Raw genomic sequence first — 57671 nt, 5'->3', positions numbered from 1 at the left:
AACCATAAGTAGTCTGTTTGCTGTTCTAAAAAATCAAGCTCGTAACCATCAACCAAATTATCTCTTTTTGAAACAGCTAAATAACCAATGACTATATTGTTAACAGTAATTGGCGTATTGATATAGGTGAGTTCATCGAGATAACGCCCTCTTATCGGTTGCTTATTTTTATCAAGTAACGCGTAATGAGCAATATCGTTTGGTCTGGGAGGGCCTTTCATATCAAAACGACCGCGTTCAGGTGGTGGTGGCCTCATTGACCGGCCTCTAGGACTTGGGCGCTCTGCAAATTCAGAAAATTGGCTGTTTTGTAACTCGGCTTCAACAAGGCGTCTAAAACTTTTATTGTCACGGATGACTTCGTCCCACGAGGCACTGCTTTCATATTGCTTTGCGAGCTTTGCTACAAGCGGCTCAAGTGCTTTTATTTCTTTTGCATTCACATAATCAATAACACCTTGTCCTATGCTCCATTGTATAAGCACCACCAGCCCCGCAATAATGCTAAAGGTAAAGCTAAACAAAATTAAAAAAAGTTTATTGTGAATTTTCATGAGGAAGCGTTCACCTTAAAATTAAACCGCCACTTATAACTTGGTCATATTTAAATAAGTTTAACAACTAAACGTGCAAACAATGTGCACCTACTTAAAAAAATTGTACAAAAAAGGCGACCTAAGTCGCCTTTGTATTGTTTAGTTTTTTAAATGTTTATCAAAAAAATCTAAAAAAGCCTGCAGCGTTTTAACGCGATGTGCTTGATGCGATAAATAATGATCGCCATCTTCTAACTCAATATAAGTAACGTCTTTATTTTCATCGTCTAATTCATCTTCCATTTCCCGGCTATGGTAAACAGGCACTACACTGTCATCGCTGCCATGAACTAATAATATAGGTCGGTTAATCTGCTTTGCATACGTTACAGGAGAGTTAGCTTCTAGCATATCGTCGTCTGTACCAAACTGCTTTCTGACTATTTCTTTATTGGTAAAGTAACGCGCTTTAAAAACAAGGTGTTCTAAATCACTTACGCCTGCAAAACTGGCAGCACATTTAAATGTTTCAGGGTGCTTAACAACCGCCATTAACGCTGCATAACCACCATAACTTGCGCCACCAATACAAATTTTTTCAGGTTGTGCAATACCTTGTTCAATAAGCCAATTGGCGCCATCTTGTAAATCGTCTTGCATGGCTAAACCAAAACCCTGAATAGATTGCATTAAAAACTCATAACCATATCCGCTTGAGCCTCTAAAGTTTGGCTGTAATACAGCGTAACCATGATAAGCCAACAATGCAGTCCAATAATCAAAGTTAGCGTAATCTCGCGCCATTGGACCACCATGCGGAAATATTATAGTGGGTAATTTATCGCCCTTTTTATACCCTACAGGCAACGTTAAATAACCTTCAATGGTTAATCCATCTCGCGCTTTATAACTAATGCGTTCTTTACCGCCGTATACTGTTTCATCAATTTTCGGATAAGCATGAGCAAGTAAAGACAATTCATTTTTTGTTCTATCGCCAAGAAGGTACATGCCAGAGGTGCTGTCTGAGGTAAAGTAAACAATATACTTTTGTTGGTCTTCGGTGGTGCTTACAATGTCAAGATCGTACTCATCTTTAGCGAGCGATGCACGTAGCGAACGGTACAATTTATCTAAATCTGCATCCCAGTAGTTTACCCCGTCCTCTAAATGAGAATCAGTAAAGCCTGCAACCTCACCTGTTTTGCTAGAATAAAAAATAGAACCATCAAAATCGTATTTATCATTACTGTAAATTAACTCGCGCTCTTTAGTAGTTAGGTTAAGTCTAAACAATGCATCTCGCCCGTTGTGCAAAGCCGAGATATATAAAAGGTTAGGGTTTTTATCAAACCCTAATATAGAAATACTTTGCTCACTAAATACTTCGTAATCAAATAACGTGTCCCAGTCTCCGGTCTCAGCGTTAAGTAATTCATAAGTAAATTGAGTATCGTCCATTATTTTAGCGATTCGCACATTGCCTTGTCTGTCGGAAAACCACGCTGTAACATTATTACGAGGCCTTTGTATTTGCGTTCTGCGCAATGTGGTTAGGTCTAACTCGTATACCGCAGGAGTATTAGCTATTTTAAAGTCACCCTGCACTAAAATTTTATTTTTTTGCTTAGGTAAAAAACTAACAATTTTATCGGCAAACTGTGGCTGTCTCTCGCCACGAGCGGCATTTCCCCTCATAGCCAACTTAATGCCTTTATCGTTAGTTAAGTTATAAGCATACATAAGAGTTGAAGTATATTTAGCACCACCAAATTGGTACTTTATATGGCGTGCACCAAGCAACAGAACATCATCATTCGCCCAGCTATACCAGTCAAAAAATACAGTTTGGTTGTCAGACTGTAAAATAGGGGTAATAACACCTGTTTTAAAGTTTTTTACCATTAGAATTAAAGTGCCTTTGTTGTTTCTTACAAAGGCAAGGTTTTCACCATTAGGCGAAAGCTTTACTTGGCTAAAGTCTTTTAAGCCCGCAAAGGCTTCTATCGGCAATTTTTTATCTTGTTCGGCGAGAGTATTAAAGCTAATAAGTGTGATCAATGCAGCAGCAATAAGTTTACGCATCAAAAGTCCTTTTATTTTTATGTTTTTAAATCAGGTCCTTATTCTATAACTGAGGGCGCTTAAGAACAAATTTATCTTTTGTCGTACTAAAGTAATCGCCACCCATTTTCCCTACAGCCTCTAATCGAGCAGGATCAATATAACCGTTTACTAATATTTCATCATCAACACATATACCAACAATATCCAATAACATCATTTTTCCGCCACCGGCTTTTTCTGAAACCGTAATTACATCACGCAAGGTACATTCATAGCGAACTTTAGAAGCCTCTACACTTGGCGGACTCACTAATAAACTTGGCGTCTGTTGTATATTTACTTCATCAAACTCGCTCACGTTATTGGGGTAATTGGCACAGCTTTGGTTCATTTGTTCAACTAAGCTATGGCTAACAATATTGACCACACACTCTTTAGTCGCCAGTAAATTAGTTAACGTGTCTTTGTTAGCGTGATCACGCGGATTTACCTGAGTAACACTTAATACAGGGGGATTACAGCTTGCTACGGTAAAAAATGAGTAAGGGGCAATGTTCGCAATCCCTTTTTCGCTTAACGTGCTGATCCATGCAATGGGGCGCGGGCTTATACCGCCCACTAAATATGAATATACATTGTGATCAGCATTGCTAGTTAAATCTAAAAACATATTTTTCCTTATTCTTATTAAAACTAAATCGCAATTTAAAACCTTTACGTACTAACAACTTTAACTTTTTATTTTATTGCGTTTTTTGTAGCAAACAGTACCTGTTAATGAAAATACAAACGCAATAAAACACCAAATAACGTGAACATTAATATACTAATTTAAGCTAAGAGTCGTAAATTAAATGCGTGAAAAAATAAATATAGTGTGGTTTAAACGCGATTTACGCTTAAGCGATCATCAGCCATTAAAAAGTGCGTTTGATACTGGCCTACCTACCTTACTAATGTACAACTTTGAACCACTTCTGCTGGAGGATGCTCATTATAATGAACGACACTGGCGCTTTGTGTACCAGTCTATTGTTGATTTAAACTCTCAATTAGCGCGCTTTAATGCAAAGGTGTATATATTTAACGAGAACATGCAAACTCTGCTTCAAAGGCTTAATAAGCAGTTTGAAATATCATATATTTTTAGCCACCAAGAAATAGGGCTAAATAATACCTTTGAACGCGATTTAGCAATTAAAGCTTGGTGCCACCATAACCATATTAACTGGCAAGAGTCGCCAACAGGCGCTGTTATTCGTGGTAAAAAAAACCGTGACAATTGGAACGAACGCTGGCAAAAAACAATGCAGGCTCCGCTTGCTATACCCAATTGGAAGAATGTTAATTCCGTCAAACTTAAAAATTATAAAAATCCAGAATTACCTGAAACATACACTCAAGATGATGACAATTTTCAGCAGGGCGGCCCGCTTCATGCAAGAGAAGTTTTGCAAAGTTTTTTTACTCAACGCGGTAAAGGCTATCAAAAAGGAATATCTAGCCCTAGCTTAAGCCGCACCCATTGCTCTAGACTATCGCCATATTTAGCATGGGGAAATATAAGCCTTAGGCAAGTTTATCAAACTGCGATAGACGCTTATCATTCAAACCATCCCGATAAAAAAGGTTGGAAGCGCCCGCTTGCTGCTTTTGTATCTCGTTTGCATTGGCATTGCCACTTTATGCAAAAATTTGAAAGCGAATGCACTATGGAGTTTAAAGCATTAAATCCGGGCTATCATTCATTTCCGTATCGTACCGATAAACATGTAAAGCATGATATTGAGCGTTGGGCGCAGGGGCAAACAGGGGTGCCTATAATAGATGCATGCATGCGCTGTTTAAAGGCCACCGGTTATATTAACTTTAGAATGCGCGCTATGTTGGTGAGCTTTGTAACACACCATTTAAATATAAGCTGGCAGCAAGCAAGCTTTCCATTAGCTAATTATTTTTTAGACTTTGAACCAGGTATTCATTATCCGCAAATTCAAATGCAGGCATCGGTTACGGGTATTAATACCATTCGCCATTACAACCCGATAAAGCAATCTGAAGATCAGGACCCAACAGGCGCCTTTATAAAAAAGTGGTGCCCTGAACTTGAAAAGCTCCCTATTGAATATTTACACGAGCCGTGGGAGCAAACACCAATGGAAGCGCTTTTTAACGATTTTAAACTGGGTGAAGATTACCCCGAGCCTATGCTTGATTTAACACTCGCCTCAAAAGACGCCCGCGAGCGATTATGGCAATACCGAGATCGTCCTGAAGTTAAACGTGCCATAGGAAAAATACTTAGAAAGCATGTTGCAATCACACCAAACACAAGCAAAGTAAAAAATAAAAACACCGCTAAAAATAACACTCAGGTTAAGTAACTATGGCGCATAAAAAACTAAACCTACCGCAAAAAATTTGCCCTATCTGTAATAAACCGTTTGCGTGGCGTAAAAAATGGCAACGAGATTGGGACAATGTCATTTATTGCTCAGAGCGGTGTAAACGAAATAAAAAGTGATTGCAATTTACTGGCGTCTATTTTGCAACATCATCTGAAATTAATGTTTTTTCGGTTTTATTTAAGCTTTTTGTAAATAACGCTTACCTAATCTGAAAAACTTACATTTAAACAAGGAGAAGATGATGACGATTAAAAAAACGGCAAACTCAACCTGGTCTGGCGATATTAAAACAGGCAAAGGTAGTATTTCAACGCAAAGTGGCGCACTTGATAAACAGCCGTACGGCTTTAATACCCGCTTTGAAAATGAGCCAGGCTCAAACCCTGAGGAGCTAGTAGGTGCGGCGCACAGTGCCTGTTTTAGTATGGCGCTGTCGCTTGCATTAGGTGATGCTGGTTTTACAGCCGATAAAATTGATACCAAAGCAACGGTAAGCCTTGATGAAGTAGACGATGGCTTTGCAGTGACGCATATAGCACTTGAGGTAAAAGCACGTATTAGTGACATAGCTAATGAGCAGTTTCAGGCCTTATGTGAGCAAACTAAAAAAGGCTGCCCTATCTCAAAGCTGCTTAATACCGAAATTTCACTTAACGCCACACTCGATAGCGCCTCATAACCGACTCTTAGTTATTTTCAATAATATGCAACTTAAGCCAAGTAAGTTTTTTACTTGGCTTTGCATTCACTACCCAACCCTTTTTGAGTTGTTTAAATCTAATAAATCGTTAAGTAGTGCAATCCCCATACCCAACGCTGGCCATATTGCCCATAAATAATTTGGCGAGGTAATTAAATTAATGACTGTTAACAATGCTAATACAGCTAAATAGCGCTTTAGATTTTCAAAAAATGTTGATGTATTCATATTTACTCTCCTCTTTGTGTATAGGGTTATTTTTAAGCATAAACAAAACAAATACAGCTGTTAAAAGTCACTCAATATTATGACAAGTGTCATTAATCAGGGCTTACTTATTAGTTACTTCTTACTACTTAAAATATAAAAACTCATACTTTAACTTGTTTGTGTTAAAATCGAACTTAAACTAACCTTAAATGCTTATATTAAAAAGGCCGAACTAAATGAATGAGAAATCAACAAATTGCACAAAAGTTACCTGCAGTAACTGTGAAGATGCAAACACACTTGAGTTTGATTTTTCAATGGCGTTTCAACCGATCATAAATTGCCAAAGCAACAATATTTTTGGCTACGAGGCATTAGTGAGGGGACTAAACGGCGAATCTGCTTATTCTATTATTTCTAAGGTAAACGAAAGTAACCGCTATGCGTTTGACCAGCTTTGCCGTATTAAAGCAATTGAACTTGCAGCCAAACTAGGCATTACCTCAATGCTAAGCATTAACTTTTTACCCAACGCTATTTATAAGCCTGAGCGCTGCATACGTACTACATTAGAGGCGGCTAAAAAGTATAATTTTCCTATTAAAAACATCATGTTTGAATTTACCGAGGTAGAAAAAGTAGAAGATACTGCACATATAAAGCGTGTAGTTGATTATTACCAATCATTAGGCTTTAAAACCGCTACAGACGACTTTGGTGCAGGTTACTCTGGCTTAAATCTACTTGCTGACTTTCAAACAGATATCATTAAGCTAGATATGGCACTTATACGAGATATAAACAGCGATAAAAAACGCCAATTAATAGTAACCCACTGCCTAAATATGTTTAAAGATTTAAATATTACAGCACTGGCTGAAGGTATAGAAACAGTAGAAGAATACGTGTGGCTTAAACACGCGGGGGTTGAGCTCATGCAGGGGTATTTATTTGCAAAGCCTGGCTTTGAGTGCTTACCCAATGTGAACCTTGATTTGTAAAGTAGAGAATAATCGCACACCTTAAATTTATACAAAGCTTGATTAATGCCGCTCATTGTAAAGCGGCATTAATCTATTAAGTCTAACCTACTGCTTACCTGACCATGCCTGCACTAATTGGGTTAATTGCTGTTTTATATCATTACTAGCAATTGCCTGACTTAGGGTTTCAGTTAACACTTTAATTTCGTCCTGATTACTATTTTGTGCAATAACCTCACCTAACTGCTGCCCAAACATCGTAATTGTTTGATTAACATTGTTAGCATTGAGTGTTTTATTGAGTTCGCTTAAATGAGAATGTGCGCTACTTTTCTCAATGACACTAACTAGCTCTGCAACACTGCTTTTATCTGGCGCTTGGTGTAATAAGCTTTGAAGTGTTTCATTAAGTACATTAAAGCCCTGAGAGCTATCTAAATTGGCCAAACCTTCGCCAACCGTGCCAATTGATGCATTGTAATCATAACTTAAGTTACTTTTACTAAGCTTACTTGCAATGCCCTCTAACGCCTCATGCAAATATCCCATTTGCTCAACCGCCATCATTACCGGGCTACCTGCACCATCAAGTTTATTTAACCTAACAAAGTCACCTTTAATTTGCTCATAGCGCGCTTGTTCTTGCGCTGTAGCAGTACCTCGCAGTTCACCTAACTTAAGTAGATTCTCTTCAGAGCCTTTACTGAGTGTTTGAGCCTCACCTCGGTAATGATCGCAAATTAAGTTTTCGAGCTCTTCGTCATTCATAGCTGCAACAACTTTTTCAGCCATTTTATTCATATTACGGTAGCTACCTTGTAACTTGAACGGCGGCTCTGTACGGTAGTTGTTATCTTGCGCAGCTGAAGCAATATATTGCGCATTTACTTTTAATACGGTGTCTCTAATAGTGATCAGTTTATTAATTACCGCTTTAATTTCGTTGGCCTCAGCTTGTGAATAACCATACTCAAGCTCATTTAGTGGTATATCTTCACCTTGGCAAATACGCACAAATTTGTATAAATCGTCCATATTTCTGTTTGCCAGCTGTGCAAGCACGGAGTTAGATGTAAGGGCGTTTTCTATAAAGCTCATTGCAAACTCTTGCTCGCACCCTGCTAACGTATCACCTAAGTTATAAATATCGGCACGGTTAGCAAGCATATCCGGTATTTTAAAGCTCTCACCCGATTCGGTATAGGGGTTACCCGCCATAACCACAGCAAACTTTTTACCGCGTAAATCATACGTTTTACTTTTGCCATTCCACACGCCATCAATTCGGCGCGAGCCATCACATAGCGAAATAAACTTTTGTAAAAATTCAGGGTTTGTATGCTGAATATCATCTAAATAAAGCATTACGTTATTGCCCATTTCAAAGCTTTGATTGATTTTAGCAATCTCTTTTTCGGCAGTTGCGTTAATGGCTTGAGATGGATCAAGTGATACTTGGTCGTGCCCTATTGACGGGCAATTTACTTTTACAAATGTTAATCCTAGGCGGTTAGCTACATATTCTACAAGTGTTGTTTTACCATACCCTGGCGGTGATATAAGCAACAGCATACCCATTAAATCGGTGCGTTTGTTTTTACCCGCTGAGCCTATTTGTTTTGCTAAGTTATCGCCAATAATTGGAAAATACACTTTGTTAATAAGCTGGTTTCGCACAAATGAACTCAAAGGCCGCGCTTTAAATTCATCTAATTGTAAGCGCTCTTTTTGCTCAGCTAAAATTTCACTACGTAGAGAATGGTATTGCTCAAAGGCGGGGACTTGTTCAGTAATATACTCTCGCGTGCGTGCATAAAACGACGCATAATCAACTTGAAGTGTTTGCTCACTTATTTGCTTATGCTGCCCCATTAATCCACTAACAGTGTAATCGGCATTTACATCTAAAACGCTGTATTTGAAAGAAGTAGAGGCTGTTAAATGAAGGTAATTCGCAGCTTCAGCTTGAACTTCAGCGCTAATATTACTGTGTTGTAAACAATAGGCATTTAGCCAACTTAAATAAAGTAGACCGCGCTCATCTGTGCTATTAAGTGTGGTATTAGCTTGGGTTAGCTCTTTGCTAAACCCCTTACTATTTGCATCACTATTAAACTGCTCGGCGAGGTTTTTAGCTTGCTGAGATACTATAAACAGAGGCTCATCTGCACTTTTTTGCTGCGCCAATTGCTTAATTAAATACGCAGCACTCAGCTCACTTGATAAATTACTAAAGTGCACAAGCATACGAGGTATCGTATTTAAAAACTCGCTGATATATTCACTCAGTTGAGATGTTAAAGCGCTAATAAAGTTAATTGCACCAAAGTGCGTTTCCATCAACAATGCATTTTTTGCTTGGTAATAAAAAGTAGCCAACTGTTCTGCTGACAATTGCGCGCTGTAGAGCTGCGCAACTACCCTACAACTCACTGGGTAAATGAGTAAATCAAGGGTGCTTTTTTGATTAAGTAAAGACTCTATTATTGCGCTTGCGTCATGATCGTGAATGCCCTTTTCGTAACCTTCTTGGTAACGGGGCTCAGCAAATTTTTGCACTACATTTAAAAGCGTACCGTTGTCTTTAGCTTGCTGTAATTGTGTAAATGTAAGTGTATGCTCACTATTTTCACAGGCTAATAAAATTTGCGCAGCTAAATATTCACCACGATAAATAGTGCTGTTTTCAGACACGAGCGCTTGCTGCCACAAGTGACGGCTTTGCGCTAATGTTTCAACACTTTTTGCGTCGGTAATCGGCTCAAAGTAATCGGTACCCGTTAAATGCAGCATTAGCTGCTCATCGCGAGGCAGTAACGTTAAATCAAGTAATTGCTTATTAACACTAAATGCGTGTTTACCTATACTTACCGTATTACCGCCATCGGTAAATATATCTTGTTTATCACGTAATGAGCGAATGCCCTGATCTTTGCTTGCTTTTAGTTTTGACTGAATATCATCGGCACGTATTTCGTCGCCAATATCTTTTAACTCTTGCGTAAGTGCTCGTAACTTACTGATCATCGGATCAGCTGCAAAGTAGGTGTTTAAGGCATCTAACTCAGTGAAGCTTTGCGAACGTCGATTAACGCCCTGTAAAATACGCTCTGCGGCATTTGCTAAATTAAGCGCACGTCGCTGACGCGCATCAATTAAGCTTTGCTTATGTGCTTCAAAGCTTTCGTAAACGTCGTCTCGCTTGGCTATTATTTCGCTGAGGTATTCATCAAAATCGCTAAATTGCGACTCGAGCTCTTCTAGCTGTATTAGCAAACGCGATAATTGATCGTCACACGCCTCAGGGGTTTTTGCATTATTTAATGCATTAGTAATACTTTGTGAAAATAGTTTAAAACGAGCGGCAAACTCAGCTTTAGCCTCAACACTGCCTAAGCTTTTTTGACGTATTTCTATGCCTGCTTTTGCCCTATTAACTAACGCATATACACCGCTAATATCTTCTAAAATTTGGGTGCGAATACGGCTATCGTCTATGTCTAAATCAAGCATTGTGTGGTTAAGTAAATCAAGCTCTACACTTTGTTTATCAAGCTCGGCAACATAGGTTTTAAGTTCGGTTACGCTTTCACTCTTAGCGCTTAGCTCTTCGAGTTCTTTTAATTTTTTATGATACGGCTCAAGTGCTGTTGATTGCTGTAAAAAAGCAGCAGTAGCTTGGCTTACACCGCTCAAATGCTCATCTACATCAGCTTGTAACTGGTTAAGCGCATCGGTGTCTATGTACTTAATATCTTCAAGGCTGATTATTTGCCCTTTTAGTACTTTTAACGCGTCTATTGCCGTAACAAATTCAGACACTGCTTTAAAGCTATCGGGGCGAACCTCTCGTGTTACTTCTGTGTACTGTTTAGTTATATCTGCAAGTGCTTGCTTAGCTTTGTTCTGTATTTCAGTTACTTTTTCAAACTCATCAAGTACTTGTTCTGCTGTCTCAAAAATACTGTGCAAGCTTTGCGCTATGTCAGCAAACTCATTTTCATTAAGCCAATGATAGCGATCAAATATATTTCGACTCAGCGATATCATATCTTCGTAGTGAAACAAACTTGGGCTTTGCTCGTTAATCGCTTTGCATACACTATATAAATCTGAAATACCGCGTACTAAATCGGGGTTACCAATTTTTCCAAAAAAACTCGTTAAAGCAGGTGCATTGGCGGCAAACTCAGCTGATACAAATGGGCTTTGCCATATTTGGATTGGGTGTACGCGTTCAGCTTGTTCGTTATCGGCTTTGAAGGTTAACGCTATGCCATCGTTGTAAATACCATAACCGTGACAGTAAATTGGGTTTTGTAAGTTTTTATCAATAATATTGTAAGCAAATAAAGCATAGCGTCCTTCGCTTGGCTCATAAAATACATACAATACATCTTCGCCATTGGGCGATTTAACTTGGCGATGAAATTCTAAATCATCAATTTGTTCTTCAAATGAGCGAGCCTGTCCCGACTGCAAATAGTAACCACCGGGGAAAATAATACCATGGTCCTCAGGCAGCGTAACACATGCGCTACCAATGGCATCTTGACGCATAACCTGCAAAGTGCGGCTGTTAAAAATAAAATAGCGCCACTGCTTTTCTCGGTATGGCAAAATTTTAAGTAAAATCAGGTCACCCACTTGCGCGTATTCAACCTCGCTATCAGCAAGCGATTGGTTTTTATCTTCAACAGGTTCTTGGTGAATGCCTTCGCCGGTTTCGGTGCTGTTTTCTATTTTTATGGTGAGTGTGCCACCAATGGTTTCAACAAACACGGTATCGGCAATATTTATATGACCGTGACGCCCTTCAATATGGTCACTGCGGTCTGTTTGTTGCCATTCAAAATCATAATCGTGTGCGTGCTTTATATCGCGTTCACCGCGATTATCTATATAATGAATAGTGTTATCTGGGTGTATCTCCCATCTAAACACTCGCACGTCAGAGAGCTTTTCACCAATCTGAAACAACGCAAATAACTTACCGTTTTGCTGATATAAGTGCTGCAGCTTGGTTTGCTTGTAGTAAGTATAAAGCTCTTCAAAATCTCTAATAAAACGGGTATCGGTTAAAAATAAGGTTTTTTCTGGGTAGGGTTCAATCTCAAAGTGGTCCTCTTGCTGAACCAATTTGTGCACACTAAATACATCATCAATTGAGGTTTCTTTTTTCAGACCCAAAAACACGTTGTAAGCAAAAATAACCTTGTCGCCTACAATCACAATATCGCGAGGCGTACAGTTTTGCTCGGTTCGCGCACGCACGCGCCCTTTAACTTGAAGCTCTGTACTACCAAACTCGCTAATACGCTGCGAATTAACGTTATCTGTTTGCGTTTTGAGTGTTGCGCCAAAATTATTTAAGCGACGCTTAATTAAATCGTACGATCCCTGCTCTAAAGCATGTTGTGTTGAGTCCGTCATTAAACCTTTCCTGCAGTATTACTTTTGTATGTGTGATCAAAAAAGCCGTAAATAAATTACGGCTATAGATTGAGAGGGAGTTAGTCTTGCGGGTCGAGTTTTATTTTCTCGTCAAGGCCGCTGCCCATATTGCTCCCTAGCATACTTAGTAATTGGCTTTTTTCAGCCGCTGTGGTGTTACTCAATTGCTTTAATAATTTACTCATATTAAGGTTTTTCATGGTTTCAGCTGAGCCGTTAGCGCCCGCTAATACTCCTTTCAAATCCTCAATTAAATTGCGATCGCCATTTAAGTGGTCTTTAAATACAGTTTGTACTGTTTTGCTTTCATCTACTAAACCATCTATTGATTTACCTAAGCTAATAGCACTCATAAACTGGTTAAAGAACTGGCCATCGCCGCCCATAATATTAATATCGGCATCGCCTAGTGCTTTGCTCATCACTTGAGCTTGATGCTCTGCTATATCTTTGCCTGCCTCAATTTTAGCCAGCACTAGCTCTTTTTGCTGGTTTAGTTGCATTGTAAAGCTTTCGTAGTCACGGGCATCTTGGTCCATCGCATTTAGCGCCTGTAGTTTTTCTTCAAGACCTTTGGCCTCAGCAAGCATCTTACGCTCAAGGTTAATGGCTTCAACTTCACCTTGTTTCTCATTCGCATCAGCCATGGCTGTTTGTACTTGTGCTTGAGACAAGCCAATCTCACGGTTACCTTGCGCTTCGGCTTCTAATTTTTGACGAAGTACTTTGGCGTCTACTTCACCCTGCATTGCGTTTGCTTGTGCTTTAGCTGTTATAACGTCAGCTTCAGCTAAGCCCTGTGCTGCGGTTTCAACTTGATGAGCTTGAGCAAGTATCTTTTTAGACTCTGCTTGCTGGTTAGCAATGCGCAGTTCTGCATTGGCCATTGTTTCAAGTTCACGAGCTTTAAATTCAGCGGCTTGATCTTGCGCTTTTGCGGCTTCAATATCTTTAACTAATGCTTCTTCTGCCTCCGCTTTTGCACGGATAATAATGGCGTCTTTTTCACGCTCTGCACCGGCTATAACCTGCACATCTTTAATACGCTCTTGCTCTTCAGCTACCGATTTTTCTACTATTACGCGATCGCGCACTACATCAGCAATTTCTTTGCGTTCTACTTCAAGTGCTTTTTCTTTGTTAATACGTAAAATTTCAGTTTCTCTTTCTCGTTCAATCACTTCTATTTCACGAGAGCGTAAAACTTTTTCTTCCTCAATACCCAGTACTCGCAGTCGGTTTTGCTCTGCAATATCAAGTTCACGCTGCTTATTTTGCTCGCTAATTCCAATTGATTCTTCAGATTGAATTCGAGCCTGCTCTGATTTTAAACGCTCTTCGTGGCGTACTTTTTCAGCTTCGGCGTGTTCACGCGCTTTAACGGTTTCAATTTCACGAACTTGACGCGACATTGCATCTTGCTTTTGGCGTTCTATTTCAAGTGATTTCTCAGTGGCTTCTTGGTTTTGTATTTCTACTTTTGCGCGCTCATCACATTTTAACTGATTGGTTAATACATTTTGCGCTGCCGTCATTTCGGTAATACGACGAATACCTTCTGCATCAAGAATATTTTGTGAATCAAGCTTTTCAATCGACGTTTGTTCTAGGTAATCAATGGCAACATCTTCAAGTGTATAGCCAGATAAGTCCTGCCCTATCACTTCTTTAATGTTGTCCCTAAATTCGTTTCGGTGAGTAAATAACTCAACAAAATCCATTCGCTTACCAACCGTTTTAAGTGCCTCTGAAAACTTAGCTTCAAATAATTCTTGCAGCGTTTCATGCTCTGATGCACGTGCACAACCTACTTGCTTTGCTACACGTAAAATATCGTCTTTGTTTTCATTAACACGAATATAAAACGTAATGGCGATATCGGCACGTATATTGTCTCTACAAATCAAGCCGCCTTTGTCTTTACGTTCAAGTACCATGCGCTTTGTTGAAATATCCATCACTTCCATTTTATGGATAACAGGGTACACAATGCCACCGGTAGTGGTAACGTCTGGCTCACTTTTCATTTTATTTATAATGAGAGCTTGGCCTTGTTCCACTTTGCGATAAAACTTGCCAACAATTAACAAAATAGCAAAAATGACCGCTATCGCTATACCTACAAACGTTAATATAGGTAGTAAGTTATCTAAAAATTCCATGTTATGTCCTAACGTAATTATCGATTTATTATGTGTTATTTACAGTAAAAAACGGCGTTGTGTTACCAAGGTTTGGCAGTAACACTATAACAATGCTGCTTTTTTATATGCTCAAGTAATATTACCGTATCACCTGCGCTGAAGGGGTATTCGTCATGCGATCTAATTTCAATGAGTTGCTCAGTGCCTTGAAAATTAACTCTGCCTTGACCAAACGTTGGCGTCACCTTTCCAGTAACAACGGTGCATTCAAGACCCAATAAGTCGCTACTGCGAGAAGTTTCTACACTTGAGAAAAAGCGTTGTAATGGTTTTGAAATAATTACTGCAATTGGTAAAGCAATAATCGCGCTTACTACTAGCATCGCTAAGCCAAACACATAAAATAAAACACCATCACCAAGTAGGTAAGCAAAAAACTTATGTGCATAAATACTAATTAGCCAGCTAAGCATAACCACTAAACTAATTGATACCGTAATAGGAATACTGCCAAAACCAAAGTTTGACGCTGAATGGGCGCTATTTGAGTTAGATGAACTGGGCTCGATGTCTAAATCAGATTCAAACATATCAATGTCAGCAAACCCTAATAAAGTGATCATCCAAAAAAGGATTACAACCAAAAGCAGGGCCGTGAAAATAATGGTAGGAAACGTAAGTGCTAAATTCAAAAAGTCCATATTACTGCTATCCATCTGTATTAATACATTTACACAGTATGATTTTTACCATTTTGAAGAGAGTTTGTTAAGTTTTTTATAATAATTAGCCAGTGGTTTATAAAGAATTGTAAATAGCTCACCTCTATTTTAATTACCTCATTATAAACCCTTTATTTGTAGGCATTTTTCAACGGTCAATTTAGCTCACTTACTTCTAGATTGAAGTATTCTATCTGCACGTATGACTTTTTAACGATAGCTACTATATCACTGCAAGTTACACTGATAATAATAACTACGATCAATACAATATTCGCTTCGTGGTCCAATTTTAACAGATACAAAAAAGCCGCCTTACTAGTTAAGCAAGGCGGCTTTCATATTAAAAAATCTATAATTTACATGTTACCTAGCTCAATCATCATTGCGGTATACATGCGTAAATTAAGCTCTAATTGCTCAAGTGTAATAAATTCATGCTCAGAGTGGCCTGTATAACGTTTTCCTGGCATTGAAGGTCCAAACGATACGGCATTATCAAATAGTTTTGCGTTAGTGCCTCCACCAATTGATACAAAATCGGCTTTTTCGTCGCCGGTAAAGTGCTTAAATATATCTAGTAGCTTTTGCGCATGCGGCGCATTGTCTAACAGCATAGGATTACCTATCACTGTATCTATACTCTCGAGTGTAACGTTATTGTTAGCTTGCCATTGATTAATGGCTGTCTCTATTTGTTGCTTTAATACACCTTCACTTTTACCAACAGGGCGACGAGCATTAACAGCTAACGTTAGCTTATTCCCGCTGCGCTCAATGACGGTTGGAGCTACGGTCATTGGGCCCATAAAGTCATGCTTATAGGCAATATCGCCAAACTGCTTACCGTGAAGATCTAACCCTATCAGTTGATTTACAAATTTAATAAGCTGTCCATCGCTATTGTTTTCAAGTGCTATTCCATCAAATAGCTCGGCTAAATGTGCAATGGCGTTCACGCCAGATTCGGGCTCAGAAGAATGAGCAGACATGCCCTTTACATTAATGGCAATGGCGTTATTTTTTTTACTAAAGTTAAATTCAACTTGATTTAGTTGCTTTGCTTTTGTTTTTAGTTGGTTAACTAGCGCATTGTTTGCATTATGCAGTACTAAACTTGCATCTTCTGGTATTTGGCTTTTGAAAGCACCACCAGCAAGGTCGCTTACATACACTGCTTTTTGATCTGATATGGCATTAAATGTAGGAGAAATTAAGCTCCAACCTTTTTCAGCAACCACTACCGGGTATGATGCATCAATGGTTACTGAATACTTTGGTTGCTCGTATGTTTTCATGAATTCAGTAAGGGGGCCCCAATCAGACTCCTCAGCCAGATAAATCATCAGCTCAATGCGGTTATTGAGCTCAATACCTTTATCTTTAATCGCTTTCATGGCGTAAAGCGCAGTAGCGATAGCGCCTTTGTCATCTTCGGTACCACGGCCAACTAATTTACCCGGCTCTGAGGTATCAATAATAAAGGGGTTTTGCTTCCACTTACTCGCATTAGCTGGCTGCACATCACCGTGTGTTACCACTGTTACCTTGTCTGTTTGTTTACCCATGCCAATAAGCACGGTGTAACCAAGGTCTTGGTAGTCGAACCCAAGCTCTGCAGCTTTCATTTTTAATACCGATTTAAAGTTAATAAAATCTGGGTTTTGTGGTGCGGGTATTGAATCTTTATTTACTGTAGGAAAAGCAACTAAGTTAGTTAGCGTGTGTACTTGCGCATTTTGGTAGGTATTTACAGCGTAATCGACAACATTATCAATATTTTTATGTAACTGTGCGTGCGCGCTAAACGCGAACAAAAGAGCACTGGCTAAAGCTAACTTTTTCAAAACTTATTCCATTTAATTAATAACTAAGGGCTTTAATTATAGCGCCCACACAGCATTACAAATAGCGCTTTGCGGTAATTTAACAAACTATTAAGTGTAAATATTTATATGGCGGCTTTAATATGGATAGCGGTATAATAAGCGGCTTAAAATAATTGGGGTAAATCAGTGTGAATCGTCGTAAAAAAATAGTCACAAAGTTTCAAAAGAAAGACAAACGCGCTAACGCTAAATTACACAAAAGTAATAAGCCCGCGTATATATCAAAAGCAGAACGCGAGAAGCAAGAACAACAAGCAGAACAATCAACCCAAATTGAACAAAACCAAGAGCAGCCGTAACCTGCTCTTAGTTGTAAATTATATAATCACCTTAAAATGCGACACTCATCCCTATATTAAACGAACGCCCCTGCCCTGCGAGCTGCTCAAAACCCGTGCTTTCGCCTTTTTTAAGCTGCGCAATGCTCACCCCACCAAGCGGTAGTTGATAGTACTCGTCAAATAAATTACTCACTTGTGCACTTAACGTTAAGTCGCCCCATGACGCTTTTGAACCTAAATTTACAATGTTGTAGCTATCGGTTTGGTTTTCTAATCGGTTGTTATCGACGCGTGTTTTAGCATCATTCCATTGCCACGACAGCGTATTTTCAAAGCGGCCGAGTTGATGGTTAATTGCAAGCTTAGTATGCAGTGGTTTTATTTGATAAAGCGGCTGGTTGGTATCATCTCGCTTTGCACGTATATTAGTAATATTGGCATTTAATTGCCAATTACCGAGTGCTTTAGATTGATGAATATTAGCGGCTAAATCTAACTTAACCCCATACAATACGGCATCCGTATTAGTAAATTTAAGTATGTTACGTGCTGTGTTTTCTAAGCCAAATCGATTGAAAGACCTGACGAGGTCTGCGTCAATGTAGTCAGATGAATTGGTATACCAAATGTTAGCACTTACTTGCCAGTCGTCGTTTTGAGCCGATTTAATATAAGTAGAGCTGATTGTATGCGCGGTTTCTACTTCTAAATTTTGGTTGCCTATATAGCCATTGCCATCACCGTACCAACCAATCATGGTGGTTGCCATATTGCTCACACCCCAGCTGTATCGCTCATACAAATTAGGTGCTCTGTTTTTGCGAGCAAGACCAAGCTGTAGCTCGTCAGTATGAGTAAGCTGATAATTAAGTAATACACTGATATCAACCACCGTGTCTGATTTATCGTGCTCTTTGCTATTAAAAGCAGCAGCGGCACTTGCGTTACTGGGCTGCATTGGCATGGCGCTCATAGTCATCATTGCCATACCTTCGTTATATGGCTGAACATCGTCAGCACGAGTATTTACATGCTCAACACGTATACCTGAATTTAACCACAACTTAGTATTTATTTGGCTCTCAAATTCTGCAAATGCTGCAATACGCTTACGCTGACCATTATTTATATTAATGTAATCGTTAGGGCCCATCATGGCGGAACCTTCAACAGCAGACCACCAATCATCAATTCGGTAATCATAAAATGCTTGCCCAAGTAATAGGCTGCTATTGCTATCTAGGTTTAAACGCCATTTAATTTGAGAGCTTATATCGCGCGCATCGGTATTCATTGGCATCATGCCTGTTTTTTCAGCGCTAAAAAAACCCATTTCGTGTTTAACCTCATGCCAATTAAGTTGGGCTTCCAATTCACTGTTTTCCAATACACGCTTGTACTGGGCCGTTGCGCCATAACTTGTGTTATCAGTCATATCCATATACTGATTGGCAAAGCCCTGATAAGGTATTTTTTGATGTGTAAGTTTAATTACAAACTGTTGTTTTTCGTCTCGTATTGCTGCAGAAAGCGCATGGTTTTGAACGCGATACAAGGTATCTAATACCAAGTCTCCATTTCCGTCGTCGTAACTTTTGGCATCACTAAACGCACCTTGGTAATTAAAACTCAGGGTATTGCTCGCAATACGTGCTCCTACCCCCACTTTCCGCGCATTGTTTACGCTATTATATTGAGCAGATACATAGCCTGAGTGCCAGTTAAGCTCATTACTTTGGCTATACTGTGGTGAAATAGTATTTACGCTTATCACCCCGGCAATATTATCGCCACCGGCACTTACCGCTGATATACCCGCAATAACATGATAAGCCGTAATTTGATTAGCAGAAACATACGAAAGCGGAGGGTTCATATGATTAGCACATGCCGCTGTAACATCAGCCCCATCGACTAATACTTTTACTCTATCGCCCATCAAGCCATTTAAAATAGGCAAGTTAGACACCCCACCCGCAGCAGAAAAATCCACACCTAAATCATTTAGTAATGATTCTGCAGAACCAATTGCAAGATGTTTATTTTGCGAATGTCCATGAACCTCAATAACTTCTAAAGAGGTGTCGTCTGCAAAGACTGCTGAAGAAAATATGCTGCCTATAAAAAAAGCCAAAGGCGTTAATAAATATGTGTTTGGAGTGTTGCTTAAATCTGCCATTTTATAATTATGCCACTGTAATAGTTGAACTAATTATAATTCGTGTAGCCATATTAAAAGCGCGACAAATTGTCGCACTTTACTCATTTTATTTTAAATACGATGGCGTTATTCATCATCAAAAATATCTTCTATTTTTAATTCAAATAACCGCGCTGCTTTAAACGCCAGCGGTAAGCTGGGATCAAACTTACCTTTTTCAATTGCATTAATGGTTTGGCGCGATACATCTAATAATTCTGCTAGTTTGGCTTGTGTTAAATTTCGCTCAGCCCTGAGTACTTTTAAGCGGTTTTTCATTCGTCGCCCTCATCACAGCTGTAGCGTTTGTTAAGTATGTAGGTACTAATTAAATAAACCGCGCCCATTAAAAACATTATGTCTGGTATGTCAGCTCGCACGTCGATAATCCCACTTAGCTGCAAATTACTATATGCAAGCCCGCCAACCACAACCGCCCCAAGCGTAAAACCCATTGCACTTAAATGTATTTTTTGCTGTAACTCATCAAGCCCCTGTAAGTTGCGTTTATTAGCTATAATCATTGCAATGCCCACAACAACATTTACGACAATAAAAAAGCCACTCATTGCGTTATTATGATCCCAAATTAAAACCGGACCAAACGAGCAAATGGCTAGCGATAGTAACCAAATAAGCGTCCACTTAGCTAAATTAGTCGTGTTTATTTTTTGACGCTGCTTTAACGTTAATTGTGTTTGCATTTTTTAACTCTCTCAAAAAGTAAAGTGTACTTTACTATACTTGTACAAAAACAACCGCAAGTCAAATAAGCTTTACATAAAGATTGGCTTTATTGACATTACAATGTGTTACAAATCTCCAGTAAAATGTATCCAGCAGCACTTCTAAAAAGATAAAAATAACAATAGAATTACGTTATTAAATATTAAGTAACAAGTAGCCATGATATTTAATAAATACTCTAAAAAATTAAGGATATAAAATGTTAATTACAAGGCTTATAGTTTTATGCTTATTGTTATTAAGCTTTAACTCATATAGTAAAAATACGTTAGAAGATTTCTTTGATAAAAGCGGATACGTTCAAGTTAAAATTTCACCTAGTGGGAAATATTATTCACTCACTTACAGAGAAGATACCGAAGTAAAGCTGGTCATCCTTGAAAGAGAATCAGGAAAAACAACGGCCGCATTTGCATTTGGTGAAAATCAAAAAATACGTAATGTTACCTGGTTAAATGACGAAAGATTTATGATGTCAGTAGCTAAAACAGTTGGCTTTTTAGATACCAAAGGCGGACGCCCATATTATGTTGTTGCTAATTACGATGGTTCAAAAAGACGTGAAATTCTATTCTCAAACACGTCAGTTTTAGAAGTCATTAGCACCCTTCCAAATGATAAAGAAAACATTCTAGTCGCCAAAGGTCACTTTAATGATGACTTTGCCGTTAATGTTCATAAATTAAATATTTATAACGGAAAAATGGATTATGTAGGCGGCCAACCCAAAGACGACGTATTTGGTATAACTACCGATATTTCGGGTAACCCTAGATTGGCATTTCATTATGAAGAAGATGAAGAGCAAGAGCTTGGCAAAGGCGATTTAAGTGTTTATTTTAAGAAAAAAGTGAACAGCGATTGGCAGTCTTTAAATCTTGCTAAACTAAGCTATGAAAAAGGAGATGCGCTAGGTTTTTTAGGTATGAACCTAGAGGGTAACGAGGCCTTCTTAATGAGTGACTCGGGCAGAAAAACTACTGCTATTTACAGCCTTAACTTTGAAAATGAAGAACTTACCCTTTTAGCGGCAAATGACAGTGTTAATATTACAACGCCAATATTTGGCCCTAACAGAGATGTTATAGGGGCTACGTTTGACCCTGATTACCCTCAATATCAATACTTTGATGCAAAGGGTGAAAATGCGATATTTAAAGAGCTAAGTGATACTTTTAAAAATTACCGATTACAATTTACAAGCCACTCTAAAGAAAAAGGTCTCTCTGTCTTTTCTGTAGAAGCAGACAATTCGCCAACTACTTTTTACTTGTACGATACTAAAAATAAAAAAGCGACTTTTATTGCCTCAAGTGCTCCTCAGATAGATAAAAAAAGCCTCTCTATGACTGAACCTTTTAAAATAAAAGCAAGAGATGGCGTTGAATTAAACGGCTATTTAACCATACCAAAAGGAGCTGCTGATAAAAACTTACCTGCAATTGTTTACTTGCATGGCGGCCCACATGGACCTAGAGATTTCTGGCAATACAACCCTGAAACTCAGTACATGGCTTCATTAGGTTACGCTGTGCTTCAAGTAAACTTTAGAGGGTCTGGTGGCTATGGCAGCGAGTTTGAGGAAAGTGGTTATAAAAAATGGGGACGCGAAATGCAAGACGACGTTACCGATGCCACTTACTGGGCTATTAATGAAGGGATAATAGATAAAGATAAAATATGTATCTATGGTGGTAGCTACGGTGGTTACACTACGTTAATGGGCGTTATTAGAGAGCCAGACCTTTATAAGTGTGCAATTGGTTATGTGGGTGTATATTCAATTCCAGAAATGAAAGAAAGCGGCGATATCCCCACCAGAGAGTCAGGTCGAAAGTATTTAGACATGGTTCATGGTACCGACATGGAAGATATGCAAGCTCGCTCTCCTTCATTTAATGTTGATAAAATTAAAGCCAAGCTGTTTATTGCCCATGGCGAGGACGATGTAAGGGTTCCTATGGAACAATATGAAGCATTAACATCAGCGCTTGATAAAATAGGCTATCCATATGAGTCAATGGTTAGAGATGAAGGACATGGATTTCATCAACCTAAAAACATCACTGATTTCTACACAAAAATGGCTGAGTTTTTTGCAGAAAGCCTAAAATAATACGCTAATAAAATTGTGCCAGCATAAACGCTGGCACTTATATCCGCACCACTAAAAAAACAATTTTACGTAGCTTCCACTGTTTTTTAATTGCATCCAACAGCTATGCCCACAAACATTAAATAATATAAATCGTATTTATTTAACTCTATCTAATGACTTAGCCTACCGCTTCACTTAAACTAAATGCCTCAAGTTTTTCTATATTCATTTCATAATTTTTTACATTTATAACCCATAGTGCTTTTTTGTTCTGGCGTTACTTTTTTATATTTAAACATCAAATTCAAAGGGGGTTTATGAAACCTGATGTCACATCTATACCCAACCAGCTAAATAAAACGGCTATTTTAATTGTGCTGGCGTTAGGCACCTTTATTTTAGGTTTATCTGAATTTTCGATGATGCCAATGTTGCCCCTTATAAGCGAAACATTTGGTACTACACCTTCTCAAAGTGGTTATGCTATAAGCGCGTATGCTATAGGCGTAGTGGTTGGTGCACCTGTGTTAATGCTTACAACGGCTAATATGCGAAAACGAAAAGCACTGCTGATTTTTTTAAGTTTAATGTGTGTATCTAATGGGCTTAGTGCATTGGCTACGTCGTTAGAGCAGTTAATCATATTTAGGTTTTTGAGTGGATTGCCTCATGGCGCTTATTTTGGTGCTGCCATTTTGCTTGCATCTGATATTGCGCCGCAAGGTAAACGAGCCAGCTTTATGTCAAAAGTATTTATGGGATTAACCATTGCAACTATTGTTGGTGTGCCCGTTGTAACATTGGTAGGCCAAAATTTAAGTTGGCGTTACTGTTTAGCTGGTGCTGCAGCGATTGCTTTTGTTGCATTTATTTTAGTTTATAAAGTCGTGCCCAACATAGACAACGCTAAACCCTCTAACTTATTAAACGAGTTTGGTGTGCTCAAAAACAAGCTCGTATGGTCAATTCTAGGCATTGTTATTATTGGCTTTGGTGGTGTGTTTTGTATTTATACCTACATTGCTGACACCATTTTAGATGTAACAAATACAGCGCCTTATACTATCTCGGTGGCAATGGTAATGTTTGGCATTGGCTGTACACTGGGTAATTACGTTTTAGGAAAAGCTGCAGACAAGTCGGCAATAAAAACGACTGGCTTTGCGCTTGTATGCACCATTATTTTTGCATTTGCTTATGTTACGGCAAGTTATAATATTTGGGTGCTTTATGCGGTTATTTTTTTCATCGGTTGTAGTGTAGGTTTAGCGACATTAATTCAAAGCCTACTAATGGATGTAGCACCTGAAGGCCACGCGATGATAGGCGCATTAGTTCAATGTGCATTTAATACAGCAAACGCAATTGGCCCGTGGGTAGGTGGAATCGCGATTGCCAAAGGGGCTGCGCCAAATCAAACTGGCTATGTCGCTGCGGCATTATTTTTAGGTGGCTTAGGAATGTGGTTGCTGAGCTATTTACAACTTAATAAGTCACCTGATTTAAAATCAGTAAATTAATCACAACATAAAAAGAGCGACTAATGAGCCGCTCTTTTACTTTCATATCAATAAATTTTTACGAATCTAACGACGCCATATCAATGACAAAACGATAACGTACATCTGAATTTTCCATACGTTCGTATGCGGTGTTAATTTCGCCAATGTTAATCATTTCACACTCAGGCAATACATTGTTTTCACCACAAAAATCGAGCATTTGCTGCGTTTCTGCTATACCACCTATAAGTGAACCTGCAACCTGACGTCGTCCCATTAATAATGGCACTGTATTTAACTCTTCAACAGGCCCCACTTGACCAACAATAATTAATGCTCCATCTATGTCTAATAGCGGTGTATAAATTGATAGGTCGTGCTTAACAGGCACTGTATCAATGATCACATCAAATGCTGACTGTGATTCTTTCATTTCGCCATCATTTGTTGAAACTAAGTAATGCTGGGCACCAAGTTTAACAGCATCTTCTTTTTTAGATTCGCTTCGGCCAACAACAGTTACCTCAGCACCCATTGCTACGGCATTTTTTACCGCCATATGACCTAAGCCACCAAGGCCTACAACTGCAACACGGCTGCCTTTTTTAACGCCCCATTTATGTAGTGGAGAATACGTAGTAATACCTGCACATAACAACGGTGCTACGCGTGAGAGATCTAAATTCTGTGGTATTGAAAGTACAAACTCTTCACGAACTACAACATGCTTAGAATACCCGCCTTGGGTCATTTCTCCGGTTTCTCTGTCTTTACCGGCATAAGTGCCAACCATGCCCTCACGGCAAAATTGCTCTTCATTATTGTCGCACTGATCGCAGCTTTTACACGAATCAACCATACAGCCTACGCCAACGGTATCACCTTGTTTGTATTTTTTAACATCGCTACCAACCGACTTAACTTTGCCAACAATTTCATGGCCTGGAACGAGTGGGTATTTTACACCGCCCCAATCGTTTCTAACGGCGTGTAAATCTGAATGGCACACACCACAGTATAAAATTTCAATTTCTACATCGTTATTTCGTAAATCGCGGCGTTCAAACGCAAACTCTGTAAGCTCAGACCCTTGGCTTTTTGCTGCATATCCTACTGTTTTCATCATAACTCCATAGTTGTTTAAAAATTTAAAACGCATTGAGTATGTACTTTGAGGAGTGAATACAAACTGAAAAGCAGCCACAAAAAAGCCCAAATATTATTTGGGCTCAATCACATACTACTATTTAAGGCAGTGTTACTTAGTAAGCTCTGCGTTAATTTCGTCAATTAAAGTATTAATACGCTCGGCATTTTTACCTAAATCGCTGCGACCAACACGAGATTTACTTCTTATATCAACAAATCGCTCAGTACCTTCATCAACAATACGAACAACAACATCATCTTTAAAACCAAACCACGTTGTGGTGTCTGTTGCTTCTATTAAACCAAGTGATTTATTAGCGCTTACCAATTCCCAGCCTAAATTTTTAATTGCTTGCTCAGTTGCTGCAATTAAATCACTTTGCGACTGCGCAAAGTTAAGGGTTGTTAGTTCTGGGTAAGCTTTACGTTGTTGTACCGCGGTTTCTTCCCCTGCGTATTCAACTGGATTTGGTGCGTCAGCGCGAAGTGGTGCAATAGCAACAAATTTAGGCGGGTTAACCAAGTCGGTTGAAATATCATGAATTGGCGGCACATTTTTGGCTTTATTCATCATGTTAAGCGGCATAGCAATAGCAACCACAGAAAATACTACAGCAACGATAGCACTACCAAATGAAGCGGTTTTACGCATAAATATTAACTGTACTAGCAATAAAACAAGTGCTGCACCACCCACATACACGCCGTATCTAAAGCCTGTAAAAGCAAGGCCTAAATCAACCACGCCAAACTTGTATAAAGGGCCTGGTAATACAACCAGTAAAAAGGCGATTAAACTCACCAAGCTGACTAAAATCTTCATTCTTGTGCTCCATTTTGTGTGTAATTGTTATTTTGTAAACAGCACTTATACTGCGCGTGCTTGATTATGGTTTACCATTAGCAACTAATTACATAAAAAAGTCCAATGTTGTGCGATCAAAGTTAGTCAGATTAGGAAAGATATCGCTCAATTCAGATGATGAAACGCCAAACCATTGCGCCAATGAGGCAAAGTATTGCTCATTTGCCACGCTTGGGATGAGCCTTCCACTGCCAACGTCTTGCGGGCCGTCTAAATGCTGCGTTAAAAATTCACCATAGATATCGCCTCCTTTAACCGCTCCTCCCATTACTAGTTGATTGCCAGCCCAACCATGATCGGTGCCATCACCATTTGAGGTCAGCGTTCTACCAAAGTCCGACATCGTAAAGGTCGTTACTTTGTCTGCCATATTTAGCTCTTGCATTGCGCTATTAAACTCGCTCAAGCTTTGTGCTAATGAATTTAACAAAAGCGGGTGGGTTTCTAATTGGTTGTCGTGGGTGTCAAACCCGCCCATTGAAACAAAAAACACTTGTCGCTGTGTTGCTAAAGTAGACTGCACACTAATTGCTTTTGCCACTGCGGCCAATTGCTGAGAAACACTAGAATCGCTGAATGGTGTTATCAGCTCTGGGGCTGTCTCTAACGCATTGTTCATAGTTTGAGTATTGTTAATAGCCGAATTAAAGCTTTTTGCATAAGCATCACTAAGCGGATGATGAGTATTGCCCATTATACGACTCATAATGTTAGTTACGTGGTCTGTGCGTGGTTGATAACCGCCAAATGCATTTATACGACTAATCCCACTTTTATTTAGTGCAAACGCTTTTGTTTGGCTGCCTGTTTGCCACAGATTCGTTCCATCTAACGACACATTGGCAGCAAACTGATCCTGCTGATTTAAGCGCTCTAACAAACGTGCTCCCCAACCACTGTTCAGCGACTGTTTTTCACGGCCATACATCCAAGATGCTTGCTGATCATTATGAGAAAATAAGTGCTTAGGTAATGCCACTGCATTATTTTTGTAATCGTTATAACTTGTTGGCGCAAGCAAGGTACCCACCCCACCAACAAACGCTAAATTAGATTCATTAAAAACACGTTGAATAGGCGACAATGATGGGTGCAACCCTACACCACCTGCAAATTGGGTTGCAGTATTTAAAGTAATTGGCGATGCAACAGCTAAATTTTGTCGGCTTTGTTCGTACAAGCTACGCTGCTCACCTTCAAGGGGTACCAACATGTTGAGTGAATCGTTACCGCCGTATAAAAAAATGCATACTAGTGCTTTGTAGTCGCCTAGTTCAACTGCATTAACAGAGCCTGTAAGCGCTTGTAGTTGCAAACTAGTCAGTGCGGCTGCCGATACACCGCCTTTTAAACATAACGACAAAAATTGCCTTCTATTAATGCTCATTATGTCTCTCCTAATACTGCAAATTAAATTCAGGTGAAATAGCAATCATATAAAGTAAATACGATACCCGTTCGCGATATTGATCGTCATCAAAATAAGCATCTAAATCTAATAATGCTTGGCGTGTGTCGCTACTCATAGAGCCTGCAAAATACAGTACGTTGTATTGATCGAGTAAGTAGTTAACCCCATTGCTTTGCAAGGTATTCATATCGTTAATGATGTAAACATAAATACCGCTTGGATTTAAATCGGTGTGCGCCTCGGCAGTACTCCACACCAAATCGGCAAAGTGCTCGTTCATGGTGCCTATAATCGTTGCATCGCCGGCTATTTGTAGCTCAGGAGCCACTAATGAATTTGTTCGCAACTGAGCAGGCTGGTAGTCAGGTCTAAAAAAGTTAAACACCGAACTCGACTGCATAGGCCCTTGCCCATATCGGTCAACTAAATTCCATGTTTTGTAATAACCTTCGGGTGACCTTGCGTTTAGGTTTCGCCAAAATTGGACTGTTTTAAGAAGCGGTTCTTTTATTTTACCTTGGTAGCTCAATACACTGCCATAATGACGAGCTTCATCATCTAAATATATAGCTTTTACTACTGCTGCTAGATCACCTCGAACGCCTTCGCCATTATCATTAAACACACTGGCAATTCGCTCTACATATTGCGGTGTAGGGTTTGATGTAATTAGTCGTTGTATTAACTGCTTACTGATAAAAGGCGCTACATTTTGATGGTTAAATAAATTATCAAGCGCTAGTTGTAACGACTCTTGCGCACTATACCCTTGGGGAATAATGTCGCCGTTTAATAACGTTTTTTGCTTTTGTGAATGGTACTCTTCAAATGCTTGCATAGGCGCAACATAATCACGACTTTTGCGCTTAAATGTTTCACTGCCTGCAAATGTCCACCCTGTAAATACACGAGCAAACCCTTCTATTTCTGCTTGGCCATACGTTGCAATAGTATTACCGTTAGCGTCTAATTTAGCGGTACCGTCTTGGTTTAGCTCATCAAGCCCGATAGTAAATAACTGCATAACCTCACGGGCATAGTTTTCATCGGGGCGAATATTAAGTGCATCATCAGCCTTTTCGTTACCCAAATGACTAAGGTAAGTGCCCATGATTGGCGATAAAGTTACCGCCTCAAGTAAATCATGAAAATTACCAAATGCATGAGTAAGCAATAAATCATAATATGTCACCATGCCCTCAGGCTGAGAGCGTAAATCGTTATTGAGATCAGACACTACAAGTATTTCACTCAGCGCAAAGGCCACGCGCTGGCGGAGTTGATCGTCGCTTTGCATTACGGCTTTCCACCACGCGTCTATTCGGCTTATATACCTAAAATCTTCATCATCATTAGTAAACACCATATAGTCACGATGATAGTTAATGGGCAATGCCAGTTGGGCATCAAGCCATTGCAGCTCACTTTGGCCTTGCGCGTTTTGTATTTCTACAAGCGTTGGCCCCATGCTTCCTTGATGCAACAACCGAGCTGCAGAAAATGCATTCATGCTATTGCGGGCAAAAAAATTGACCGTTTTAACGGTAGTGGCCCCTTCGTTATCGGTCGCGGTAACATTAAACGCATACTCTGAAGGCGTGTAAGTTAGTGCATCAGCCAATTTAACGCTAACTGAGCTTGCGTTTACTGGCTCACTTAACACCGTAGGCCCCGAAGTTTGTTGCCAAATTACACTTGCGATGCTGCCGTCAGCATCGCTGGCTGTTGCTTTTAGCTCAATAGTTTGGCTTTTTGTGATATCACTGGGTAAGCCCGACAGGGTTAAAGAAGGAAGCTTGTTACCATTAACGGTTGGGGTATCATCTGAGCCAGAACCACCGCAGGCACTAAGAAAAAAGACTGAGCTTACTATCAAAACTAATTTATAATGCATGTTAAATCGCCATGATATTTTGGTTTAAGTAAGCAATTGCCTACTTAGTTTAATGCATTAATTGAAACACAAAATTTACATTTTTTCCTTTTATTTTTTGTAATCGAAACTTGACTAACGTTCAAAATTGCACAAACTACGGGGGTTAAACAGCCAGAGACTCACACATGAAAACAGAAATTAGTTATCGTTTTGAATCATCGCAAGTGGCCAACCGTTTTTTACATGAGTTAAAAAACTGGCCAGTGAACGATGTTAAAACACGTCTTTTTAATGGAGGTGATAGCGTAAAAGTAAGCTATGATTACGACGAAACAGGCTTCGATTATACCATTGCCGAGCTTGATGATTTAGCCGAGCAACATGGAGGAAAAGAAGTTTAGCGCAACGTAATATGTATTAAACTTTTAGCATTAATAGTAACAATTCGCGATGGTGGTTTAATTATATTGATTTAATTAAGGCTCTATCTCTTCCGGTGTTTTTTGCCTCGTACAGCATAACGTCTGCATCTTTAATTAATGATTTGGCTGTGATGCTTTCATTATCCATAGCCTTTGCCGTTGCAAAAGCACAGCCTACACTTATAGTTAAAACATCACTTACTTTAGAGCCTTTGTGAGGTAATTTAAGCGCATTTACATTTTTTCGTAATTGTTGAGATGTTAGTTCAAATTGCTCAAACGAAAGCTGGTTAAACAACAGTATAAATTCCTCACCTCCATAGCGTGCTGCTATACCATTATTTGATTGGGCGGTTTCTTTTAAAACACCACATAGTGCTTGTAAGGCACAATCTCCTTCTTGATGACCATAAAAGTCGTTGTACAACTTAAAGTAATCAACATCAATTAGCATTAATCCCAACGTTGTTTTTTGATTGTGGGCATCATGCCACTGTAATGTGTAAATTTCTTCAAAGGCACGTCGGTTATAAATTTGCGTTAACTCGTCTATTTTACTTATTTTTTCAAGTTGTTCGTTTTGTTTTTTGACCTCTTTTATTAAGGAATTAAAACCATTTATAAGTACACGCATTTCTAAAAACTGATTTTTAAAATGAAGCGGTTGAAGGTCATTTTTAAGTAACATTAAATTGATTGCCGATGCACCATTAATTAATGGTGTAATAAAAAAACGATTAACAACAAAAAAACCTATTAAAGAGGCTACAAAAAACATTATTAAAATAATAATTAAATACAAGTCAAATAACACAGGCAACCTTTGATGGTGATGCTCAATATTCATTGTCAATAAGGGGTTACCATTTATGTCTAGCAATATTCTTTGTCGCTCAGTGGCTATTCCCTCATTTTGGATTCCACCATTTAAAACAAGTAAATTTTGTGTTGCGCTATCGTCATTTATTATTGAGTAGCTAAGTTTTACTTGTGCTACTTCTGCCATCATAGCAACTTGTGATTTCCTTACTTTTTTAATAAAAACAATACTACCAACAGGCTCTCCTGTTTTATTTGTTCGTTGTATTGCGTGCGATGCAAACATAACAGGGCCATGCTCTGTTCTTAAAAAACCGAAGCGTTCTGACGTATTTTTTTTATAAGGTAGGATGGTACGGTTAGGTAAATGAGTATTTAGATCAAATTCTGGCAGCTCAAAGGATTGCTCCTGAATGTAATCAAAAGTATGCCCATAAACTTGTTTAAAGTTCATGTCGTAAATAAATACACCATCTATTTTGAGTGATTTAAAGGTATCGTCCACATAATTTGACTCAATATAGTCTTTATCAAAGCTCGTCATGTAATCGTAAGAGTCATCCCACACCGCATAATCGTAATTTATGGTTTTTAAGAAAACAAACTCTCTGTTTAAAGCAATTTCTAGGCTTAATAGCTCTCTATTTTGGTAGTCTTTAATGTTTTCATTTATAGTTGGTAACGTAAAAAAGTATCGATAGCTGACCAATAAGCTAGTCACAAAGCACATTAAGATTAAGGTACCTATTATTACAAAAAATCTTAATGTCATTATTAGTCCCCAGGGTGTGAAGTAGCTTAATTCATTTTATAAATAGCGCTAATCTATAGTTTTTTAAGTGTGCTTGGGTTTATTCTGCGCCAATATAATTAGTTTAACGATGATTCCGGCATTAATGTTATTGGCATAGTACAGCGCATTAGCGTACCTTCGCCAAGCTCACTTTCTACCTCAATTGAACCATTATGCTCTTTTAGCACGTTATAAACGATGGCCATTCCCATCCCCGTTCCCTTCCCTACTGGTTTTGTTGTATAGAAAGGTTCAAAAATATGGCTTTTAGTTTGCTCGTCCATTCCACAGCCATTATCTGCAATTTCAATATAAATATTTTTTTCGTCTGAAATTAACTTGATGACTATTCGACCTTGCTTGCCATCAACTAAATCACACGCATACTTTGCATTTAGCAATATATTTACAAACACTTGGTTAATTGCCGATAAATTACAATAACTCAATGGCAGCTCTTCATAATCACATTCTACCTGACAACTTTTTAGCTGATTGGCGAGTAACTTAATGGCACCATTTAATGACTCAGTAATATCAGCCATAGCCAATAAGTTATTTTTCGGTCTGGCAAAGTTAAGCAAATTATTTACTATGGCAGCGATACGTTGAAGTCCCTCATGAGTGTCGCCGAGCAGTTCATCTAAATCTTCTAAAATAAAATCTATATTCGTTTCTTGGTCGAGCTTAACCAATTGTGCTTCAAGCTCTGAAGCCGAGATAGACTTATCTATAAACTGCTTAGATATCTGCATTAATGAATGAAGTGTTGGTTTAAAGTACTTGATGCTTTCTACATTACTCATTACATAAGCAAGCGGGTTATTTATTTCATGTGCTACGCCTGCCGATAACGTACCGAGTGTTGCCATTTTATCGGTTTGCATTATGGTTACCTGCTGGCTTTTTAGCATGCTCAGCTTTTCTTTTAACTCTTGATTAGCGCAAAATAACTTACGTGTTTTATCTTCAAGTAAAACTTCTAACTGATCTCTTGCCGCTTTTTCACGCAAATACGCTTTTTTGTAGTTATAGTCGTCTTCAGCCATTTAAAGCCTCATACTTCACTTCAATAACGCACTTGTCGCAGCCGTCGTGCATACATTCAACATGGTTTAAAGAAACATCAATACCGTAGTGCGAAGCCGCACCATAAATAAGCCCTTCTGCGCACATACATAACTGCCTTTTAGAACGGTAATGCATTAAAATAAATCCATCTTCAATCAGTTTAGACTCTATTTCTGGTAGGTTTGGTTCATGGTATAGCTTAGCGACTTCAACATGAATGACCTTATCAATCCCCATTATTAACTCTGCAAAACTATTGAAGCCTTTCGCAACCGTTGGGTGGCTTCTGTTTAAGTGGCCAAACAAATACTCACCAAATGCTTTTAATACTTCGGGCATAGTCATCGATAGGGCTGTCGCTACATCCTGGGCTAAACCAATTATCTCTTCATCTGGGTAACTTTGTGCAGAAATATACACACGGCCATCAGAGGCGTTTTTTTCAAGTAACTCATCCCATGCCGCCATACCGCACTTTTCAATAACCAGTGCCTCTAAGCCTCTAAAAATTATGCCTTTCATGTTTTATCCTTATTTATTACTTAACCACCATTGCTCTATGTCGGGAAATAGCGCTAAGTCATCTATAAAATCAAACTCTTCAAGATTAAAGTTAAACGCATTATTGCAAAACACATGTTCAACAATCATGTGGATCACAGTTAATGATATGCTTTTTTTTGAGGGTAATTCATCAATCAATTGCGCGTCGACTATTTTTTGGTCAAACCCCCAAAGCGCCAGTAAATAAGCACTTAACACAAACTTAGGTACAACTTCGTTATCTAAGTCGCCATGAGGATCACTCGTTATAATTAACTCACCTATAACACTTAATAACCCTACAGCACATGCGAGTAATTGAGTTTGGCGATCTTGCTTTATATATTTTGCTAACGATTGCGATAACTCTGCTTTTTTATAGCCTTTGTCTATTAAGTGATTAATTGCTTTTTGTTTATTTTTAATAAGTAACTGATGAGATAACTCTGAAAAAACCACGATTGCTCTAAGGTTTATTAAGCCAATCCTTACAATCGCTTCTTTTACACTTGAGGTGCTACTATCAAACCCCATAAAAGCCGAGTTAGCAATTTGTAAAACTTTACCAGCCAGTAAAGGGTCGTGCCTAACATCTTTTTCTAAAATAGAAATATTAGGCTCATTTTTATTAAGTTCATTGAGTAGGTTTTGCGTTACCTCACCTAAAAACGGAAGCTCAGAGAGTTGCCCTAAAATAATGCGATGCTCACCGCTAATAGGAAGTGTTTTTAAAACAACAGCACTATTTATTACACTCTCTAAATGAGACTGAGCAAAAGGCTTAACTAGGTGAAAATGGATTACATTATTTAATTGTAGCTGGTAATTTCCACTCATATCACCTGTTAATAAACACCTTAGCGCAGATGGACAGAGCTCTTTAGCTTGTTCTAAAACGTTTTTCCCCGTGGGAAGTTGCATCATCGAATCACAAAAAATAATATCAGGTAAGGCGTTGTTATTTATTTGCTGTTCAAATTGAGTAGCAACTTGAACTGTGCACACATGAGCACTGGGGCATAAACGGTTAAGCGTGCGTATTAACGCACGTAACAGCAGTTCGTCGTCATCAATAATAAGAATATTGATTTTTAAATCATGCATCTACTACACCTAAAGCTATAACGTACTAGTTTATAATTAAAGCGTAGTATATTTTTATCAATACCCCTACTTTCAAAGGCGCTAATTAATAAAAAGTAAATGCATGGTTTTATTCATGATATTTACGGATCATCGCCACTTTACCGTTTTCAACTTCTATTACTTCCATCATTACTGATGTGTACTCTATTGGCTGCTTACTTTGTGGGTGAATGCCCTTAGCGTGGTTTTTATAACGAATCGCAAAACCGCTATCGTTAAATATAAAAGTATTGAGTAGCTCACTTTCATAGTGGGTATGCGCGCCTAAGTAAAAGCTCATGCCTTTGCGCATTAGTTTTTTGCCATCGGCAGTGCGAGAGTCATCTACTTGATACGGTATGTGCTGACTGCCAACATCGTCCGTTAATAAGCTAAGGTAGGCTTCAAGCTCTTTTTCACTTGCGTTAGGCGCTTGCGTTGCGGTCATGGCGCTGTAATAATGCTGTGCAAATTTGTTTAAGTCCAGTGCCTCTTCAGCATCAACCGAAAAGGTACTCACTAATAGCAAACCTAATGTGAATAGTCGTTTCATCACTTCTTCCTTGTAGTTAAAAGTATTGATTTATTTATAGGTACACTATATTCATATGCTCAAAAATAAAACAAATATTTTTAAGTTAATAAACCTACATTTTGCTTTTTACTCTATTGGTTGCCGCGCTGTTGGCTGGGTCATCTGGCCAAAAATGCTTGGGATAACGTCCTTTCATTTCTTTTTGTACATCGCGATAACTACTAGCCCAGAAGTGCGCTAGATCTTGCGTAAGTTGTAAAGAGCGCTTACCTGGCGAGAGTAATTCCATAAGCAGTGGCAGCTTGCCATTTGCAAGCATTGGTGTACTTGTTAAACCATACACTTCTTGCATGCGCACACTTAACTTTGCGGGGCCATCTAACTGGTAATTAATTTTTATATTTGAGCCACTCGGTACCGTTAACCTAAGCGGTAACAATGTTTTTAAGGCTGTTTGCTGTGTCCAGTCAAAACAATTTTGCAGTGCTTCAAAGTAGTTAAACTTTTTAAGCTGCTCCAGCGTTTTTATATCCTGTAAATATACGCCTAACCAATCATCAGCTGTTTCAATAAGTTGCTGCTCGCTTATTGCCGGGAACGTATCAGGCATAAACTGACTGGCTAAACTCATGCGTATTAATAATTGCTGCGCGTCGGGTTGTTCATTAAATAATGCAAAACCATGCTTGGTAAATAAATTAAGCCACGCTTTAGCGCGCTCGGTTTTATCAAGCTTTTGTTTACTTGGTTGGCTTGTAAGCGTAATAGCGCCGAGCTTTACTTCGTCTTGATGAATAAAGCGTGCGGTTTTTTCATCAAATTCACAGCGGGTAAGCGTAGTAAACAAATGCGGTAAGTAATCTTGTAGCTCAAATGGGCTAAGTGCGGTGGCTGCAAAAATACGCGTGCCTTTATGGCCGCCCATGCTTGCAATAGCAAGGTAGTCATCGTTATGCCAGTAATCGGTGTTTAAATCAGCGCCCGCACCATTGGCAAGTAAGTAGCCATTACCGCGTTTTTTTGCAATGCGATCGGGGTAAGCTAATGCCACCAGCAAACCTAAATACTCTGTGTTTAGCTCACTGTTACTGTCGGTTACTTTTAAACGGCTTTGCCAGTATTTTAACTGCTGTTTAAATACTGGGTGTGGCCTTTGCTGTTGGCTATGTAGCGCCAAGCTTAGCTCGTTGGCGCTGTTTATTCGGCTCTCAAGCAGCGCCACTAAATAAAGTGCTAAACGGTAAATACCAGGGAGTTCTGCCTCAAGCGCTTGCGCTTTTAAAAGCATATGCGCTAAGCGAATATCCGCCCCAAAACCCAGCATGTTGCTTCCCAACTTGGTTAGCTTGCCTTTAGAATCGATGGCTTCAAGCATGGTTAGTAAGTTTGCCGCTTGCGCGCATTGTTGCGCTGTTGGCGTATCAAGCAAGGTGAGTTCGCTAATATTTGCGCCCCACTGTTTTGCCTCCAGCATAAGTTGGCTTATGTCTGAGGTGAGTATTTCGGGGCTATCGTGACTATTACGTCGCTCAAAGGTTTGCTTTGAGCCAAGCCTGTACACCACACCTGGTTCTATTCGCCCTGCACGCCCTGCACGCTGCACGGCAGAGGAGCGCGATATACTTTGTGTTGTAAGCTCAGTTACGCCTGTTTTTAAGTTATAGCTCGCTGCGCGGCGTTTACCGCTATCAATAACAATGCGAATGCCTTCAATGGTTAAGCTGGTTTCGGCTACATTGGTGGTAAGCACAACTTTGCGCATGCCCTCAGGCGCAGGAGCAATCGCCGCTTGCTGATTGGCTTTATCTTGTTCGCCAAATAATGTGGCAACTAAGCAATTACTTGGTAAATCATTAAGGGCCTGTTGTACGCGTACTATTTCAGATTGCCCGGGCAAGAACACCAGCGCACTACCGCTTTGCTCGTTTAGTGCTTGTTTTATTAAAGAGGGAATAGCATCTAACCAGCGACTTTCATCTTTTATTGGTATGTATACTTCGTCTATGGGGTAACTTCGCCCGCTTGATTGTATAACCGGGCAATCAAAAAACTGCGTATAGCGCTCGGTATCAAGGGTGGCCGACATAAGTAGTATGGTTAAATCTTCGCGCAGCGCACTTTGGGCCTCTAAAGCAAAGGCCAGTGAAGTGTCGGCCGCAATTGAGCGCTCATGAAATTCATCAAAAATCAGTAAATCAATGTCGCTTAATTCGGGGTCGTTTTGTAGCATGCGGGTAAGCATGCCCTCGGTGACTATTTCAAGGCGCGTATTACTACTTACTTTGCTTTCACCACGTACTCGCAAACCAACACTCTGCCCCACTTTTTCGTTTTGGCACTGTGCTAGGTAATTGGCAATATTGCGTGCTGCTAAGCGGCGCGGCTCAAGCATTACAATACGTTTAAAATGGCCGTTGCGCATAAGCTGTAGCGGCAACCAGGTTGATTTACCCGCACCAGGCGGTGCTTGTAATAACGTTATGGGGTTACTTTGTAATGTAGTTAGAAGTTGTTGATATATGTTTTGAACCGGCAGCACTGCTATTTACCCAAAATTGCTTTGTATGCATTGTAACAAAAACCAAAAATAAACGCGCCGCAAAAGCTGTGTGGTTATAAAAGGCATCATAATCAGAAATAATTACAGACCGCTCTGTACATTTTTTAAGGACATGCGCGCTATATTAATTATTACTGCCTCAATAAAAACATAACACCATGATTATAAATACAAAATTTAAATTTAACTTATTGGTACACGCCTTGCTCCTTTTATAGTGAACGTTAAATAAATCTAAGTAAGGAGAAACTTATGAACAGCGATCGTATGAAAGGTAATTGGAACGAACTTAAAGGTAAGGCGCAACAAAAATGGGGCGATCTTACTGACGACGATTTAGACAAAATTGAAGGTAGCCGTACAGAGCTAGTGGGTAAAATCCAGCAGCAGTATGGTAAATCTAAAGAAGAAGCAGAGCGTGAAGTAGATGAGTTTGAAAAAACTCACTAATCGCTAACTTCTAAAAAAACCGCCATTTGGCGGTTTTTTTGTTTAACGGCTAAAAAGTACGCTATTTACGCTTTTAATTGGTTACCTATAGGCAGTTGCCTAATGCGCTTACCACAAGCGGCAAAAATAGCGTTACACAATGCGGGTGCATAAACAGGTGTTGCGGGCTCGCCTACACCTGCTGGTGGTGCATCACTTTGTATTATTTCTACTTCTACCTCTAAAGGTGAATCGCTCATACGCGGCACGCGGTAATCATGAAAGTTACTTTGCTGTACGCGGCCTTTATCAAAAGTAATACCATCGCTAATTGCAGTGGTAATACCGTAAATAGAGCCACCTTGCGTTTGGTTTTTAACGGTATCGGTGTTTACAACCGTACCCGCATCAATAGCCACCCACGATTTAATCACGTTCAAATCACCAGCATCAGAAACTTCTACCTCAACCACCGTTGCAACATACGTTAAAAAGCTGCGGTGCGCTGCAATGCCTAACCCGCGCCCTTTTGGAAGCTCTCGGCCCCATTTACTTATCTCAGCTACTTTTTCAATAACATGGCGTAACTTACCAATATCTAAAGGGTAAACGTCTTTATCGGCGCCATAATTATCGTACGAGGCATTTTGCTCGGTTACATCTAAAATACGATCAGGGCCGATGGTTTCAAGTAAATAGTCTTTTTGGTCGCGCCCTGCTTTGTGCGCCGCTTCAGCAATAAATGACTGAATAGCAAAAGCATGAAAAATATTTGATACCGAGCGCATCCAGCCAACTCTTGTTTTAGCGGGTGCTTCGCCATTTTCTAACTTTAAGTTAGGTGAGTTTATAGGGTTATCGGTAAAGCCTAAACGCAGTTCAAAACCTGCAGGCGATGTTGCCCCTTCTTGAAAGGTCGACATAATTGGCGAAAACGCCGTGCGATGTAAGTAAGCTTCAATATTACCTTTTTCATCTAATGACGCTTCAATATGTTGAGCCGATACCGCATGATAAAAACTGTGCTGAATATCATCCTCTCGCGTCCATTGAACGCGAATAGGTTGTCCTACTTTCATTGAAATGTAAGCAGCTTCTGCCGAAAAATCAGGTTTTGATTTACGCCCAAACCCGCCACCTAACATGGTGACATGTACGTTAATTTTACTCTCGTCCATACCAAGTAGTGCGGCCACAGTTTTCATATCGGCTTGTGGGTTTTGTGTTGCAGCCCAAATATCAACGCGGTCTTTATTGTACATTGCAGTGGCACAAGGTGGTTCCATTGGTGCTTGAGCTAGGTGCGGCGCATAGTAGTCAGCTACTAACTTATTGCTCGATTTAGCCAATACGCTGGTGGTATCGCCTTTTTCGCGCACATGCGCTTGCGGCTCACTCACTGATTGTAATAACGACTTTTTAAAGTTTTCTGAATTATAATCGCCGTTTTTACCATCATCCCACACTACTTTTAGTGCTTTACGCGCCTGCCATGCAGCCCAGGTATTTTTAGCAACAATAGCAATGCCGCCTTTTGGCTGAAATTGCGGTGCACCTTTTGGTACAGGCATTTCAATAACATCAACTACGCCATTTATTGCTTTAGCGGCACTAGCATCAAACGATTTAACCACACCACCAACTACCGGCGGGCGCTCAATAATAGCCACCAGCGCTTTTGGTTCGCGTACATCGGCAGCAAATGTCGCTTTACCGGTTACTAAATCGGTTAAATCTATGTGCGCCATACCTGTATTTATATAACGCCATTCTTTACGTGTTTTAAGTGTTAACTTGTCAGGCTCTGGCGGGGTAATACCAAGCGCGAGGTCGATTAGGTCTTTATAAGCCAAGGTTTTACCCGAGCTGTGAGTAACCACGTGTTGATTGGCTGTACAGGTTTGCGGCTCAACGTTCCAATATTTAGCAGCTGCATGCTGCATCATATAACGTACGCTTGCGCCCATTTCGCGCAGGCGCTGCATGTTGTAGCGAATACTGCGCGAGCCATCGGTATTTTGATCCCCATATTTAGGGTCGCCCTTACCTTGAATAACAACCACTTTATCCCACGCGGCTTCCATTTCGTCTGCCACAATTTGGGCAATGGCTGTACGAATTTGCTGGCCCATTTCAGAGCGGTGGCAGGTTATTTCAACCATGCCATCGGGGCGCAGAGCTATAAATAAGTTAGCGCGCTTTGCTTGCTCAGAGGGTTGTTCTAACACGCCAGCAAACGCTCTTGGTGCACTGCCTACAAAATAAGTGCCTAATACTAATGCGCCTATTGCGCTGGTTTTTAAAAATTGGCGGCGGTTTAGGTCAAAGTACGTATTGTCGTTTTTCATACCTCTTCCCCTTGTTCATTTGGGTCAAAATACTCAACGCCCGCCATGGTTTTAGCCGCCGACTTAATCGCTTTATGAATACGCGGATACGTACCACAACGGCAAATATTGCCCGACATATTACTCACTATTTCATCATCAGTGGGGTTCGGGTTAGCTGCTAATAAGCTTGCCGCTTGCATTATTTGTCCGCACTGACAAAAGCCACACTGCGGCACTTTATGCTCAACCCACGCTTTTTGCACGGGGTGGTCGCCTTGCTCGCTTAACCCTTCAATAGAGGTAATAGCACGCCCAGCCACAGCCGATACAGGTAATATGCACGAGCGCTGCGCTACGCCATCAATGTGTATGGTGCACGCACCACACTGCGCCATACCACAGCCAAATTTAGGCCCTGTTAAATTTAATTCATCTCGGAGGTACCATAATACTGGCGTTGACGGATCGCCAGAAAACTCATGTTTATTACCATTAATGGTAAGCGTGATCATACTAAACTCCTTGGCAAAGCGCTTTAAAGGAATTCCTTGTTGCGCGAGAACGGTTTAAATACTTGCTACTTTTTTAGCCTACCACTTAGGATTGGTTTATTGAAATTTTTATCGATAAGTGCCTTTAATAAGCATTGGCAAGTCGCTAAATATAAAAACCGCCCTATGGCGGTTTTATGTATAAACTAAATGTCAGTTATTTAGTTAGTGCTAATTTAACCGCGGCCTGTGCATGAATTTGGGTGGTATCGTAAAGGGGCACGGTTGTATGTTGCGGCTCTACTAATAAAGCGATTTCAGTACAGCCTAAAACAATAGCCTGTGCGCCTTTTTCAAACATACGCTCAATAATATTTATAAACTCAGCTCGGGCTTCATCATTAATAATACCTTGGCATAACTGATTGTAAATTATGTCGTGAACACGCTCTCGCTCATTAGGCTCGGGTATTAACACTTCAATGTTATGCTTATTGGTTAACCGCCCTTTGTAAAAGTTTTGCTCCATTGTAAATTGCGTGCCCAGCAACCCTACTCGCGTTATTTTATCATGTTTTAACTGATCTGCGGTAGCATCGGCAATATGCAAAATAGGAATGCTGATATTGCTGGCGATATGGTCAGCCACTTTGTGCATGGTGTTTGTGCAAATAAGTAAAAAATCAGCCCCACCAGCCTCTACCGATTTAGCCGCCTCGGTAAGTAACTTAGCTGTTTGTTGCCAATCACCTTGATGCTGCAGCGTTTCAATTTCGGCAAAATCAACACTCATCATAAAAACTTTGGCACTATGTAGCCCACCCAACGCATTTTTTACACCCAAGTTTAACGCTTTGTAATAACTAGTGGTTGACTCCCAACTCATACCACCAAGCATGCCAATCGTTTTCATAAAATTGCCTTTTTAGTTTACTAAAAGAACTAAGCAGTCATCCTAAAATATCTTGATTAGCTGAGGGATTAAGCTATAGCTATTTTTTTATGCCTCGTTCGGTTTTACAAACGATTACAATAGCGGTAATAAAATTAAAGAAAATGCCAAGAACAAACCAAAGTAAAGCACTTCGACCTGTAGATTTAGCCCACCAAGCACTGAAAAAAGCAAAAAAGAATACAGCCAATGCACTACGATTAAATTCCTCTTCTAACTTTTCTGTGTCGTAAGACAAGCTCGATAACTTACTTTCTAACTCATTGACCTTTTTAGTTTATAGCATAATTTTTTCACTTTGCTCATTTTGTGCAGTGACTGTTTCTATAGGCTGAGCGTATGCCAATAATGAGCTTGCAACCCATATCATAATGCAGAGTATAAATTTCATTTTATTCCTTTAAATTATTTAAACTTAAACAGGCAATTAACCAAATGACGTTAATTGAGGTTGAGATAAAAAACCAGTATTTAAAGCTTTTCTTTGTTTATTAAAGCTCTTTCTTTAACTGCAGATTGGCGAATAAAAAACATTATTACGCAGCCTGCAATATTCCCACCTATTAATAAATTGAGTATGGCTAAAGTAGTTATTTGATTAACTTTTCTCTTAGATACAGCCCATAAATGCCAAAAAGCATAACTACAAAGGCCAAGTACTGCCAAAACTAGCGCAAATGGATGTACACTCCCTTTTTTGAGAACAATAAATACCATTCCAGAAGCAAGAATTAGTGACAAAACGCAAAGTCCGACCAGAAAAAGCTTTACGAAAAAACCCAGAGTCGAAAAACTAAATTCATGTTTAGTTTTATTTAGTTGAATAGTTTCTTTAGTCATAATATCCCTTATTAATAAAGTATAAACAGCTTATCAAATACCATTTGAGGTTCCTTCAAAATGGTTTCCATTTCCTCAACCAATAATTTCACTTAATAAACTTATTGTAAACAAGTAATTACCTAAATTTGAAAAGATATTAGATAGTGCTACGTAATAAAAAACGAGCCTAATTTGGCTCGTTTTTCTTTTACTGATAGCTGACAGCTAAAAACTAACCGCTTCACTATTCAACCACTTCGCTATGATTCCGGCTCATACCCCAAGTTCGGCGATAGCCACCTTTCGGCCTCTGCGAGCGTCATATTAGTTCGCTTGGCGTAGTCTTCTACCTGATCCTTTTGCACAGCGGCTACGGCGTAGTATTTTGCCTCTGGGTGTGAGAAATACCAGCCCGAAACAGCAGCCCCTGGCCACATTGCATATGAGCTGGTGAGCTGCATGCCAATGCGTTTTTCGGTATCGAGTAACTGCCAAATTTTCTTTTTCTCGGTGTGCTCTGGGCACGCAGGGTAACCCGGCGCTGGGCGAATGCCTTGGTAGTTTTCGCGAATTAGCTCATCGTTACCCAGGTTTTCATCGGGTGCGTAACCCCAATACTCTTTACGCACTTGTTCGTGCAGGTATTCAGCAAACGCTTCTGCGAGCCTGTCGGCAACCGCTTTTATCATTATTTTATTGTAGTCGTCTTGCTGTGCGTCGAACGCATTAGCTAAGTCGTCTTCTTCTAAACCGCCCGTTACTGCAAACGCGCCAAAGTAATCAGGTGTGCCTTTTGGCGCAATGTAGTCGGCTAAGCAATAGTTAGCAAAGTCAGTTTTTTCGGTTTGCTGGCGTAAATGGCATGAGGTAGTTAACAGCTCTTTGCGGGTTTCGTCGGTGTAAATTTCTATGTCATCGCCCACGCGGTTTGCAGGGAATAAACCTATTACACCTAAAGGTTGCAAAGTACCTGACTTTTCGAGGTCGTCGAGCATGTCGTTAGCGTCTTTAAATAAGCTTTGTGCTTGTTCGCCAACGACTTCGTCGTCCATTATGCGCGGGTATTTACCAGCGATTGACCACGTCATAAAGTATGGGGTCCAATCTATATACTTACGCAACGTGGCTATTGATACATTTTTAAACTCAGTCACGCCCAGCTTTTTAGGCACTGGTGGCGTGTAGTTATCCCAATCAAGTTGTGCTGCGTTATCGCGAGCACGCTGAATGGTAACTGGCTTTGAGCGCGGCTTTTTGCGCGCTTGTTGCTCGCGTACTTTTACGTACTCGGCTTTAGTTTTTTCTAAAAAGGCAGGTTTTAGCTCCTTAGATAGCAAGCTTGATACCACACCCACTGCACGGCTGGCGTTATTTACGTACACTACGCCTTTGTCGTATTGTGGTTCAATTTTAACTGCTGTATGCGCTTTAGAGGTTGTTGCGCCGCCAATCATAAGTGGGAGTTCAAAACCTCGGCGGGTCATTTCTTTGGCTACGTGTACCATTTCGTCAAGCGATGGGGTAATTAAACCCGAAAGGCCGATTATGTCGGCTTTTTCGTCAATGGCTGTTTGCAGTATTTTTTCGGCAGGTACCATTACACCTAAGTCGATTACTTCGTAGTTATTACATTGCAGTACTACGCCTACAATGTTTTTACCTATGTCGTGCACGTCGCCTTTTACGGTGGCCATAACCACTTTACCGTTAGTTGCGCCTTCTTCTTTTTCGGCTTCAATAAATGGGTCTAGGTAAGCCACTGCGCGCTTCATAACGCGGGCCGATTTAACAACTTGCGGTAAAAACATTTTACCTGCGCCAAATAAATCCCCTACCACGTTCATGCCATCCATTAATGGCCCTTCAATCACATGAATAGGTTTATCGGCAGCTGCGCGGCATTCTTCTGTGTCTTCATCTATAAAGGTGGTTATACCTTTTACTAGAGCGTGTTCTAGGCGTTTTTCAACAGGCCATGTGCGCCATTCTAAATCTTCTACCCGCTCAGCTTGTGCCATACCCGAATATTTAGGTGCAAGCTCTACTAAACGCTCACCTGCACCGGAGTCGGTGTTAAGTATTACGTCTTCTACGGCTTTACGAAGTTCCTCGGGGATATCGTCGTAAACCGCAAGCTGACCTGCGTTTACAATACCCATGTCCATGCCCGCTTTTATCGCGTGGTATAAAAACACTGAGTGAATGGCCTCGCGTACAGGGTTATTACCCCTAAACGAAAACGAGACATTAGACACCCCGCCCGACACTTTACAGTGCGGTAAGTTTTGCTTAATGCGGCGTGTGCCTTCTATAAATTCTACTGCGTAGTTGTCGTGCTCTTCTATACCGGTGGCCACGGCAAATATATTAGGGTCGAATATGATATCTTCCGGCGGGAAGCCAATCTCTTCTACTAATATTTTGTAGCTGCGCTCACATATTTCGTATTTGCGGTCTGCGGTGTCGGCTTGGCCGTCGGTATCAAACGCCATAACAACAGCAGCTGCACCAAAACGTTTAATAATTTTAGCTTGGTGTTTAAACGGCTCCTCCCCTTCTTTAAGCGATATTGAGTTAACAATAGCCTTGCCTTGAATACACTTTAAGCCTGCTTCTATTACTTCCCATTTAGAGGAGTCGACCATAATAGGCACTTTAGAAATATCAGGCTCTGAGGCAATTAAGTTTAAAAACTTAACCATGGCCGCTTTTGAGTCCAACATGGCTTCATCCATGTTTATATCTATAACTTGGGCGCCGTTTTCTACTTGTTCGCGGGCAACATTCAGGGCGGTCTCGTAATCTTCTTCCATGATTAAGCGTTTAAACATGGCAGAACCGGTGACGTTGGTACGCTCGCCAACATTGGTAAATACTGCAATTTGCTGTGTCATTGGCGGCTCCTTAATTTAAGTTACAGGCTTCAAGGCCTGATAAACGCATGCGAACATCAAGCTCTGGCAATGCGCGAGGTTTTACCCCTTCAAGCCCTTTAGCAAATGCACGAATATGCTCAGGCGTTGTACCACAGCAACCACCCACAATATTAATAAAGCCCGATTTGCCCCAATCTATAATCTCGGCTGCCATTTCAGGAGCCTCTAGGTCGTACTCACCAAATTCGTTAGGCAAACCGGCATTTGGGTGTACTGAGGTAAATGTTTCGCATACCCGCGAAAGCTCTTCTACGTATTGGCGCAGTAAATCTGGCCCAAGGGCACAGTTAAGGCCAATTGAAATAGGCTTAATATGGCGAATAGAGTTATAAAATGCTTCGGTTGTTTGCCCCGAAAGCGTTCGCCCTGAGGCATCGGTAATTGTGCCCGAGATCATTACGGGTAATGTGCGCCCGGCTTGCTCAAATGCTTCTTCAACTGCGAATGAGGCGGCTTTTGCATTTAGGGTGTCGAATATGGTTTCAATAAGTATTAAATCAGCGCCGCCTTCCATTAATGCAAGGGTAGACTCTACATACGCAGTAACCAGCTTATCAAACGTTACGTTACGGTAACCTGGGTCGTTTACATCTGGCGAGATAGAACAGGTTTTAGATGTTGGCCCTAAAACACCGGCTACATAGCGTGGTTTTTCTGGATTTTTAGCGGTGAACTCGTCACATATTGCGCGCGCGAGTTTGGCCGACTCTAGGTTTACCTCACGGCTTATACTTGCCATGTCGTAATCTTCCATCGAAATGGTGGTTGAGTTAAAGGTATTGGTTTCAATAATATCTGCACCGGCAGTTAAAAAGCCGCGGTGTATATCGGTTATTAACTCTGGCTTAGTGAGGCTTAATAAATCGTTATTACCTTTAATTAGTACGTGCCAATCTTTAAAACGCTCGCCTCGGTAGTCTTCTTCTTCAAGTTTATGAGTTTGGATCATAGTGCCCATAGCGCCGTCTAAAATTAAAATACGCTCTTTAAGCGCTTCACTTAGTTCGGCTTGTTTGTTGGCGGCTGTATTATTCGGCATAGTTGTTAGTCCTCACATCTTGGCTAACTAAATTAATATCATACGGTGTGGTTTGATACACGTAGTAATTTAACCAGTTCGAAAAAAGTAAAAAAGCATGGCTTTGCCACGTTTTTGACGGTTGCTTGCTTGCATCATCATCGGGAAAATAGTTTTCAGGTTTTGGCGCATCTGGGCTTTTTTGTAAATCACGCTCGTACTCCCCTTTTAGGGTGTCGGCATCGTATTCTGGGTGGCCTGTTATAAATACTTGGCTACCCGATTTGTTTTTTAATAAGTAAGCACCCACTCGCTCAGAGCCTGCTAATACAACGAGATCGTCACACGCATTTATTTTTTTTATGTCAATGTGCCCATAACGTGAGTGTGGGACTAAAAAGGTATCGTCAAAACCGCGGGTTAATGCCCCGTGTTTAAAATGGCATTGGTGAGTAAATACGCCACACAGCTTATTGGGTTTTAAGTCGCGCTTTAAATTGTAGCTATGGAATAGCGCTGCATGAGCCGCCCAACACGAAAACAACGTAGAGGTAACGTGTTGCTCTGCCCAATCAATAATGACTTTAAGCTCTTCCCAGTAGGCAACATCTTCATACTCTAAATGCGCAAGCGGTGCGCCTGTAACAATAAGCGCATCGTAGTTGTTATTTTTTACCTCTGAAAAATAGCGGTAAAAGGTATCTAGGTGTTCTTCTGAGTTATTACTGCTGCGGTGAGTGTCTAGGCGCAGCAGCTCTACGTTTACTTGCAAAGGAGAATTTGCAAGTAAGCGAATAAACTGTACTTCGGTTTCTACTTTATTAGGCATTAAGTTTAATATAGCCAAACGCATTGGGCGGATTTCTTGCGTTTTTGCACGGCTTTTTGGCATGACGAATACGTTTTCTTGGCGCAAACGTGCAATGGCTGGAAGCTCATCCTTTACGGTAATTGGCATATTTTTAACTCCTACTCATAAAAACTTGTGCTAATTATGAACTGAAAGCAAAAAATATCAACCTCTAGATGTATAGATGTCTAAATGAATTTATTCATTATTACTTAAGTATGTGGCAAGCAATGAGTCACCCCCTTAAAAAGAGGCTTAACTCACTGCATTTAAAATAATGAACTAATTATTGCCCACTAATATTAAATTTTGCTGAGGGGGAATTAAATACTCAGCGCCGTTTTTGGTAATTACAGCCATTTCTTCAACCGAAATGGTTTTAAACTCGGTGTTGTTTAAAGGCCAACTAAAAAAACCATCAAAAGCAAACACCATTCCTTCTTTAAGTTTACGATGAGCAGCAGGCCTTACTTGGGCACTGCGAGAGCCACCTAAATTGGGCCCGGTATCGTGTGCAACATACCCTACTGGATGGCCGGTACTCCATGGCACAGGCTCTGAGTTGTATTTATTCATTAATACGGTTTGAGCTTGATCCACGTCTATACCCTTTACGCCGGGTTTCATTGCATTAAATGCGGCAAAACCGCTATCTCGGGCATTAATCCAATATTGCTGAATGTTGGCTGGTGCAGAGGTTTCCCCTTCTTTAAGTACATAAGCAAAACGCTGAATGTCACTTACCCAGCGATTGTAGAGCTTTACGCCAAAATCAATTTGAATTACGTCGCCCGGCATAATGACTTTATTTGTAGAATGCGAATGCCCGCGATCGGGACCTGAATTTACGTTAGGATTTTGATCGGCAGCCCATGCATCGGTTACACCTCGTGCTTTCATTTTAGCTTTTAAAAATTTAGCTACATCGGCATCGGTGGTTTTACCCGGAATAATAGTTTTATAAGCCTCTATTTGCCACGTTGCTGAAAGCATTGCGGCCTCTTTCATTATTTTAACTTCAGCAGGTAACTTAATTGAAAGCCATTGATAAACGACTTCTTCAGAAGATACGAGCTTTGCTGTTTGCTTTGCGCCTAATAAGTTAGCTAATTGCTTGTATTGCGAGTGCGATAACCCATCTGCCTGTGCATTAAGATCAGAGACATTTATTGCTACACGCTCAAAGGGTTGTTTTTTTATAAACTCAGCCGCGTATTTTAACGCAGACACACTGCGTGGCACCGAGATCACTTTTTCATGTATGTTTAGCTCGTCGAGTGCTTTTGCTTCGCTTGAAGGTGAGTATGCTACCGAATGAAACGCCCCTTTATTAAAATAAAATAAATATGCCGCTGGCGAACCTGCGTTTTCACAGCCAATATGCTCAGCCAATGGGTCGTTGTTATTTTCTCTACAAACAATAAGCCAAGCATCTACCTTAGCTGCTTTTAAAGCGTTTGGCAGGAGTTTATTTATTCTTTGTTTTCTTATTTCGGGCCAAGGAGAATCGACTGCGCTAGCTTTGGGGTTTGTGGTAAATAACGTAAGCAAAGCCAACATTGTTATTACTTTTTGTATAGTCATGGGTTTTTCTTATTTTTACTATGGTTTAAATACGTTAGCACACCCAAATAAAACTATACATTTAACGAGATAAAACGATAAAGATATATTCCCACTCGCCATTCGTTGACTGTTTCACCTCTCAACAACTACAATACAACATTAAAATTTTTATTATTATTTGAAGGCTTTCCTCCATGGTTTTACCTGATAAGTTTATTTTCTCGATGAGTCGAGTATCTAAAGTTGTGCCGCCTAAGCGTACAATTTTAAAAGATATTTCGTTGCACTTTTTTCCTGGCGCCAAAATTGGTGTGCTTGGTTTAAATGGTTCTGGTAAATCATCATTGCTACGTATTATGGCCGGTGTTGACCAAGACTTTGAAGGTGAGGCACGTCCTCAGCCTGGTACTAAAATTGGTTACTTACCACAAGAGCCAGTACTAGACGAAAGCAAAACAGTACGAGAAATAGTTGAAGAAGCTGTTGGCGAAGTAAAACACGCCCTTAATCGCCTTGACGAGGTGTACAACGAGTACGCAATGGAAGGTGCTGACTTTGACGCACTGGCTAAAGAACAAGGTGAATTAGAAGCAGTTATTCAAGCGCACGATGGTCATAATATCGATAACGTACTAGAGCGCGCTGCCGATGCACTTCGCTTACCTGAGTGGGATGCTAAAATTGAGCACCTTTCAGGTGGTGAACGCCGCCGTGTTGCTATTTGTCGTTTGTTACTAGAAAAACCAGATATGCTTATTCTTGATGAACCAACTAACCACTTGGATGCTGAGTCGGTTGCATGGTTAGAGCGCTTCTTACATGACTACGAAGGCACTGTTGTGGCAGTAACGCATGACCGTTACTTCCTTGATAATGTTGCTGGCTGGATATTAGAGCTTGACCGTGGTGAAGGTATTCCATGGGAAGGTAACTACTCTTCTTGGCTTGAACAAAAAGACGCGCGCTTACAGCAAGAACAAAAATCTGAAAAAGCACGTCAAAAATCAATTGCGCAAGAACTTGAATGGGTGCGTTCAAACCCTAAAGGTCGTCAGGCTAAGTCTAAAGCACGTATGGCGCAGTTTAGCGAGCTACAACAATCAGATTACCAAAAACGTAACGAAACAAACGAGCTATTTATTCCACCAGGCCCACGTTTAGGCGACCAAGTATTAGAAGTTACTAACTTACGTAAAAGCTTTGGCGACCGCGTATTAATAGACGACTTAAGCTTTACAATGCCTAAAGGCGCTATTGTGGGCATTATTGGTGCCAACGGCGCGGGTAAATCTACACTATTTAAAATGTTAAGTGGCGAAGAGCAGCCAGATAGCGGTAGTGTTAACGTTGGTGAAACCGTACAACTAGCAACGGTTGATCAGTTCCGCGACGATATGGACGAAAGCAAAACAGTTTTTCAAGAAATATCTGACGGACAAGACGTTTTAAAAATTGGTAACTTTGAATTCCCAAGCCGTGCTTACGTTAGCCGTTTTAACTTTAAAGGTAACGATCAGCAAAAGTTTGTAAAAGACTTATCGGGCGGTGAGCGTAACCGTTTACACCTTGCTAAATTATTAAAAGCCGGTGGTAACGTAGTGCTACTGGATGAGCCAACCAATGACTTGGACGTTGAAACATTACGTGCACTTGAGAATGCTATTTTAGAATTCCCAGGCTGTGTAATGTGTATATCGCATGACCGTTGGTTCCTTGACCGTATTGCCACACACATTTTAGATTACCGCGACGAAGGACAAATTAACTTTTTCGATGGTAACTATACTGAATATGAAGAGTGGCTCAAAAAGACCTACGGTGCAGAAGCTGCACAACCTAAGCGTATAAAATACAAAAAAATTGGTTAATTGCTAAATTAACTGAAATACCTTTAAAACCCTGCTTTACGCAGGGTTTTTTATGCCTTAAATAAACTATGTGTGTTTGTAGCTAGCAACTGTGTAATTTAAAGCTATGCTTATACCAATTTTATTTAAAAATATTATGTATTTGATTGATGTTGAATCACTCGCTAACTAAATAAAAAATTATTCACATAGAACAACCATATGCCGTAATTTTAGTGATTGTTAATGAGTTGTTTTATTCGCACTATTACTGAACACTAATTTAATGCTATTGATATTACTAAAAAAACAATAAGGCAGAGTCATGCAAGAACGTCGTCAATTTTCACGTATTTTATTTTCAACCGATGCGCACATAATTTTTCAAGAAAATGAGTACCCATGTACCTTGCTTGATATTTCATTGCACGGCGCGTTAGTCAGTAAATGTGATGTGTTAAATGATCAAATAGAGAATGATGCCATACTGCGTTTTATTTTACCCGACAGCGAAATTGAAATAAAAATGGAGACAACGATTTGCCATATAGAAGCCAATCACATTGGTTTAAAGTGTAAGCATATTGATATTGATAGCATTACCTATCTAAAAAGACTCATTGAACTCAACTTAGCGGACGATGAATTACTTCACCGCGAATTAGCCATGCTTATTCACGACTCGCAATAATAGACACTTTGAGGGGAGTTGATTACCATAGGGGAAACTTTATAGCCTGTGTGAATATGACTCTAAACCCTCATTTACCGTTAGTGTACCATCCAAACTACTCGTTTAGTTTTGATCCTAAGCACCGCTTTGCAATGAGTAAGTTTTCTAATCTATACGCACACGTTAAAAAACTAGGCTTAATTGGTAATAACCTCACACAACCTGTTTTAGGCTCTCCCGAGCCTTTAGAGTTAGTGCATTGCGACAACTACATTCACGATTTATGGAACAACCGCTTAGACGATAAAGCCATGCGTCGTATAGGATTACCTTGGTCAGCTCAATTGATGGCGCGCACATTTACTGCCCCGCAGGGCACATTACAAACCGCTCGCTTAGCGCTAAAACACGGCATAGCCTGTCACCTAGCAGGAGGCACGCACCATGCGCACTTTGATTTTGGCTCAGGATATTGCATGGTGAACGACTTAGCCTTTACCACCCAGACCTTGATTAATAGCGGCGAAGTAACCAACGTGCTTATTTTTGATTTAGACGTACATCAAGGTGATGGTACCGCTGCTATGCTTGCGCATCAGCCCTATGCTTATACCTGTTCAATACACTGCGAAAAAAACTTCCCGTTTAGGAAATCGGCTAGCGATTTAGATATTGGCTTAGCAAATCATATGCAAGATGCCGAATACTTAGCCATTGTTGACGATACCTTAAGCTACTTACTTAAAGAACTGAACCCAAGCTTAGTACTGTACGATGCCGGTGTAGATATTTGGCAAAACGATGGCTTAGGTAAATTAGATATAAGTTGGGATGGGATAGCTAAACGCGATCATTTGGTTTTAAAACGCTGCCTTGAGCACAACATACCAGTGGCAACAGTTATTGGTGGTGGTTACGATAAAGATCATCTTCGCCTTGCACAGCGCCATGGCATTGTAGTTGAACAAGCAGCACGCTTTTAATATGAAATAAAAACTTAATATTGTCGTTCTTATTTGCTAACTAGAATAAAAACGACACCACAATGAAACATATTTTTATAGTTATAACACTTACCATTTTAAGTTTTGCGGTATTTGCAGAGCAACCTATTCAAGACTTAAACCATCCTAAACTCCCCGCCTTAACATTAAACATGGCCGATGGTACAAGTATAAAAACACAAAACCTATTAGGCGAACCTTATATTCTGCACTTTTGGGCTACATGGTGCCCTTATTGCAAAAAGTTACAACCCGCCCTTCAAAAAATACACGACATGGGCTTAAACGTAATAGCTGTAAGTTTTAAAGAAGGTGATAACGCCTTTCCCGCCAAAGCATTAACCAATAGAGGCTATACATTTAAAACCGCAATACAAGCAGATAAAATTGCGACACAACTAGGAATACACGGCACACCCACTACGTTATTTATAAATGAAAAAGGGCATGTTGTTTGGGCTACTAATTCATCAGACCCAGATAATGCAAATATACATTTGAAAGCCCGTACTCTACTAAACTCAATTAAAGCTAAATAGCTTAATAATTAAGGGAGTTAAGGGAGTTAAGGGAGTTAATGTGTATTAAAATATGAGTTATATAAACTTTATACTACAATTTAAGCTCATAAATTGATTGGGGTTATTATGCGTTTACTATTTACTTTATTGTTGCTTTTACTAAGTACTACAGCGCTTGCTGAAGAAGAAAAAGTAGAACTTCCACCATTAGATCCTAGCTACAATGCAGTTCACCCTATGGCACTAGTTAATAGAGGGTCTTCTATTTTTGCTATTAATCTTCCTTCTTATAGATCGCCACATGACTTGCAAGTTGTTTACGAAGTTAAAAATTCAAACGTTGCTTTTTTAAGCTTTGTGAAAAATGCCGACATGATCACTATTAAGCCGCAAAAGTTTAATATTCAACATTTAATGCGCGGGGATGAAATAACAATTACAGCCGACATTTACGAAGGTGATTACCGCCAAGGGGGCACTTTAATTTATGAAGCTAAACAGCTTGAGCTTGATAAGCAACTGTACGCCAGAGAACTCAATGAGCTAAGCGAATCTTCGCAATGGCATGAGTACGATATGATTGAGCTAAATGGTACAGAGCGTATTTATGTACATAAAATTCAAAAAGCACCAAGCTTCAACCACCTAATTTTTGTGGACTTGGTTAATGCCTGTATGCAGAAAGTTCGCACATCAAAACGAGTTCCTCCTGAAAACGAACTTACTTATAAATTTATAAACTGCGGAACCTTAAAGCCTCTTTTTTACGATGGCGAAAGTTTACTTAAATAAGCAAGTAAACATGTTTAGCAATTAACTCAAGCCCTTCTCGCGCGGCATGAGTTGATTGCCCTGCAAATCCCAACCGTATATAACTTTGCTTTTTTGGTATTAGGCTACGCGCGGCTTCTTGAGAATAAAATTCAGGCTCTGCTTGAATATAAACTCCCTGCATTTGCAATGCGCTTTTTAAGCCATGCACTGGTTTGTTTAAATTAACCCACATAGCCATACCACCATCAGGTTTTACATATTCTATTGGTAAACCCTTTGATTGCATAAGGCTTAACTCGTTGTCCATTGCCTCGAATCTTTTCTTGTAGAGCTTGGTCATTCGCTTTAAGTGCGTCTCAAAACTCCCTTCCTTCATAAAGTGCGCTACAGCTAATTGCATAACAACATCGTTTTTATGATTCATTAACTGTTTCCAAGCACATAGCTGCGCAATAACCTCTGGCGGTGCACAAATGTAGCCTATTCGAGCTGCAGAAAACATAATTTTAGAGAAAGTAGAGAGGTAAATTACGATACCTGCAGGGTCATCTGCCGCCATAGGCTGTAGTGGCTGACATTTATAGTGAAACTCATGATCGTAGTCATCTTCTATGATCATCACGCCATACTTATAACACAGCTGATAAATTTGCATACGCCGTGTAGGCGATAAAGTTACGGTTGTCGGATATTGATGCAGTGGAGTTAAGTACAGCATTTTAATTGAGTATTGACTAAGTTGTGCTTTTAAATCGTCAACACAAAGACCATGCTCATCTTGTTTTATATCTACTAATTGTGCACCGCATGCCGCAAAAGCTTTACGAGCTGGCGGATAACCTAACGTCTCAACCGCGACAAAATCACCTTTATTTATAAAAACCTTTGAAATTAAAAATAATGCTTCCTGAGAGCCATTACATATTAGTAAATCAGTTACTTTAAGGTTACGTGCTTTGTGTAAATAGCTGCTTACTTGATGCTTTAGCTCACTTACTCCGCTTATATCACCATAGTGAAACTTACTGGTATCTACATGATTAAAGACATAACTTAAAGAGCGTTTAAATTGTTTATATGGAAAGCAATTAAGATCAGGAAGCCCTCCTGCGAAGTTATATTTGAAATCATTTAGGTTCATAGCAGGCGCAGGCACTGCTAACTCCTTGGCAAATTTATAGGGTTTAGGCGTTACAATAGGTACTTGCTTAGTATTAGCACTGCTTTGAATTGGTAGGGTTTGGGTTACCTTATATCCTGAGCGCTCATGAGACTCAACCCAGCCTTCAGCTACTAATAGCTGTAAAGCATTCATTATTGTATGGCGGTTTAGCTGGTAGGTTTGCGCCATGTTTCTGGCTGAGCTGAGCTTAGTGCCTACCGCAATATCGCCTTTAATAATTGCGCTACGAAGTGCTTGCGCTAACTGCAAATACTTTGCTTTGCGCTGCTCATTAAACTCAATATTCAGCGGCTGCATATGTTTCCTTAATCTGGTATAGGTAAAAGTTACATTCTGGTTGTTTTTACCAACCCAAATAAGCGTACATTTGTTGCTCACAAATTGTAAAAATGGAGCCAATAATGTTTACTCTGCAAACACATAAAACAAACAAGGTCATTTTAGAGCCATTAAACCATAAGCACCTAAATGGATTATATAAAGCGGGCCAGCACCCTGATGTATGGCAGTGGGTATTAAGCAATTACACTAAAAGCCCTGAAATATTAAAAGAATGGTTTTTAACTCAGGCGCAATTTAATAAAAACGAGCAAGTTGTTTTTGCCATTATTGATAAAAACACACAGCAAGTAGTGGGCACAACACGGTTATTTAAGTTAGATACACATAATTTAAGCGCTGAAATTGGTCATACATTTATTAGTAATGACTGGCAGCGTACTTACATAAATTCACATGCTAAATACTTATTACTTAATTACGCATTTGAAAAGCTAGGTTTAGTGCATATTTCATTTAATACTCACGAAAATAATAAAAAATCACGCAATGCAATTACGCGCTTAGGTGCACGTTTTGAAGGTGTGGCTCATAAAGATAGATTACTAAGTGATGGTAGCTTTAGAAGCACAGCAAAATTTAGCATAGTCGATGAGCAATGGCCGGATATAAAATCACAACTAGAGAGGAGGCTTTAATGTACCCTCCGATGCATTTTCAAGAACATAATATTAAACGTTTGCAGACTTTAGTTGAGCAGTTCCCTCTAGCAAGTATTTTAATGCCTTGCTCGCAAAGTGACTTAAATAATGTATGTCGAGTGCCTGTATTATATGAACACTCACGCGATGTATTTATTGCACACGTCGCAAAAAGTAACCCGCTAACGTACTGCGCTGGGCAGTCTATAAAATTATTATTTAACGGTGAAAACTGTTATCTATCTCCTTCGTATAGTAATAATAAAACTCTGCCAAGCTGGCTTTACTGCTCGTTAGAGGTACTTGCCAAGGTTGAAATAGTTGAGTGTAATAATCAAAAACATCATATTATGCAGAGACTAACATCGCATTTTGAAGAAAGTTTTGAGCCAAAATGGCAACTAAATGAAATACCAATCCAGTTACGTGAACAGCTTTACCAGCAACTATGCTTTATAAATTTTAAACCTATTCATTGGAGCGGTAATTTTAAACTAAGCCAAAACAAGCCTGAAGGTATAAGAATGGAAATTAAGAAAAGTTTAGTTAAAGCCAAAAAGCATACTATTGCTGATATGTTTTAGTTTATTATTTACACGTTTTGCAGCGTTTTTATGATGAAATAAGCATAGGTAGAGTAAAAATAAAAACGGCTTAAACTCAATATAATTGAATTTAAGCCGTTTACACACTAATAATATCTTCACACACAATATAAAGATTCTGGTTTTAACTGCGTGGCAATTGTAGGGAAATAAAAACAACCCAAGCTAAGTCACCACCGAACTTGAGTTGCCTTTCACACTGACAACATCTTCACACACAATATAAAGATTCTGGATTTAGATTGCGTGGCAATTGTAGGGAAATAAAAACAACCCAAGCTAAGTCACCACCGAACTTGAGTTGCCTTTCACACTGACAACATCTTCACACACAATATAAAGATTCTGGATTTAGATTGCGTGGCAATTGTAGGGAAATAAAAACAACCCAAGCTAAGTCACCACCGAACTTGAGTTGCCTTTCACACTGACAACATCTTCACACACAATATAAAGATTCTGGATTTAGATTGCGTGGCAATTGTAGGGAAATAAAAACAACCCAAGCTAAGTCACCACCGAACTTGAGTTGCCTTTCACACTGACAACATCTTCACACACAATATAAAGATTCTTGTTTTAGATTGCGTGGCAATTGTAGGGAAATAAAAACAACCCAAGCTAAGTCACCACCGAACTTGAGTTGTCTTTCACACTGACAACATCTTCACACACAATATAAAGATTCTTTGTGTTAGTTAAACACTAACGAATTCTGGCCATTGCCTATAAACACATTTTACTTTGCTAAAGCTACTGATTAAGCTCTTAGCCGTGTCTATGGGTTAACTTTAGAGTTATTACTCAAATTTCACAAGCGATAAAAATAAACCTGATAGATGAAAAAAACTAAACTATAGACCTTAGTCTAATATCCATGCTTTAAGTAACGAAATATTTGCCTGTAAGGCACTCGGTAAATCTTTACTCTATTAGGCATAGAACAACTCAATGCCCCTGTATGAAACTAAGTAAACCATTATTCTTTAATGTTATTTATGACAAAACCAGTCTGTTTCTTATTAAGTAAAATGAATTTTTTAAGTTCAATGTGTATTCGTTCCCTGAACAGCAGGCACAAAAAAAGCGCTATAAAAGCGCTTTTTGTTCTAAAAAAATATTTAAATTATTTGGTTTTCTTTCCAAGCTTGCTCTTTAGCTAAGCGCTTTTTTCGCTTGTCACAAGGATCATCGCAATCACAGGCTTTATCGATGCCTACCGAGCCTAATCCACCGCAGCTGCTGGCCATCGATTTTCTTTGCACGATCATACCTACAGCCATTGCTGTAACAATTAAAATTAGTAAGCCAAAAGTAAGAAAAAAAAGTGACATTGCTTAGCCCCTATTGATCAGCAATAAATTAAGCCCAAACTATTTTTGAGCAGTTAATATTATATACCCAACCTCTATGGAAATAAACCAGCTTTGAATACTTACAAGTAGGGTTCAAATGCAGGGCTTGAATACGTAACTAAGCCATCAGGCGATTTAGCAATTAAATACACTGATAAGTTATTAGCTTGTGCATAAGCTTGTGCTTTTTCCATACCCATAACTGTTAAAGCAGTTGCTAAGCCA

At 39.7% G+C, this 57671-nt stretch carries 49 protein-coding genes (2 of these 49 cut by a window edge); 17 read left to right on the top strand and 32 right to left on the bottom strand.

Annotated features, from left to right (window positions below):
• The 3 genes from RF53_RS11750 to RF53_RS11740 form a co-directional block, all read right to left on the bottom strand.
• Positions 1-554, bottom strand: the beginning of a protein-coding gene (locus RF53_RS11750; protein ID WP_039037773.1) for an ATP-binding protein. Its footprint begins 889 nt before the window's first position; 554 of the gene's 1443 nt are visible here — the first part of the coding sequence; its start codon is at positions 552-554; its stop codon lies beyond the left edge, outside the window.
• Positions 555-695: 141 nt separating this feature from the next.
• Entirely contained in the window at positions 696-2621 is a 1926-nt protein-coding gene (locus RF53_RS11745) for an alpha/beta hydrolase family protein (RefSeq protein ID WP_082014438.1), read from the bottom strand.
• A 43-nt stretch (positions 2622-2664) separates the two neighbouring features.
• Positions 2665-3273, bottom strand: a complete 609-nt coding sequence (locus RF53_RS11740) for a flavin reductase family protein (protein WP_039037771.1) — start codon at positions 3271-3273, stop codon at positions 2665-2667.
• 184 nt (positions 3274-3457) lie between these two features.
• Between RF53_RS11740 and RF53_RS11735 the strand changes: the two genes are divergently transcribed.
• From RF53_RS11735 to RF53_RS11730, 3 genes are all read left to right on the top strand, one after another.
• The gene (locus RF53_RS11735; protein ID WP_039037770.1) at positions 3458-4987 is read left to right on the top strand and encodes a cryptochrome/deoxyribodipyrimidine photo-lyase family protein; all 1530 of its coding nucleotides are present in this window, start codon (positions 3458-3460) and stop codon (positions 4985-4987) included.
• Between the two features lie 2 nt (positions 4988-4989).
• On the top strand, positions 4990-5127 hold the full coding sequence (locus RF53_RS19265) for a DUF2256 domain-containing protein (protein WP_006791449.1): 138 nt from the start codon (positions 4990-4992) through the stop codon (positions 5125-5127).
• Positions 5128-5252: 125 nt separating this feature from the next.
• Positions 5253-5690, top strand: a complete 438-nt coding sequence (locus tag RF53_RS11730; protein WP_039037769.1) for an OsmC family protein — start codon at positions 5253-5255, stop codon at positions 5688-5690.
• 69 nt (positions 5691-5759) lie between these two features.
• On the opposite strand, the gene RF53_RS11725 is transcribed toward RF53_RS11730, so the two are convergent.
• Positions 5760-5939 (bottom strand): 2TM domain-containing protein, encoded by a 180-nt coding sequence (locus RF53_RS11725; protein ID WP_039037768.1) that lies wholly within the window; start codon positions 5937-5939, stop codon positions 5760-5762.
• A 218-nt stretch (positions 5940-6157) separates the two neighbouring features.
• Between RF53_RS11725 and RF53_RS11720 the strand changes: the two genes are divergently transcribed.
• Complete coding sequence (locus tag RF53_RS11720) at positions 6158-6922, top strand: EAL domain-containing protein (RefSeq protein ID WP_006791452.1); 765 nt, start codon at positions 6158-6160, stop codon at positions 6920-6922.
• A gap of 87 nt (positions 6923-7009) precedes the next feature.
• Here RF53_RS11720 and RF53_RS11715 read toward each other — a convergent pair whose 3' ends face one another.
• The 4 genes from RF53_RS11715 to RF53_RS11700 all read right to left on the bottom strand — a co-directional run bounded on the left by RF53_RS11715 (position 7010) and on the right by RF53_RS11700 (position 17071).
• On the bottom strand, positions 7010-12337 hold the full coding sequence (locus tag RF53_RS11715) for a DNA repair ATPase (protein ID WP_039037767.1): 5328 nt from the start codon (positions 12335-12337) through the stop codon (positions 7010-7012).
• A gap of 80 nt (positions 12338-12417) precedes the next feature.
• Entirely contained in the window at positions 12418-14520 is a 2103-nt protein-coding gene (locus tag RF53_RS11710; protein ID WP_039037766.1) for an SPFH domain-containing protein, read from the bottom strand.
• A 62-nt stretch (positions 14521-14582) separates the two neighbouring features.
• Positions 14583-15218, bottom strand: a complete 636-nt coding sequence (locus tag RF53_RS11705) for an OB-fold-containig protein (RefSeq protein ID WP_235420626.1) — start codon at positions 15216-15218, stop codon at positions 14583-14585.
• A 365-nt stretch (positions 15219-15583) separates the two neighbouring features.
• A complete protein-coding gene (locus tag RF53_RS11700) occupies positions 15584-17071 on the bottom strand; it encodes a dipeptidase (protein ID WP_039037764.1) in 1488 nt (495 codons plus the stop codon).
• Between the two features lie 170 nt (positions 17072-17241).
• Between RF53_RS11700 and RF53_RS19260 the strand changes: the two genes are divergently transcribed.
• Complete coding sequence (locus RF53_RS19260; RefSeq protein ID WP_082014437.1) at positions 17242-17412, top strand: DUF2986 domain-containing protein; 171 nt, start codon at positions 17242-17244, stop codon at positions 17410-17412.
• Positions 17413-17443: 31 nt separating this feature from the next.
• Here RF53_RS19260 and RF53_RS11695 read toward each other — a convergent pair whose 3' ends face one another.
• The 3 genes from RF53_RS11695 to RF53_RS11685 form a co-directional block, all read right to left on the bottom strand.
• A complete protein-coding gene (locus RF53_RS11695) occupies positions 17444-19573 on the bottom strand; it encodes a TonB-dependent receptor plug domain-containing protein (protein WP_039037763.1) in 2130 nt (709 codons plus the stop codon).
• 108 nt (positions 19574-19681) lie between these two features.
• Positions 19682-19873, bottom strand: coding sequence for a helix-turn-helix transcriptional regulator (locus tag RF53_RS11690; RefSeq protein WP_008132333.1), 192 nt, complete (start codon positions 19871-19873; stop codon positions 19682-19684).
• Positions 19870-20298: a hypothetical protein gene (locus tag RF53_RS11685; protein ID WP_039037762.1), complete on the bottom strand. Its 429-nt coding sequence runs from the start codon at positions 20296-20298 to the stop codon at positions 19870-19872. The genes RF53_RS11690 and RF53_RS11685 overlap by 4 nt, the downstream gene beginning before the upstream one ends.
• A gap of 242 nt (positions 20299-20540) precedes the next feature.
• On the opposite strand from RF53_RS11685, the gene RF53_RS11680 reads away from it, so the two are divergent.
• Positions 20541-22457, top strand: coding sequence for an alpha/beta hydrolase family protein (locus RF53_RS11680; RefSeq protein WP_039037761.1), 1917 nt, complete (start codon positions 20541-20543; stop codon positions 22455-22457).
• A gap of 299 nt (positions 22458-22756) precedes the next feature.
• Positions 22757-23959, top strand: coding sequence for an MFS transporter (locus RF53_RS11675; protein ID WP_039037760.1), 1203 nt, complete (start codon positions 22757-22759; stop codon positions 23957-23959).
• Positions 23960-24017: 58 nt separating this feature from the next.
• Here the strand turns inward: RF53_RS11675 and RF53_RS11670 are convergent, their stop codons facing one another.
• From RF53_RS11670 to RF53_RS11655, 4 genes are all read right to left on the bottom strand, one after another.
• The gene (locus RF53_RS11670) at positions 24018-25064 is read right to left on the bottom strand and encodes an NAD(P)-dependent alcohol dehydrogenase (protein ID WP_039037759.1); all 1047 of its coding nucleotides are present in this window, start codon (positions 25062-25064) and stop codon (positions 24018-24020) included.
• A 135-nt stretch (positions 25065-25199) separates the two neighbouring features.
• A complete protein-coding gene (locus RF53_RS11665; protein WP_008132338.1) occupies positions 25200-25913 on the bottom strand; it encodes a DUF1499 domain-containing protein in 714 nt (237 codons plus the stop codon).
• Between the two features lie 88 nt (positions 25914-26001).
• The gene (locus RF53_RS11660) at positions 26002-27342 is read right to left on the bottom strand and encodes a DUF1501 domain-containing protein (protein ID WP_008132340.1); all 1341 of its coding nucleotides are present in this window, start codon (positions 27340-27342) and stop codon (positions 26002-26004) included.
• Between the two features lie 10 nt (positions 27343-27352).
• Entirely contained in the window at positions 27353-29260 is a 1908-nt protein-coding gene (locus RF53_RS11655; protein ID WP_039037758.1) for a DUF1800 domain-containing protein, read from the bottom strand.
• 167 nt (positions 29261-29427) lie between these two features.
• Here RF53_RS11655 and RF53_RS11650 point away from each other — a divergent pair, with 167 nt between their 5' ends.
• Positions 29428-29643, top strand: coding sequence for a hypothetical protein (locus RF53_RS11650; protein WP_006791468.1), 216 nt, complete (start codon positions 29428-29430; stop codon positions 29641-29643).
• A 61-nt stretch (positions 29644-29704) separates the two neighbouring features.
• Here the strand turns inward: RF53_RS11650 and RF53_RS11645 are convergent, their stop codons facing one another.
• The 6 genes from RF53_RS11645 to hrpB form a co-directional block, all read right to left on the bottom strand.
• The gene (locus RF53_RS11645) at positions 29705-31255 is read right to left on the bottom strand and encodes a sensor domain-containing diguanylate cyclase (protein WP_082014436.1); all 1551 of its coding nucleotides are present in this window, start codon (positions 31253-31255) and stop codon (positions 29705-29707) included.
• 98 nt (positions 31256-31353) lie between these two features.
• Positions 31354-32325 carry a sensor histidine kinase gene (locus tag RF53_RS11640; RefSeq protein WP_039037757.1) on the bottom strand — a complete coding sequence of 324 codons (972 nt, stop codon included), beginning with the start codon at positions 32323-32325 and terminating at the stop codon, positions 31354-31356.
• Positions 32318-32869, bottom strand: a complete 552-nt coding sequence (locus RF53_RS11635; protein ID WP_039037756.1) for a heme NO-binding domain-containing protein — start codon at positions 32867-32869, stop codon at positions 32318-32320. The genes RF53_RS11640 and RF53_RS11635 overlap by 8 nt, the downstream gene beginning before the upstream one ends.
• Before the next feature lie 9 nt (positions 32870-32878).
• Positions 32879-33994, bottom strand: coding sequence for an HDOD domain-containing protein (locus RF53_RS11630; RefSeq protein ID WP_039037755.1), 1116 nt, complete (start codon positions 33992-33994; stop codon positions 32879-32881).
• A 109-nt stretch (positions 33995-34103) separates the two neighbouring features.
• On the bottom strand, positions 34104-34568 hold the full coding sequence (locus tag RF53_RS11625) for a nuclear transport factor 2 family protein (protein WP_039037754.1): 465 nt from the start codon (positions 34566-34568) through the stop codon (positions 34104-34106).
• 94 nt (positions 34569-34662) lie between these two features.
• The gene (gene hrpB / locus RF53_RS11620; protein ID WP_039037753.1) at positions 34663-37089 is read right to left on the bottom strand and encodes an ATP-dependent helicase HrpB; all 2427 of its coding nucleotides are present in this window, start codon (positions 37087-37089) and stop codon (positions 34663-34665) included.
• Between the two features lie 273 nt (positions 37090-37362).
• Between hrpB and RF53_RS11615 the strand changes: the two genes are divergently transcribed.
• Positions 37363-37560 (top strand): CsbD family protein, encoded by a 198-nt coding sequence (locus RF53_RS11615; protein ID WP_002958133.1) that lies wholly within the window; start codon positions 37363-37365, stop codon positions 37558-37560.
• A gap of 65 nt (positions 37561-37625) precedes the next feature.
• Here the strand turns inward: RF53_RS11615 and RF53_RS11610 are convergent, their stop codons facing one another.
• The 3 genes from RF53_RS11610 to RF53_RS11600 all read right to left on the bottom strand — a co-directional run bounded on the left by RF53_RS11610 (position 37626) and on the right by RF53_RS11600 (position 41273).
• Positions 37626-39887, bottom strand: coding sequence for a xanthine dehydrogenase family protein molybdopterin-binding subunit (locus RF53_RS11610; protein ID WP_039037752.1), 2262 nt, complete (start codon positions 39885-39887; stop codon positions 37626-37628).
• Positions 39884-40381, bottom strand: coding sequence for a (2Fe-2S)-binding protein (locus tag RF53_RS11605; protein WP_039037751.1), 498 nt, complete (start codon positions 40379-40381; stop codon positions 39884-39886). Before RF53_RS11605 ends, RF53_RS11610 begins: the two co-directional genes overlap by 4 nt.
• Positions 40382-40577: 196 nt before the next feature.
• On the bottom strand, positions 40578-41273 hold the full coding sequence (locus RF53_RS11600; RefSeq protein ID WP_039037750.1) for an aspartate/glutamate racemase family protein: 696 nt from the start codon (positions 41271-41273) through the stop codon (positions 40578-40580).
• Between the two features lie 89 nt (positions 41274-41362).
• Between RF53_RS11600 and RF53_RS19460 the strand changes: the two genes are divergently transcribed.
• Positions 41363-41545, top strand: a complete 183-nt coding sequence (locus tag RF53_RS19460) for a hypothetical protein (protein ID WP_160289077.1) — start codon at positions 41363-41365, stop codon at positions 41543-41545.
• 238 nt (positions 41546-41783) lie between these two features.
• Here RF53_RS19460 and RF53_RS11590 read toward each other — a convergent pair whose 3' ends face one another.
• The 5 genes from RF53_RS11590 to RF53_RS11570 form a co-directional block, all read right to left on the bottom strand.
• Positions 41784-42152, bottom strand: coding sequence for a hypothetical protein (locus RF53_RS11590; RefSeq protein WP_039037748.1), 369 nt, complete (start codon positions 42150-42152; stop codon positions 41784-41786).
• A 242-nt stretch (positions 42153-42394) separates the two neighbouring features.
• Positions 42395-45028, bottom strand: coding sequence for a methionine synthase (gene metH, locus RF53_RS11585; protein ID WP_039037747.1), 2634 nt, complete (start codon positions 45026-45028; stop codon positions 42395-42397).
• Between the two features lie 10 nt (positions 45029-45038).
• Positions 45039-46109 carry a homocysteine S-methyltransferase family protein gene (locus RF53_RS11580; RefSeq protein WP_039037746.1) on the bottom strand — a complete coding sequence of 357 codons (1071 nt, stop codon included), beginning with the start codon at positions 46107-46109 and terminating at the stop codon, positions 45039-45041.
• The gene (gene metA, locus RF53_RS11575; RefSeq protein ID WP_006791480.1) at positions 46099-47046 is read right to left on the bottom strand and encodes a homoserine O-acetyltransferase MetA; all 948 of its coding nucleotides are present in this window, start codon (positions 47044-47046) and stop codon (positions 46099-46101) included. Before metA ends, RF53_RS11580 begins: the two co-directional genes overlap by 11 nt.
• Positions 47047-47220: 174 nt before the next feature.
• A complete protein-coding gene (locus RF53_RS11570; protein ID WP_039037745.1) occupies positions 47221-48522 on the bottom strand; it encodes a M24 family metallopeptidase in 1302 nt (433 codons plus the stop codon).
• 176 nt (positions 48523-48698) lie between these two features.
• Between RF53_RS11570 and ettA the strand changes: the two genes are divergently transcribed.
• The 5 genes from ettA to RF53_RS11545 all read left to right on the top strand — a co-directional run bounded on the left by ettA (position 48699) and on the right by RF53_RS11545 (position 53341).
• Complete coding sequence (gene ettA, locus RF53_RS11565; protein WP_006791482.1) at positions 48699-50372, top strand: energy-dependent translational throttle protein EttA; 1674 nt, start codon at positions 48699-48701, stop codon at positions 50370-50372.
• A 304-nt stretch (positions 50373-50676) separates the two neighbouring features.
• Positions 50677-51042, top strand: a complete 366-nt coding sequence (locus RF53_RS11560) for a PilZ domain-containing protein (protein ID WP_008132373.1) — start codon at positions 50677-50679, stop codon at positions 51040-51042.
• A 56-nt stretch (positions 51043-51098) separates the two neighbouring features.
• Positions 51099-52007, top strand: a complete 909-nt coding sequence (locus tag RF53_RS11555; RefSeq protein WP_039037744.1) for a histone deacetylase family protein — start codon at positions 51099-51101, stop codon at positions 52005-52007.
• A 62-nt stretch (positions 52008-52069) separates the two neighbouring features.
• Entirely contained in the window at positions 52070-52567 is a 498-nt protein-coding gene (locus RF53_RS11550) for a TlpA family protein disulfide reductase (RefSeq protein WP_039037743.1), read from the top strand.
• Positions 52568-52675: 108 nt separating this feature from the next.
• Entirely contained in the window at positions 52676-53341 is a 666-nt protein-coding gene (locus RF53_RS11545; RefSeq protein WP_039037742.1) for a hypothetical protein, read from the top strand.
• Here RF53_RS11545 and pdxR read toward each other — a convergent pair.
• Positions 53334-54803, bottom strand: coding sequence for a MocR-like pyridoxine biosynthesis transcription factor PdxR (gene pdxR, locus RF53_RS11540; protein ID WP_039037741.1), 1470 nt, complete (start codon positions 54801-54803; stop codon positions 53334-53336). The two genes, RF53_RS11545 and pdxR, sit on opposite strands and share 8 nt — an antisense overlap.
• A gap of 104 nt (positions 54804-54907) precedes the next feature.
• Here pdxR and RF53_RS11535 point away from each other — a divergent pair, with 104 nt between their 5' ends.
• Both RF53_RS11535 and RF53_RS11530 read left to right on the top strand, forming a co-directional pair.
• Positions 54908-55483, top strand: coding sequence for a GNAT family N-acetyltransferase (locus tag RF53_RS11535; protein ID WP_039037740.1), 576 nt, complete (start codon positions 54908-54910; stop codon positions 55481-55483).
• Positions 55483-56070 carry an FMN-binding negative transcriptional regulator gene (locus tag RF53_RS11530; RefSeq protein WP_010557001.1) on the top strand — a complete coding sequence of 196 codons (588 nt, stop codon included), beginning with the start codon at positions 55483-55485 and terminating at the stop codon, positions 56068-56070. The genes RF53_RS11535 and RF53_RS11530 overlap by 1 nt, the downstream gene beginning before the upstream one ends.
• Positions 56071-57212: 1142 nt before the next feature.
• Here the strand turns inward: RF53_RS11530 and nqrM are convergent.
• Positions 57213-57425 (bottom strand): (Na+)-NQR maturation NqrM, encoded by a 213-nt coding sequence (nqrM, locus tag RF53_RS11525; protein ID WP_010557000.1) that lies wholly within the window; start codon positions 57423-57425, stop codon positions 57213-57215.
• A 101-nt stretch (positions 57426-57526) separates the two neighbouring features.
• On the bottom strand, positions 57527-57671 hold the final stretch of the coding sequence (locus RF53_RS11520) for an FAD:protein FMN transferase (RefSeq protein WP_039037739.1). Its footprint extends 884 nt past the window's final position; only the last 145 of its 1029 coding nucleotides appear in the window; its start codon lies off the right edge, out of view; it ends in the stop codon at positions 57527-57529.

This window comes from Pseudoalteromonas sp. ECSMB14103 (genome assembly GCF_000813065.1).
Classification (GTDB): Bacteria; Pseudomonadota; Gammaproteobacteria; order Enterobacterales; family Alteromonadaceae; genus Pseudoalteromonas; species Pseudoalteromonas marina.
The sequence above is the reverse complement of the archived record's forward strand: the minus strand, read 5'-3'. Positions and strand labels throughout refer to the sequence as shown.

Bases quoted from the DNA above. Each gene is read 5' to 3' on its own strand.
- RF53_RS11685 (WP_039037762.1), bottom strand. From the start codon at position 20,298: ATGCAAACACAATTAACGTTAAAGCAGCGTCAAAAAATAAACACGACT.
- RF53_RS11555 (WP_039037744.1), top strand. From the start codon at position 51,099: ATGACTCTAAACCCTCATTTACCGTTAGTGTACCATCCAAACTACTCG.
- pdxR (WP_039037741.1), bottom strand. From the start codon at position 54,803: ATGCAGCCGCTGAATATTGAGTTTAATGAGCAGCGCAAAGCAAAGTAT.
- RF53_RS11570 (WP_039037745.1), bottom strand. From the start codon at position 48,522: ATGACTATACAAAAAGTAATAACAATGTTGGCTTTGCTTACGTTATTT.
- RF53_RS11605 (WP_039037751.1), bottom strand. From the start codon at position 40,381: ATGATCACGCTTACCATTAATGGTAATAAACATGAGTTTTCTGGCGAT.
- RF53_RS11740 (WP_039037771.1), bottom strand. From the start codon at position 3,273: ATGTTTTTAGATTTAACTAGCAATGCTGATCACAATGTATATTCATAT.
- RF53_RS11720 (WP_006791452.1), top strand. From the start codon at position 6,158: ATGAATGAGAAATCAACAAATTGCACAAAAGTTACCTGCAGTAACTGT.
- ettA (WP_006791482.1), top strand. From the start codon at position 48,699: ATGGTTTTACCTGATAAGTTTATTTTCTCGATGAGTCGAGTATCTAAA.
- RF53_RS11690 (WP_008132333.1), bottom strand. From the start codon at position 19,873: ATGAAAAACCGCTTAAAAGTACTCAGGGCTGAGCGAAATTTAACACAA.
- RF53_RS11645 (WP_082014436.1), bottom strand. From the start codon at position 31,255: ATGACATTAAGATTTTTTGTAATAATAGGTACCTTAATCTTAATGTGC.
- RF53_RS11535 (WP_039037740.1), top strand. From the start codon at position 54,908: ATGTTTACTCTGCAAACACATAAAACAAACAAGGTCATTTTAGAGCCA.
- RF53_RS11695 (WP_039037763.1), bottom strand. From the start codon at position 19,573: ATGGCAGATTTAAGCAACACTCCAAACACATATTTATTAACGCCTTTG.
- RF53_RS11650 (WP_006791468.1), top strand. From the start codon at position 29,428: ATGAAAACAGAAATTAGTTATCGTTTTGAATCATCGCAAGTGGCCAAC.
- RF53_RS11680 (WP_039037761.1), top strand. From the start codon at position 20,541: ATGTTAATTACAAGGCTTATAGTTTTATGCTTATTGTTATTAAGCTTT.
- RF53_RS11725 (WP_039037768.1), bottom strand. From the start codon at position 5,939: ATGAATACATCAACATTTTTTGAAAATCTAAAGCGCTATTTAGCTGTA.
- RF53_RS11710 (WP_039037766.1), bottom strand. From the start codon at position 14,520: ATGGAATTTTTAGATAACTTACTACCTATATTAACGTTTGTAGGTATA.
- RF53_RS11730 (WP_039037769.1), top strand. From the start codon at position 5,253: ATGACGATTAAAAAAACGGCAAACTCAACCTGGTCTGGCGATATTAAA.
- metH (WP_039037747.1), bottom strand. From the start codon at position 45,028: ATGACACAGCAAATTGCAGTATTTACCAATGTTGGCGAGCGTACCAAC.
- RF53_RS11530 (WP_010557001.1), top strand. From the start codon at position 55,483: ATGTACCCTCCGATGCATTTTCAAGAACATAATATTAAACGTTTGCAG.
- RF53_RS11545 (WP_039037742.1), top strand. From the start codon at position 52,676: ATGCGTTTACTATTTACTTTATTGTTGCTTTTACTAAGTACTACAGCG.
- RF53_RS11655 (WP_039037758.1), bottom strand. From the start codon at position 29,260: ATGCATTATAAATTAGTTTTGATAGTAAGCTCAGTCTTTTTTCTTAGT.
- RF53_RS11630 (WP_039037755.1), bottom strand. From the start codon at position 33,994: ATGCATGATTTAAAAATCAATATTCTTATTATTGATGACGACGAACTG.
- RF53_RS11735 (WP_039037770.1), top strand. From the start codon at position 3,458: ATGCGTGAAAAAATAAATATAGTGTGGTTTAAACGCGATTTACGCTTA.
- nqrM (WP_010557000.1), bottom strand. From the start codon at position 57,425: ATGTCACTTTTTTTTCTTACTTTTGGCTTACTAATTTTAATTGTTACA.
- RF53_RS11615 (WP_002958133.1), top strand. From the start codon at position 37,363: ATGAACAGCGATCGTATGAAAGGTAATTGGAACGAACTTAAAGGTAAG.
- RF53_RS11550 (WP_039037743.1), top strand. From the start codon at position 52,070: ATGAAACATATTTTTATAGTTATAACACTTACCATTTTAAGTTTTGCG.
- RF53_RS11705 (WP_235420626.1), bottom strand. From the start codon at position 15,218: ATGGATAGCAGTAATATGGACTTTTTGAATTTAGCACTTACGTTTCCT.
- RF53_RS11625 (WP_039037754.1), bottom strand. From the start codon at position 34,568: ATGAAACGACTATTCACATTAGGTTTGCTATTAGTGAGTACCTTTTCG.
- RF53_RS19265 (WP_006791449.1), top strand. From the start codon at position 4,990: ATGGCGCATAAAAAACTAAACCTACCGCAAAAAATTTGCCCTATCTGT.
- RF53_RS11660 (WP_008132340.1), bottom strand. From the start codon at position 27,342: ATGAGCATTAATAGAAGGCAATTTTTGTCGTTATGTTTAAAAGGCGGT.
- RF53_RS11715 (WP_039037767.1), bottom strand. From the start codon at position 12,337: ATGACGGACTCAACACAACATGCTTTAGAGCAGGGATCGTACGATTTA.
- RF53_RS11670 (WP_039037759.1), bottom strand. From the start codon at position 25,064: ATGAAAACAGTAGGATATGCAGCAAAAAGCCAAGGGTCTGAGCTTACA.
- RF53_RS11640 (WP_039037757.1), bottom strand. From the start codon at position 32,325: ATGGCTGAAGACGACTATAACTACAAAAAAGCGTATTTGCGTGAAAAA.
- RF53_RS11745 (WP_082014438.1), bottom strand. From the start codon at position 2,621: ATGCGTAAACTTATTGCTGCTGCATTGATCACACTTATTAGCTTTAAT.
- RF53_RS11590 (WP_039037748.1), bottom strand. From the start codon at position 42,152: ATGACTAAAGAAACTATTCAACTAAATAAAACTAAACATGAATTTAGT.
- RF53_RS11580 (WP_039037746.1), bottom strand. From the start codon at position 46,109: ATGCCGAATAATACAGCCGCCAACAAACAAGCCGAACTAAGTGAAGCG.
- RF53_RS11675 (WP_039037760.1), top strand. From the start codon at position 22,757: ATGAAACCTGATGTCACATCTATACCCAACCAGCTAAATAAAACGGCT.
- metA (WP_006791480.1), bottom strand. From the start codon at position 47,046: ATGCCAATTACCGTAAAGGATGAGCTTCCAGCCATTGCACGTTTGCGC.
- RF53_RS11610 (WP_039037752.1), bottom strand. From the start codon at position 39,887: ATGAAAAACGACAATACGTACTTTGACCTAAACCGCCGCCAATTTTTA.
- RF53_RS11560 (WP_008132373.1), top strand. From the start codon at position 50,677: ATGCAAGAACGTCGTCAATTTTCACGTATTTTATTTTCAACCGATGCG.
- RF53_RS19460 (WP_160289077.1), top strand. From the start codon at position 41,363: ATGCCTCGTTCGGTTTTACAAACGATTACAATAGCGGTAATAAAATTA.
- RF53_RS11600 (WP_039037750.1), bottom strand. From the start codon at position 41,273: ATGAAAACGATTGGCATGCTTGGTGGTATGAGTTGGGAGTCAACCACT.
- RF53_RS11635 (WP_039037756.1), bottom strand. From the start codon at position 32,869: ATGAAAGGCATAATTTTTAGAGGCTTAGAGGCACTGGTTATTGAAAAG.
- RF53_RS11665 (WP_008132338.1), bottom strand. From the start codon at position 25,913: ATGAAGATTTTAGTCAGCTTGGTGAGTTTAATCGCCTTTTTACTGGTT.